Genomic DNA, 57115 nt, shown 5'->3' on the forward strand with positions numbered 1-57115 from the left:
AAAACTACGTCAGACTTAAACTGAACCGCCGTATACCGAACGGTATGTACGGTGGTGTGAGAGGTCGGAGGCTAGGCACCTCCTCCTACTCGATTGCATTCTCTTTACAAGGATTTAGGGTCCCGGCATTGCTTCGTTCGACTAACCCTTTAAAGTATAAAGGCATGTAGATTCTCCAAGACTCTGCTAAGTTCAATACTGATACTTGTAGGTTTTTGGTTTATAATAACACCCATCTAGCCTTTTGAGGAGGGATTCCATGAATGAGTATAAAGTAACGGTCAGGAATGGCAATACCTTAATTTTGTCGGAAATCATTAAAGCTGAAGACGAAAGAGAAGTCCTTGGCACTCTTTTGATTTCCAGTGAATTATTTAATCAACCATTTACCGACATCAGGATTTTAGAACGCTGATTTGTGCCTGCCCGTTCCATTTGATACACTGTAAGAAATCTTAATACGGTAGGCGATACTATGTGTGGACGTTTCACTCTTTTCACTGACATAGAAGAAATAAAAGAACGGTTTGATATTCAAGGATCATTTGATGACGAATACCAATTCAGCTACAATATTGCTCCTTCCCAATCCGTGCTCTCCGTCATTAATGATGGGGAAAGGAATCGACTTGGATATCTTCGGTGGGGACTCATTCCTTTCTGGGCAAAAGACGTAAAAGTGGGCTACAAAATGATCAATGCCAGAGCGGAAACCATTGCTGAGAAAGCAAGCTTCAGGAATGCGTATGAGAAGAAGAGATGCTTGATAATCGCTGACTCTTTTTATGAATGGAAGAAGACGCCAGAAAGAAAAATACCGATGCGAATAAAACTGAAGAATCATGCTCCATTTGGAATGGCCGGTCTCTGGGAGTCCTGGAAATCTCCTGAAGGCATCAGCATTTATTCGTGCTCCGTTATAACAACCGTGCCTAATGAGCTAATGACCAGCATTCATGATCGCATGCCTGTCATCCTTAAACCGGAAGATGAAAAAGATTGGTTGAATCCTTCCATTAATGATCCTGCTTATCTGCAACAGTATTTAAAGTCATTCGATTCGGAACAGATGGAAGCATTTGAAGTATCGACTGATGTGAACTCGACTAAAAATAATTCACCTAACCTAATCCAACAAATTTGCTGAGAGGTCATTAGACCTCTAGGACTGTAGACAACTTGATGAAAATCGAGTTTGTCTACATTTTTTTTGTTTGTACAATTTGAACGTTGATCTCCTCTCAAGAAACTCGCTTTCCGCGGGCGGTCCTCCCTCGGCGTCTTTGCGCCTGCGGGGGCTCCCCAGGACTCGCTTTTCCCGCAGGAGTCTCGCACACCCGCTCCAACCAACTTTGTTCTCTTTATGAACAGTAGGAGTGCATGTGAAATACTTTAAAATTAACCCTTGCGAAAATAGACAAAATGCTGTACTGTTATATTTGCTTTTCAAAACGACTTTCGATGTCACTTTCACAAACTCAGATGGTTTCGGCAAGTTTTCAGCCCGGTACTTTTCTGGCAGGCATCATAATTTTTGATAAATTATATAATGTAATCTTCTTATCAAGAGAGACGGAGGGACTGGCCCGAAGATGTCTCGGCAGCGGACTTAAATGGAGTGCTGTGCCAAATCCAGCAGGCTGATTTTCGCCTGAACGATAAGGAGGGTGTTTTTTATAAATTAAAAGACCTCTTCTTGCTGTTAAATAGAAGGGGTCTTTTTTATGCCAGTTTTTTGCTACAGCTCCATGACTGGATAATCAGGTAGGTTCAAATTGGAGTTATTTGCGAAAACTGTTAATAGAATAAGAGCTGTGACACATGTCGCGGGAAAAATAAAAAGAGGTGTACATCATGAGTGCAAACAATAAAGGGAATCCATGGGCATTGATCCCATTTGTCGTTTTTTTAATTTTATTTATAGGTACCGGAATCATCACTAAAGATTTCTATTCATTTCCGGTGATTGTAGCGATTTCAATTGCATCTGCAGCTGCATTGGCGATGAATCGGAAAGAGACTTTCAATCAAAAGGTTGAAATCTTCTGTAAAGGTGCCGGGGACGCCAATATTATGTTAATGGTTATCATTTTCCTTTTAGCCGGCGCTTTTGCCGAAGTTGCCAATGGCATGGGGGCAGTTGAATCAACCGTGAATCTTGCCTTAGCCGTTTTTCCCCAAAATCTTTTAATGGTAGGGATTTTCATCATCGCTTGTTTTATTTCCTTATCCATGGGGACGAGCATGGGAACGATTGTAGCACTTGCGCCTATCGGGGTTGGAATTAGTGAGCAAACAGATATTTCGCTAGCCCTTTCCATGGCGGCCGTTATTGGTGGTGCGATGTTTGGTGATAATCTTTCATTCATTTCAGATACGACTATCGCCGCAGTTCGAACGCAGGGAACGAAAATGAAGGATAAGTTTAAAGTGAATTTTTTCATCGTTTTACCTGCAGCCATCATCACATGTGCCATCCTAGGAATTTTAACGATGGGTGAACAAGCTGACATCTCCCAACAGTCTTATGATTGGGTGAAGATTCTTCCGTATCTTTGCGTATTGATCACTGCATTGGCAGGAGTCAATGTGTTCCTGGTCCTTTCCATCGGAATCGTATTTGCCGGAATTATCGGGTTGGCCGATGGAAGTTATCAACCGTTGGGTGTCATTCAAAAAGTTGGGGAAGGAATGGCGGGAATGTATGAAATTTCCTTCCTTGCCATTTTAATTGCAGGTATGGTAGCTGTAATCAAACATAATGGTGGCATCGATTATCTACTTCACCTTGTGACCCGAAATAGCAAATCAAAAAGAGGGGCGGAATTCAGCATTGCGGGGCTTGTTGGTTTAACGAACCTTTCAACGGCAAATAACACGATTTCGATTATCATTGCCGGTCCACTTGCCAAAAATATTGCTGAAAAGTACGGGATTGATCCGCGTAAATCGGCGAGCGTGCTTGACATTTTTGCATGTTGTATCCAAGGGTTGATCCCATATGGAGCACAACTGCTTGTTGCAGCAGGGGTAGCAAAGATTTCTCCGTTAAGCATCTTGCCGTATTCATATTACCCAATCCTGATTGGACTTTGTGGCGTCATTGCCATCCTGATTGGTTTTCCACGGTTTCAGCCGGGAAATGATGGATCGAAGAACTAAAAGTTAAAACAAAGTTGATTGGAGCGGGTGTGCGAGACTCCTGCGGGAAAAGCGAGTCCAGGGGAGGCCCCGCAGGCGCAAAGGCGCCGAGGGAGGCTCCCGGACCGCCCGCGGAAAGCGAGTGCCTGGAGGGGGAATCAACAACATTCAAATTGTACAAACCCCTAAAATTTCATTGAGTTTGTCTACAGTCTGAACACCCTGAATCATTGGATACAGGGTGTTTTCTGTATGGGTGAATTAATAAAACATGAATTTTCCGAAGTCATCAACTCTTATGTCTTAATCAAGCATTCTTCAATTCATCTGATTGATTCCGGTCCAAATTAATGATGGTTGTGTACGACACCTGTCATGAATAGAGGACAACACCAACTAAACCAGAAAGAATGATTACATAGGCTGGATGCCAGCGTAATTTCATTAGGGCAAATAACGATAAACCAAAAACGAGTAATGAGCTTATCGTATGCCATGAAAAGTTCACGGCTATCATATGATTTGAGAGTGCAAAGCTGATCGCTGCAAAGAGGATTAAACTAGTGACAATGGGTCTTAAGCCATAAAACATGGATTGAATAACCGGGTAATGATTCAATTTGCTGAAGAAGGAGGCTATAACGGTTACGAAAATAATAGCAGGAAGCAAGATTCCGAGAGCAGATGATATGGCTCCTGCTAATCCAGCAGTCGAATAGCCTACGAGAATGGCACTATTGGCGGTGACAGGTCCTGGGGACATTCCGGAAATGGCGATGATATCAGTAAATTGCTGCGTCGTCATCCATCCATGCTGTGAGACTTCCGATTCTATTACGGGAATCATGGCGTATCCGCCTCCGAACGATACAAAGCCGATAATAAAGAAGGTGCTAAACAACTCCCACAATTCCATCATTCCATCACACGCTCTCTTTAAAATTAGTTAGGACCCTTTTTTGATTTAACTATATGCCAGCACCCATGAAAGGTTCGAAATCATTTTCTCCATTTCCTATATTTTTTCTGCCCATCTTGACATCGTAACCTAATTTTCTCTTAATGGAGATGGTCACAATACCAGCTACAGCTCCTGCTAATATAACCATCACAGGGTGCAGTAAGAAAAGGACGGGAATTCCTGCTATCAAAATAAAGAAAGTTGTTTTGTCTACAATAGCCGTTTTTCCTATCTTGATAGCCGCATAGGCGATGATGGCTACTATGGAAGCTCTGATCGATATGAATGCGGATTCTATCTTCGGATTATCCTGAATGAAAAAATACAAAATGCCCAGGAGCAGTACAATTAAAAAGGTAGGTAATGAAACACCGATCATTGCTGCCATTGCTCCCTTCATTCCGGCAATCCGATGGCCGATAAAGGTGGCGGAGTTAATGGCGATAGCTCCCGGTACGGACTGAGATAAAGCGAAAACATCCGTCACTTCTTCGCTTTTCATCCATTTTCTTTTTTCGACCACTTCTTTTTCGATTAAAGGGATCATCGCAAACCCGCCTCCGAATGTGACAGGCGCTATTTTAAAAAAGGTCCAAAATAATTGGAATAGAGTTTTCCATTGTCCTTTCATTGACATCCGTCACTTCCTTTGCATGCTTTGTTTAATTCTTATTATTAACATATCAAAGAATAAGGGCTGGGTAAATTGCAACAAAATCATCGGGTATAACAAAACGTTATACCCAGAAGATTTATCCGTTTTATAAAGAATGCCGCCAATAATTGAATAGCCTCAGAATGTAACACACTATTTTCATTTCACCATTTACCTAATGATGCTATCATTTTAATAAACTATCTAAAAACATGGGGGCGTTTTCTTGAAATTGGAAAATCTGAAAATGTTTTGTTTAGTGGTGGATGAAGGAAGTATAAGCCAGGCAGCGAGGTTAAGTTTCCTATCTCAACCCGCTGTAACACGGCAGATCCATCAACTGGAAAACTATTATAACACTTTGTTATTCGACCGTGAGGAAGGAAGGCTGAGAGTTACAGAAGCAGGAAAGCTGTTATACCCTTTTGCAAAAGCTATTGTAAATGACTTCAACCATTCAAAAGAAGTGATTCAGCAATCGACGGGGAAGTACAATGCAAATCTCATAGTAGGGGCTTCCTTGACTATCGGTGAGTATTTGTTGCCGAGCTTGCTTGGGAGATTTAAAAAACAACAGCCTGAAATAAAAGTGACATTGACGATAAAAAATACGCCCCGGGTTCTGGAGGATCTTTCAAACGATGTCATTGATTTGGCCTTGGTGGAAGGACTTGTGGAAAACACTGATTTTATTGTAGACAAGTTCGCCGAAGACGAATTGATATTGGTATGTCCATCCGACCACCCGTGGAAAGACAGAAAAGAAATTCAGCTAGAGGAATTGGGAAATGAAAGGATGATTTGGCGTGAATCCATTTCCGGAACACGGCTTATCGTAGAAAACATGCTAAGGGAGCATGAGGTATTAGAAAAAATTGAAAGCTACATGGAGATTGGCAGCACACAAGCGATAAAAAGTGCGGTTGAAGCTGGACTTGGTATCAGCATTTTGCCAAGGCTAACAGTGGCCAGGGAATTGGAGCAAGGGTTTTTGCGGGAAGTGGATATTTCCAGAATAGATATGACAAGAAATTTATGGTTAGTCAGGAAAAATAAGCGTTTTAATAAAATAGGGGTGTCTAAATTTGTTGATTTTCTTCAATAAGGATTGAAAGCTGCCTTGGATCACTATTATTATTTGGCAGCGTTTTCAGTTTCGTGGTTATCGGTGTGGCTCCGGCCCCCTTACCATGCAAAAGTCATATTAAATTGAATATAACGCATTGATTATTCATAAAAGCCCTACTCTATCGGGAGGGGCTTTTTGTATTTGGTTTTACAGCCTAAGGTATGCCAATCAAACTTTATTATGGAAACATTTTTTATATAAATAAAATTGAAGTTACTATTAGAAATAGGAAATATACTTAATGGCAAATTAATTATAAGATTAATTCATATTATTCTAAAAATTTCTAAAAAGGCAGCTTCAACATTCGTAATATAGAAATGATATCTACTTAGAAAGGGGTATGAAATGTCCAAAGTATCTTTAATTAAAGGAATGGTTTCCGTTCCCATTGTTTTTGTTTTACTTGCAGGTTCTTCTGTTACAAATGCTGCGTCAGAGAAGCCAATGCCTGCGACAAATGCAACGATTTCAGCCAATAAGGCTTTTTATGAACAGTTGGATTTTACAGATAAGGAAGATTTCAAGAATGCACATAAAGGATTTATTGCGCCTTTGAATATGAATCCAATAAAAAATTCAAAAGGTGTCGTAGTATGGGATAGTGATCGATATTCATTCATCAAAGAAGATCAGCCGGCAAGTTTTACTGTAAACCCAAGCTTGTGGAGACAGGCTCAATTACAAAATATATCAGGCTTATTTAAAGTGGTAGATGGCGTTTATCAAGTTCGGGGCCAGGATTTATCAGTGCTTACCATTGTGGAAGGAAAAACAGGATTAATAGTTTTGGATACACTTTCTACAATTGAAACGGCCAAAGCAGCTATGGAGCTGTATTTTGAACATCGACCCAAAAACCCAGTAAGTGCAATAGTCATTAGTCATAGTCATGCGGATCACTTCGGTGGTATGAAAGGCATTGCTCAATATGCTGAAAATCCAGCTAAAGTGCCGATTATTGTCCCAGCAGGTTTTAACGATGAAGCGCTAAGTGAAAACATTCTTTTAGGTAATATAATGTCTCGCCGTGCAGGTTATATGTTTGGAAATCTTTTACCCGCAAATGAAAGAGGGTTTGTTACTTCTGGTATTGGCCCGGGATTAAGTAACGGAACTTTTAGCTATTTAACTCCAACAATGGAAGTAAAAGATGATATTCAAACAGTGGAAATAGACGGAATCACATTTAAATTTTTATTGACGCCAGATTCAGAAGCTCCATCTGAGATGCATTATTATATCAATGATTACAAAACTTTAGTGGTTGCGGAAAACACCGGACACACGTTACATAATATTTATACACTAAGGGGAGCTAAAACCAGAGATACCTTAAAATGGGTGAAAGCACTTGATGAAACAGTCGATTTGTTTGGAAATGAAGATATAGATGCTATGGTTACAGCTCATACATGGCCCGTTTGGGGAAGGGACAATGTTCTGGAGCAGTTGGAAAGTCAGCGTGATTTGTACAAATATATTCATGATCAAACAATACGATTAGCTAACTTAGGTCTCACACCTGATGAAATCGCGGAAAAGTTAAAGCTTCCTGAAAAGTTGGATAAAGTTTGGGCCAATCGGGGGTATTACGGAACATTGAAACACAACGTAAAGGCGGTGTACAACTTTTATTTAGGATATTTCAACGGTAATCCATCGGACCTGGATCCATTACCACAAGAGGAATCCGGTGCTAAATATATAGAATATATGGGTGGGGAAAAGAAGGTCATTAAACGAGCAAAACTTGATTATAAAAAAGGGGAATATCGCTGGGTGGCTCAAGTATTAAAACATGTAGTCATGACTAACCCCAAAAATACAGAAGCGAAAAATTTACTGGCTAAAGCTTATGAGCAATTAGGATACACAGCTGAATCTTCTGTATGGCGTAATTTCTATCTTACCGGCGCAGATGAGTTAAGGAACGGCGTGGCGGACTCGAAGGGAAGTGGCGGAATGATGAATCTCGATACGCTGCTCAATATGCCAATGGATGATTTCCTGAAATTCTTGTCCATTAAATTAAACGGAACAAAAGCTGAAAATAAAAATATGGCATTCAATTTGACATTTACAGATTCGAAAACCAATTATATGATCGATCTGGATAATTCTGTATTGAATTTCAAAATAGGAAAAATGGCGTCCAACCCTGATGCAACATTGACATTAGATAGAATAACCTTCTATCAGATTGCTCTAGGACGTGAAGATTTATCCAAAATGGAATCTGCCGGTAAAGTTTCCATTTCCGGTGATAAAGAGCAGTTTGAAGATTTCCTGACTTTGTTGGATCAATTTCAACCAAAGGTTAATATTGTTACTCCGTGATAATCGACTACTTTATATTCGGTAAGCAGGATGGGCCGGTGACCAATATATACCCACGAGTCTATTTTTAGACACGTGGGTTTGTATCGAATAAATTATAGGCATCCAGTTTCGTTTCAATAAATTCATTCATTGTTTTTTAATGAAACGCTCCAAACAGTCACAGAACAAAAATCAATAACCGTAAAGAAACTTTCAAGTTTCGTAAACTGAAAGGAATTGTAAGCGCTTCCTACAAGGCTGGAGTTTTGTGAAAATATAAAAAATGGAGTGATGGGGAATGCAGCTGTATGCAAGTAAGAAACGAAAATTAATGATTAGCGGCCTTTTATTTGTTGGAATGATTTTAAGCTTTTTTGATCGCGTTGCCATAAATGTCGGGATTATTCCTATTGCAGATGAGTTTCAACTTAATACGTCCCAGACAGGTTTTTTAATTAGTATATTTTTTGTTAGCTACTCACTCATGCAACCGCTTGGTGGATGGATGACCGATAAGTATGGCGCCAGAGTCATGGTTACTGTGTCTTTGTTTAGTTGGTCTTTGTTCACTGTAATGTCTGGGTTTGCTTGGTCATTTATGTCTTTATTATTCATCCGTTTTCTGTTCGGGTTAGGTGAGGGGCCTTTCTATCCTGCCAGTATGTCCACCATAAGGGATAACTTCCCGGAAGAAGAACGGGGCCGGGCAAATTCATTTTTCTTGTCTGCCCAAAATATTGGCGGGATATTAGGTACTGCACTTGCCGCCTCCATGGTGGTAGCATTCGGTTGGCGGGGCATGTTTACCATTGCCGGAATTCTAGGGATATTGGTTTCTTTCGGAATTTGGTTCATTCTAAAGCCTCACGGAAATCAAGTGGTTAAAAAAGACAAACCGAAACAAAAAAAGGTTGCTCTGAAACTGTTATTTAAAATCGAAAATATTTGGAAACTCATAACTTTCAAGTTTATATCAAATATTATCAACTATGGTCTGATCACTTGGATGCCTATATATTTGGTTAAAGAAAAAGGGGTCGATTTAATATCCGCCGGGGGGTTATTGGCAATCCCTTATATTTTTGGTTTCTTGATGTTTAATGTAAGCGGATGGCTTCTGGATAAGCATATGGCCAACCGGGAGAAGTATCTTGCCGCTGCAGGCGCTTTATTATCGGCAATTTTTCTCTTTTTAATGTCTAACGCCACGTCTATAGTACTTATCATCACTTATCTCACTCTCAACTCCGTAGCGCTGTCTTTCTTTGGAACCGTTCTTTATACGATAATCATAAAATACTCACCAAAGGAACTTACCGGCTCTGCCTCCGGACTCGTAACTTTTGCCGGTCAAATTGCAGGTGCGGTTTCTCCTTTAGCCCTCGGTTTGATTATCAGTTTGTTTAATGACTCCTATAATGCAGCCTTCCTGTTTTTGGTGATAATAGCGTTATTGGGAACGGTTGTTGCCGTATCTATTAAAAATAATCGGGCACAACCCGCTAAAGAATATGAAAAAACAACTACCATTGTATAAAACGGATTCTGCGTTTGAGGAGACAGCTGGAGCTGTTCTGATTTCACTTCTCTAAAATTGAAAGGGCTTTCTGTTCGAGGTATGATGTTAGTAATAGGCTAGAAGGAGAATGAACCATGAATATTGAACAATTGGAATATATCATCAAGGTAGCCGAGGTAAACTCGATTTCCACGGCATCAGAAAGCCTCCATATCTCTCAATCTGGAATCAGCATGGCCATTACGAGTCTGGAGAAGGAATTAGGTATAAAAATCTTCAAGCGGTCAAGGTTAGGAACCATACCTACAGAAGACGGAAAGGAAATCATCCAGAAAGCTCATGAAGTATTAAGCAAATTGGAAGAAATTAAAGACAGTGCCCAAATACATTCAGATACGATGGAAAAAGAGTTGCGCCTATCATCTACTCAAGGTTTATTTCTTACGGTTTTGCCTAAATCCTTGGCCTTATTTAAGAAAAAGTATCCCGAAGTGAAAATTGTCATTGAAGAAAAAGGGGGACAAGAGATAACCGACGAAGTGCTGAATGGTAAGATTGACTTCGGGCTATTGAATATTCCAAAGGTCAAACCAAAAGAAAATGAGTTGGAATTCCAACCATTAATGGAAGCAAAAGTGATTGTGTCGGTCAGTAAGAACTCCCCTTTAGTGAAACGTAAAAGCATAACCCCACAAGAGCTAATGGACGAAAATTTGGTCGTTTACAATGGACCAAGAATGAAGTCGTTCATTAAAGGTTTTTTTGATCATTACGGTGAGATGAATATTTTGTTTTACACAAATAATACAGAGATCATCAAAAAAACCGTCGCTGAGGGATTAGCGATTGCCTTTTCCTATGATATTGGAGTTAACAGCGACCCCTATTTCCTAAGCGGGGAACTTGTGGCCATTCCTTTGGTGGAACTGGAAAATAACACCATGGAATTCGGTTACGTTCGCTCTAAGAAGCAGTATTTTTCAAAAGCTGCCAGGGAGTTTATTAAATGTCTCGAATTCTACACCAATCTTAAATATTAGTTTCCTATGATGATAGGGAACTAATATTTTTTTGTTTACATCAATTTTTTTTATATTTACATCATATATCCTTATTTTACTTAAATATTATTTACGTTTAAAATTAATTTTATAATATTTAAAATATTTGAAAAGTAAACAACGATAAAAGTGAAAGGGGAAAATCATGGTAACGACCCAGGAAGAAAAATTAGAGGTACTTCAAACAAAGTTGCAGGATTTCATTCAAAATGAATTGCTTCTATATGAACAGGAGCATGGATTGAACGCTGAAGAGGATATTCCGATGGAAGCCATAAAATGGGCAAGGACACGTTCCAGGGAATTGGGCTTTTACGGAATTAACCTCCCTGAAAAATATGGTGGACAAGATGTAAGCTTAAAAGGATTATGCATGTTCAAGGAAGAATTGGCACGTTCCGGGGCGGTTTTATGGGGGCAGGTTATAGGGGAGATTGGCGGGCCGCTAAGAATTGGTCAGATGTTGGAAAGTTTTACACCGGAGCAAATAGAAAAATATGTGATGCCCGTTGTGACGGGAGAAGCAAGCTGCTGCTTTGCCCTTACAGAACCCAATGCCGGTTCGGATGCCTTTGCTATCGAAACAACTGCCGTTAAAGACGGAAATGATTATATATTAAACGGAAAAAAACATTTTATCAGTGCTGCACCCTATGCTGATTTCGCCATTGTCATAGCGAAAGAAACCCAACAAGGAGAAAAAGAAAGGATCACTGCTTTCCTAGTTGATAAAAAAACACCTCAACATCCTGGGTTTGAACTAGGAGACATTCAAGTTCCCCTATCAGGAGAACGCATACATGCTGAATTGAATTTCAAACAATGTCGGGTGCCTGCCGCCAATATAATCGGTGAGCCAGGAAAAGGATTGCTGCTAGGATTAAAAAGAATAAACACAAATCGCGCATCCCATGCCGCCGGCTTCATCGGAATGGCTCAACACCTACTCGATTTATCTATTGAACATGCTAAAACGAGAGTCCAACATGGCCGGCCCATCGGTGACTTCCAGGCAATTCAGCATATGCTCGCAGAAATGGCGACGGAAATCTATGCAGCAAAGTGCATGGTCTATGATGTGGTTGAAAAAATTGATCAAGGAAAAGAGGATCGGGCCGGCACGTCGATGGCCAAGCTGTTTGCTTCAGAGGTAAATAGCCGTGTGGCTGACAAGGCTGTCCAAATCTTTGGCTCCAAAGGCTTGGCAAAAGGGCATCCAGTAGAAAAAATGTACAGGAGTGCACGGATGTATCGGATTCTGAGCGGAACGTCAGAGATTCAAAAAAATACAATTGCCAAAGCACTATTAAAAGGGTAAAAACTTTTTCGAAGGAGGAAAAAATATATGCTGCATAAGTTGACATTTCAGTCACTGATGAATAAAGGAATGAAACGATTCGGCGAACTGCCAGCTATTACCTTATTGCCAAACGGAGAAACGATAACCTACGAGGAGTTATGGAAGAAAACAGAACTTATAACTTCTTATTTACTACGTTTAGGTGCAGGAAGAGGCGTCCGCATAGCGACCATCATTCCAAACAGTTTGGAAAGTGTGATGTTTGGTTTGGCCGTCCAGCAATGCGGGGCTACCTTAGTGCCATTAAGTGAAAAACTGGGGAAACGAGAAATACAATTCATTTTAAAGGAAGCCAAACCGGAAGTGGTCATAATTGCTACACAGACAAACTTTGACACCTTCTTTGAGTATTTAGCAGAAATGAAGAAGGAAGATGTTCATGTCATTGGGCTCCCAGGCTTTAATATTCATTATCCGGAGGAGTTTGAACGGTTTCAATGGCCTGGTGAAATAGATAATTTAGACTTGCCATTAGCTGGAGAAGATGACATTGCCCTTCTGTCCTATACAGGAGGGACAACGGGTACACCCAAAGGCGTCATGCATTCCCAGAAAGGACTCGGGGCAGCCATACTTTCTGCAGCCATCGAAGACCCGCTGGACGACCGTGACCGGGTATTGCTAAGTACGCCCATTGTGCATTCAGCTGGTTCATTACTTTGGAGATCCCTTGTTTCGGGCGTCCATATCTATGTGATGCGCTCATTCGACGCTGCAGTATTCATACAGGCGATAAAGGAATATAAAATTACGACGACATTCATGGTACCGACCATGTTATACAGGCTCCTTGATCAGACAAAGAAGATGGAATATGATATGAGCTCGATGCGCAATATCTTCTACGGCGCGTCACCGATTTCTCAAAAGCGCCTTAAAGAAGCTTTTGAAGTATTTGGCCCTATCATGCGTCAGCAATACGGCATGACAGAATGTAATATTGTCATTAGCAGATTATCGAAGAGCGCTCATGTATGGGCTTATCATAATAATTCGGAGATTTTGAAAAGCTGTGGAAAACCATGCATTCTTACTGAAGTTCGACTGATAGATGAGAATGGAAATGATGTAAAACCAACCGAGCTTGGAGAAATCATCGTAAAATCACCAGCGATGATGGTTGGCTATTATCAAAGACCGGATCTTACCCAAGAATACATTCGTGATGGCTGGTTCTACACCGGGGATATTGGCAAATGGGATGAAAGCTGTTACCTTTATATTGTAGATAGGAAGAAAGATATGATCATTACGGGCGGGATGAACGTATATTCTTCAGAAGTGGAGCGAGTGGTGAACCAGCACCCTTCTGTTGCATTAAGTGCTTGCATCGGCGTTCCCCATCCAGATTGGGGAGAAGCAGTGTGTGTCGTGGTAACACTACGTGAAGGATTGAGCTGTACTAGTGAGGAATTAATTGATTTCTGCAAACAAAGAACCTCAAAGTATATGGTTCCTAAAGTAGCCTACTTTCTTGATAAGTTTCCATTAACGCCTATCGGAAAAATAGATAAGAAAGAATTAAGAAAGCTGTATGCACAAGGTATTCTAACCATTTAGGAGAGGCAGAACAAGGGTATCATAACAGGCCTAATTTAACATTTATACCTACAGCAAACCGGAATATAAGATAGAGCAGAGGAATGGAAAAAAGCCTCACACGTTAATCTGGGAATCAGGACGTGTGAGGCTTTTAATATCCAAGGTGTTTTTGAGTATTATTGAAAATAATGGAATAAAGAAACGTTGTAGTGAATGTTAATTGAAGTGTAGAAGAATATTTAATGATATTGAAATATTATTTTTTTTCTATCGATTCCACCAATTCATGAATGAAAAAAATTGAATGTTAGGATATAATATTATTGTATTGGAGATTCATTCTGGAATTTCCTTTTTTTTTATGGGCTTCATTTGTTTATCTCCCTAATCAATCGGGAAATAAATTATAGTTGTATATGTTTTTATAATAATAATTAGAGTTAAGTAGAGGTGTTTGTCTTAATGGAGATTTTAGAAAATTTTATTAGTGAGACAAATGATGTGTTATGGTCTTCCATATTGATCATCATGTTGGTCGGATTGGGTCTTTATTTTACCATCCGCACGAAGTTTGTCCAATTTAGAATGGTAGGGGAAATGTTCAGGCTTTTGGGAGAAGGGGCCACTGCGGATAAAAAAGGTGTAACATCCTTTCAGGCATTTTGCATAAGTACGGCATCGCGGGTAGGGACGGGTAACCTTGCAGGTGTTGCCATCGCGATCACGACGGGCGGACCTGGAGCCGTTTTCTGGATGTGGTTAATAGCACTGATTGGGTCTGCTTCCGCATTCATTGAAAGTACACTTGCCCAAATCTATAAGGTCAAGGATGGGGATGCATTCCGCGGCGGTCCTGCGTATTATATGGAAAAGGCATTGAATGCCCGTTGGATGGGCATCACATTCGCTGTGTTGATTTCGCTTACATTTGGACTAGCTTTCAACTCGGTACAAGCCAATACGATTACAAGCGCATTCAACGAATCGTTTGGGATTGAAAAGTGGGTTACGGCAATCATCTTGGCTATGGTCACGGCTGTCATCATTTTTGGCGGGATCAAAATGGTTGCAAAGGTCTCTGAAGTCATCGTTCCGATCATGGCAGGAGCCTATGTGATAGTGGCGTTGATTATCATCATCATGAACATTACCGAGTTACCTGGTGTTTTTGCATTGATTTTTGAAAGTGCATTCGATGGAATAAAAGAAGTGGCTGGCGGAGTATTGGGAGCCGCCATGATGCAGGGGATCAAGCGCGGCCTATTTTCTAATGAAGCCGGGATGGGTAGTGCACCAAATGCTGGTGCTACAGCTGATGTCAGTCATCCCGTCAAGCAAGGGCTCATTCAGTCTCTAGGTGTTTTTGTCGATACACTCATCATTTGCAGTTCGACTGCCTTCATCATTTTGTTTTCTGGTCTTTATACATCGAAGGAAACGGATGGTATCGTCCTTACCCAAAATGCCCTTGGGACGGCATTGGGATCTTGGGCAGGTATTTTTCTTGCCATTATTGTACTGTTATTCGCCTTTAGCTCCATTGTGGGCAACTATTATTATGGAGAGTCGAACATTGGCTTCATTAATGAAAATAAGGTTTGGTTAAACATCTATCGCGTCGCAGTCGTAGGAATGGTGATATTCGGTTCTCTTGCCTCACTGGATTTTGTTTGGGGACTGGCTGACTTGCTTATGGCCCTTATGGCCATTATCAACCTGATCGCCATTGCATTACTAGGGAAAATTGCATTTGCTGCACTGGCGGATTATCAAAAGCAAAAGAAAAGTGGGAAAAATCCTGTTTTCCATGTGAACAATATTAAAGGTTTGAAGAATGTGGAATGTTGGGGAGACCCATCCGATAATGTGGATGTGAAGAAGGAGGGCTAAGCTCTCTTTAAGCTTACATGTAAAGTCCTTGAAAGGGGATTTTACTTGTAAGCTTTTTTGCTTTTTCCTCCTTTTTTTATCATTACTGAATATTGCTTCGTTTTTTACACAAAATACCTTTGTCTTTAATACTGCAATGATAAAATAAAAACTAGGAGTGAAAACAATGGATAGCAAGCAATCAAAAAATGAATCTTCAGAAGTTGCCGGGAGAATATATGATGTCAGCGATTATAAACGGGAAGATCCTTTATCTTCTGGACTGGCTAGAACCCACGAACAAGTCTCGGATACTTATGCGGAGGGCGAGATAAAGGCAGTCATTGATGATGTAAACGGAAGAGATATAGAGATTGCAAAAGAAAGATCAGGGGAAGAAAAGTAATACTGGGATTTTTGTTTTTTAGGAACAAGGATTTTCGCCAGCTATTTTAAAGATATATCGGTGATCCCCTAGCTTTTGGAAAGATGAAACAAAAGCTAGGGGATACTTTATTAATAAATCCTTTCTGTCTCCAATTTTTGAAGCAATTCTTCCTTCGTTCTTGGGAAAAGGTCCCTTTCTGCAAGATTCCTTGATTGAAGAAGGGCTTGAAACATTTCAAAAACCCACGGTTTCTCCAGATGTGCCTGCAGCAAAACGTCTTCATCATGGAAAACGGAAACAGGGTCCCCTTGGTATATGACCTTACCATCGTTCATGACCACAACTTCATCAGCCCATTGGTAAGCTAAATTAACATCATGAGTTGATAGGATTATCGTTTTGTCAGGGTGGTGGATACTGTCCAGCAGATTCATGATTTGTCTGGAGAAATAAGGATCCAATCCAGCGGTAGGCTCGTCCAGGAGCCAGACATCGGGTTCCATGGCAAGTACCCCTGCAATGGCAACACGTTTTTTTTGCCCAAGGCTCAAAAAATGGGTAGGTCTGTCTTTCAGTTCCGTTACTTCCGTTTCAGCCATTGCCCAATTTACTTTCTCCTGGACTGCACTTTTATCCCATCCTAAATTCATTGGTCCAAACGATATATCCTGTTGTACATTAGCGGAAAAAAGCTGAGAGTCGGGATCTTGAAAAACGATACCGACTTGCTTTCTTAATGATAATAATGCGTTACGGTCATATTTCATTTTCTTGCCCTTAAACTTGATCTTTCCCGCAGTAGGTTGTAATAGACCATTTAAATGGAGGAATAAAGTTGATTTGCCAGCACCATTATTACCTAATAATGCAATTTTTTTACCGTGTTGTACCGATAGCGAAAGTTCTTTTAAAGCGAAGGTTCCATCTGTGAACTGATGGGTGAGGCCTTCTATATGAAAAATATGCTCGTCCATTGTTGGGTTGCCTCCAATTTACAAATATCCATTAATAAAGATTAAGCTTCCTAGTATTACAATCGTGATCAGCCAATTGCGTGAGGAATAGGCGTAAGTATCCTCGATATAAGAAAGGTTCTCCTGATAGCCTCTCGCGTTCATGGCCATCGTCAACTGTCTAGAGCGCTGCAATACTCCTAAAAATAATGATGAGATTAGTAATCCGAGAGATCGAATGCCTTTCCTTAACGAACCATATCCCAGCCGTGAAGCTTGTGATTGGTGAATGGCCAAAGCTGTATCTAAAAAAATAAAGATGAAGCGATAGGTCAATTCTATTAAATCGACCAATAAGGAAGGCACTTTAAGTTTTCGCAGCACGGATAGGATGACTGTAATGGGTGTAGTTAAGGTAAGGAAATATAAACAGCTGATACTGCCGAATACGACAGTGATCAAATTGGCCACCGTACTGACGCTGTCATCGCTGATGAATATTTGCCAGTTCCCGAACTTCCAGGACCACCATAAATCCGAAATCGAAGTAAATTTACTTGTAAAAGAAAAAAGGATGGTAATTGTTCCTGATAGTATAAAAAATCCCGGTAATAGAAGTAATTTAAAATAATAAGAAAGCGGGATTTTTGCCGCAAAAATGATTAAAGCGCTCATCACCGTAAAAGTGATGAGCGAAACGGCCATATCCCTTACCGTTAATGAAAATAGCAAAAGGGAGAGTGCAAAAACCATCTTTTCCAACGGATGTACATCCTTTAGCCCATTGAAATAGGCATATTTATCAATGAGTAACATGCTTCGATTTTTCGGGGATTTCTTGTTTGGTTTGCTTATTCCTTTGTCTCGTTACACCTATGAAATACCCAATGAAACCAGCACCGATTGCAGCTTGCAGCGCAAATAATAAGCTCTCGGTTTCTGAACCCGGCGGCTCCCAAATACTGTTGAACCATGGCTTGTATTCCGGCTGGATTTTAGTGATGGCCTCTTCAGCTTCGCCGTCTGCACCGCCAAATTCCGTTCCTTGTTGGGTGATTAACGGTATGGTGGCAAGAATGACGACCAGGAAAAGCAGCAGTAAACTTTTTTTCATGTTAACGGGCCTCCTTAGATAAAACTCGCAGCAATTTCAATTCGCCTAGATTGTATTTTTTCAAGAAATTCATCACGACGACTGTCAATAACCCCTCACTGATTGCCAAGGGAATTTGGGTCAGGGCAAAAATCCCTGCAAATTTACTGAAAGAGGCCATGAATCCTCCTACCTCGGAAGGAAAAGCAAGAGCAAGTTGAACGGAAGTTACCACATAGGTTCCCAAATCCCCAAAAGCAGCTGCCAAAAATACGGCAAGTGAAAAAGACCACCCCAATTTAGTTGCGCCCTTGAAGACAAAGTATGCAATGAACGGTCCGCAAACGGCCATGGAAAATGCATTGGCGCCTAATGTCGTCAATCCTCCGTGAGCCAGTAAAACAGCTTGAAATAACAGAACGATGGAGCCAACGACACTCATGGCCAATGGTCCGAATAATATGGAACCCAAACCAACTCCGGTAGGGTGCGAAGAACTTCCCGTAACGGAAGGAATCTTTAGCGCCGATAATATAAATACAAATGCGCCCGATAGGCCAAGTATCATTTTTGTTTCTGGGTTTTCCCTTACTTTGGACCTAATGGACCGGTAACCCAAGATTAAAAATGGAAGCGTCAAACCCCACCAGAATATAGCCCATTCTATGGGTAAAAAGCCCTCCATTATATGCATGGCCGATGCCCGTTTTGGAACAAAAAGCAGTAAAATGACAAAATAAATAGTTTTCCAATTGGTTCTTTTCATTCTTTCTCCTTTCAACACTTATAATTTTTCTGATCAATCTTGAGAAGAAAAGCGGCGCCCAAAATAAAAAGCACTTCTCCCAAAGGAAAGAAGTGCGTAATGAACAGGAATTTTGCAGCATGAACCAACCATGGTCCATTCTGCCTGATCCGCACGCCCATCCTCGTAGGCTGAAACAGTTTCATGCTTCATGGCAGGTCTCCTGGCTTTGGTTCATCATCCCATTACATCCTTCCCATCTCATTTGACAGTGGATTTAAGTTAAAGTAATGGAACTTCCCTTTACAGTGGCGGGACCGCTCCGGATTTTCACCGGCTTCCCTTTTAAGCTGAATTCCGAAAAATTCAACACCATGAAACTTATGTAATTATTTGAAAATTCTCGTATAGTGTACCATAAAGAAATAATTCCAGCTACACTATCTTTTTTTTTCGGGCCGAAGTTTGTTGCGAGGTAAGGATTGTAACTGGTTTTACACTATTAAACTTTTCTAAACAGTCGGAATAAACTATTGAATTTTGATAAAGTTGTTATATGATAGATTATGTTAGTTAGAAATGTGTAATAAAACCAAATATTTCATTTTAAAAGTGCCCTTGTGTGAATAAGCAAGGGATAATAGGGAAATCGGTGAAAATCCGATGCAGCCCCCGCTACTGTAAACGCTGATGAAATTGTCGATAGCCACTGGCATGATGCCGGGAAGGGACAAAGTAAAATGAAGCGTAAGCCAGGAAACCTGCTTTTAAAATTGCATGATACTTTTCGGAGGGAAAGGTAGAAGGACTATGACGATTTTGGGAGGATTTGGCATACTTGCCTTTAGCTCCTCATTCATATAGTTTTTTAAACCTTGACTCTTAATGTTAAGGTTTTTTATTTTGCCTTTTCCCTGAACTCAGGAGGAAGAAGATGACTACTTGGAACTTGACGGGTACAAATACGCATCTGCTGATTTGTAATGGGAGCAGCTGCATGAAAAAGGGCGGGGAAGAAGTAACCCAAGCGATTCGCGATGAAATTACTTCAAAAGGACTGGATCTGAAAATCCATACAACCAGGACACGCTGTAACGGAAGATGTAAGGATGCCTGCGTAGTGATTGCCTATCCCCAAGGAAACTGGTATCGAGTAGAAACGCCCGATTTCGGCCGGCAGATCGTCAATAATATCGATGATGGTGGGTTTGTTCCACAGATGATCTACCAATTCAATGACGGGGATATGACCCCTAATCCAGATTTTCCAGCTCATACGGGTATTTCAAAGAACAAAGCGTAAAAGGAGATGTCTTAATGAGTACAAACGGTAAATTATTCGTCGTGGGCTTTGGACCAGGGAATTTTGAACACATTACCAAACGTGCCGTCGAAGCCCTTCAGGAAAGTGACTACATCATTGGTTATAAAACTTATGTTGAACTCATTCAGGGACTGCTTACAGATCAAACGATCATTAGTACGGGGATGACCGAAGAGGTCTCACGTGCACAGGAAGCAGTGAAACAAGCGGAGTTGGGAAAGAAAGTGGCGGTGATTTCCAGTGGGGATGCCGGAGTTTACGGAATGGCAGGGTTGGTTTATGAAGTATTGATTGAAAAAGGCTGGAAAGAAGAAACTGGAGTGGGCATTGAAGTCATTCCTGGCATTTCTGCAATCAACTCATGTGCGTCTTTACTAGGGGCTCCAGTCATGCACGATTCGTGTACGATCAGCCTCAGTGATCATTTAACTCCTTGGGAACTGATCGCTAAAAGGGTTGAAGCAGCTGCCATGGCAGACTTTGTCATTGCGCTGTATAATCCGCGCAGCGGCAGGCGGACCCGGCAAATTGTTGAAACACAGAAAATTCTCCTTCGCTACCGCTCGCCGGATACACCTGTCGGGTTGGTGAAAAGTGCTTATCGGGATAGGCAGGATATTGTCATTACCAATTTGAAAGATATGTTGAATCACGATATTGGAATGTTGACCACCGTCATCATCGGTAATTCATCCACCTTTTTATATGATGACAAAATCATCACACCAAGAGGCTATCAGAGGAAATATACGTTGAATTCGGAAAAGCAACCATTGAAGCCGCATCAGCGTCTGCAAAAAGAAGCGGAACCGTGGGCATTAGATCAAGATGCCGATTCCGTGCAAGAAGCCTTCACCGAATCCGCTGGAGGAGTTGGATTACTTACAAAAGCACCAGAAAAGAAGCCAGCTTCCTTTGAAATGGCAATGGAAGCACTGTCAAGAGTCAAGGGTCAAACCGTTCAGCAATCCATTGAGCCAATTGTTCAGCAAAAAATGGAGTCGGTATTCGAACTTGCCGTTAGTCCAGGTGTGGCGAATAAACAATTCACTCCCAAACAAATGATGACTCTTGCGGAAGTAGTCGGGGAAAAGGGAACGATGGAATACACGCCAAATCATAAAATCGTATTAAAGATTCCGACAACGGATCCGGAAGTCATTACGGGGAAATTGCAATCAGCAAACTTTTTATTATCGCCGATTGGAGATGTACTGACATTAAAAGCCTGTGATTTCTGTGATGGTGAAAAAGCGGAATCCATTCCTTATGCGGATGAAATACACCGGGTGCTTGGCGGAATGAAAATGCCCAAGGAACTGAACATCGGTTTTAATGGGTGTGGGATGGCGTGTTACAGTGCTGTTATGGATGATATCGGGATTGTCTTCCGAAAAGGGAAGTTCGACTTATTCCTTGGAGCTAAACCGGTTGGAAGAACAGCCCATCCAGGTCAGCCGGTTGCGGAAGGCATTGAACCGGAACAGCTTGTTGAACTGATTATGGACATTGTCGGGGAGTATAAGCAAAATGCCCATCCAAATGAGCGGCTTTTTAAATACTTCAAACGTTCGAAAAAGATACAGAATTTTTCTTATCAGGACATCGCTCCCAAAATAAACATAGAGCCTGCGCCTTGTGAAGACTAATCAAGAGGGGGAAAGTAAATGAAAGCAGTTTTGTTTGTAGGACACGGAAGCCGCTTGGCTTCGGGAAACGAAGAAGTCATTCATTTTATTGAAAATATGATTCCGGCATTGGATGAGCGCTTCCTTGTAGAAACGTGCTTCTTGGAATTTGCGGCACCGAATATATCCAAAGGCATTGATAATTGTGTAAAACGAGGGGCTACTGAAGTTATCGTCATTCCGATCATTTTGTTGCATGCAGGACATTCGAAATTACATATCCCAGCTGAAATAGAGGATGGGAAAACCAAGTATCCAGAAGTGAAATTCACATACGGCCAAACGATCGGGGTCCACCATGATGTATTGACGATCCTGACAGACCGTCTTGAGGAAGCGGGATTCGATACGACCTCTGAACATTCTGAGACAGCGATATTGCTAATTGGCCGAGGTGGCAGTGATGCTGATGCAAATAGTGATATATATAAAATTTCACGATTATTATGGGAAAAATTAAACGTTAAATGGGTCGAAACGGCCTTCATGGGTGTAACGGACCCGCACGTTGATGAAGGTATTGAACGATGCATCCGATTAGGGGCAAAAAAAATAGTGATGCTGCCATATTTCCTCTTCACTGGGGTGTTGATGGAAAGAATGGAGGATATGCTGAAAGGCTATCAAGAGCAATATCATGATCGAGAATTCATTTTAGCGAAGTATTTTGGATATCATCCAACATTACAGAACATTCTGCAAGAACGAGTTATTGAAGCCAGTGAAGGCAGGTCAAGCGGGGCACGTGATTTGGAAAACTATCGTAAACATGTCGAGGAACATGGACATGCTCACCATCATCACCATCATGACCACGACCACGGTCACGACCATCATCACGACCATCATCACGACCACGACCATGACCACGATCATGATCATGATGGGCAAGTGGTGGGGTCGTCAAAATGATTTTGTTCTTGGCGGGTACAAGTGATGCAAGGGAATTAGCGGTTGAGATGCAGCAGGTGGGATTTAAGGTTTTGGCAACTGTTGTAACCGGGTCGGCAGCTAAAAGTTTGCAAGATGCAGGCATATCCACCCGGATTGGCCGATTAACAGCAGAGGATATGACATCTTTAATAACTGCAAAAGGTTTTCAGGCTGTAGTCGATGCAAGTCATCCATTTGCCGAAGAAGCATCCAAAAACGCCCTTAACGGAGCAAAGGCAGCCAATGTTCCTTATATTCGTTATGAGCGTGAAAGTCAACGGTTTCAGAATGATAAATTGATAGTCGTCCGTGATTATGAGGAAGCTGCCAAGCTTGCCGCAGCAAAACGGGGGGTCATCATGCTTACGACCGGAAGTAAAACCCTGGCCGTGTTCGCAAAAGAATTGGTAGGGCTCGAGAATACCAGAGTCATAGCGAGAATGCTGCCTCGCATGGACAATATGGAAAAATGTGCGCAGCTGGGCATTGAACAAAAAAATATCGTTGCGATTCAAGGGCCATTTTCCAAAGAATTAAATAAAGCTCTATATGAACAATATGGGGTCACATTGATGATAACGAAAGAAAGTGGCAAGGTCGGTGCGGTTGATGAGAAATTGGAAGCCGCTTTGGAATGTGGAATAGAGACAATCATGATATCGCGACCGGATGTTGACTATCAAAATGTTCATTCAAGTTTTGATCATGTCATCGCCGAATTGAATAAACAGCTAAATCAAAATTAGGAGGAATGCAAGATGGACTTTAAAACGGATTTTAAACCACTAACGGTGGACCCAGACAAAATATATGATTATAGCTTCTCGATCATAGCTGAAGAAATGGGCAATCATGATTTTTCTGAAGATGAATGGAAGATCGTCCGCCGGGTCATTCATGCTTCAGCGGATTTTGAATTGGGAAGAAGTGTCATCATCCATCCAAATGCCATTCAAGCTGGTGTGGAAGCCATTCGCAAAGGCAGACATGTCATTGCGGATGTGCAAATGATCGAGAGCGGTACAGGCAAAAAACGATTTCAAAAGCATGGCGGGGACGTTCATTGCTATATTTCAGATCCGGATGTGATGGTCGAGGCAAAACGTTTGAATACGACAAGGGCAATCATTTCGATGCAAAAAGCCGTAAAGGAAAATGAAGGGGGCATTTATGCCATTGGCAATGCACCTACAGCTTTACTTGAGCTCATTCGCCTTATTAAAGAAGGGATTGCAAAACCGGACTTAATCATTGGAATGCCTGTTGGGTTTGTTTCTGCAGCAGAATCGAAAGAGGAACTGGCTAAAATCACAGAAGTTCCATTCATTACGAATATTGGCCGAAAAGGTGGAAGTACTGTCACGGTTGCAGCATTGAACGCGATTTCCCTTTTAGCAGATAGGTAAAAAAACATGGAAAAGAAAGTGAAAAAAGACCCCTCACAAATGCGTCATGGTTATACGACGGGGGCGTGTTCGACAGCCGTGACCAAAGCGGCATTGACCGCTTTGATCACGGGGGATGCACTTGAGGAGGCAACCATTTCCTTGCCAATCGGCCGAGATGCCACTTTCACTATTGAGAAATATGAAATATCGGAAAATGCGGTTAGTGCAGAAACGATTAAAGATGCCGGAGATGATCCCGATGCTACCCATCTGGCACATATTATCTCTACTGTCAGCTGGTCGGATGTACCTGGGATTTTCCTGGATGGAGGGACCGGAGTTGGTCGTGTGACCAAACCCGGGCTTCCCGTTCCTGTAGGGGAAGCGGCCATTAATCCTGTACCGCGCAAAATGATTTTAACCACTGTGCAGCAAACACTGGAAGAATTTAAGGTCAATAGAGGCGTGAAGGTCGTCATCTCCGTACCTGCAGGTGAAGAAATAGCGAAAAAAACATTAAATGGCCGCTTGGGGATTGTGGGAGGCATTTCCATTTTGGGAACAAGGGGCACTGTCGTCCCTTTTTCCAGTTCCGCCTATATGGCAAGTATCGTCCAGGCTATCAGTGTCGCCAAAGCGAGCGGGTGTGATCATCTTGTCTTAACGACTGGCGGGCGCAGTGAAAAGTATGCAATGGGCCTGCTTCAAGACTTACCTGAGGAAGCCTTTATTGAAATGGGTGACTTTGTTGGCTTTTCACTTAAGCAATGTAAGAGGCAGGGAATTAAAAAGGTATCACTGGTCGGTATGATGGGTAAATTCTCAAAAGTGGCTCAAGGTGTGATGATGGTGCATTCAAAAAGTGCCCCGGTCGACTTTGGTTTTCTATCGGAAATAGCCCAAAGCGTCGGAGCTGACGATGATCTCGTACTTGAAATCAAGAATGCAAATACAGCGTCACAAGTCGGGGATATGATGTCAGCCATTAATAATTTTGACTTTTTTAATAAATTATGTGAATCCTGCTGTCACTCTGCGATAAACCAAGTGAAGGGCGGCATTGAAATGGAAACGGCGATTTATTCGTTAAAAGGACAATTATTGGGAAGGGCTGTTGGAATTGAGTCAATCGATTAAATTAATCGGGATAGGGGATAACGGTCAGGAAAGCTTACTGCCTCAATATGCCCAATGGATAGAAGAAAGTGAAGTGCTGGTCGGAGGTGAACGGGTTTTATCCTTCTTTCCGAACTATTCTGGCAAAAAGATTGTCATAAAGGGCGGTTTGAAAAAGGTGGTGGAACAACTGCAGGATGAAATTCGTCCAACCGTTGTCTTAGCTTCCGGAGACCCATTGTTTTATGGAATGGGAGGCTATCTTTCCAGCAAAATCAAGATGGAGGTTTACCCATACTTCAGTTCAATTCAGCTTGCTTTTGCAAAAATGGGGGAAAGCTGGCAAGATGCCTTCCTGGTTAGCATTCATGGCCGCAGTATGAAAGGGCTGGCACAAAGGATTGATGGAAAAGCGAAAGTTGCCTTGCTTACAGACGGTGAAAATAGTCCCAATCAACTGGCTAAATATCTCCTTTCATTCGGAATGACGGAATACCGGGCATTTGTGGCTGAAAACCTTCAAGGGGAAAGCGAAGACTCTGGCTGGTATGAACTTGATGAAATGATGGAGCGGGAATTTTCCCCGTTGAATGTCGTCATTTTGAAAAGGAAATCAGAAGGTCCAAGCTGGTCCTTGGGGATAGAAGATGAAGAATTTTCGCAGCGGAAGCCGGATAAAGGACTCATAACCAAAAAGGAAATTCGGGTATTGAGCCTGCATGCGTTGAATCTCAGGAAAAACAGCATAGTTTGGGATGTTGGGACCTGTACGGGCTCAATGGCAATTGAAGCCGCCAAGCTCGCATCCGAAGGTCAAATTTTCGCAATTGAAAAAAATGAACCTGATTTAGAAAACTGTTATCAAAACCAACGTAAATTCCGTACCGATATTACGGCGATTCATGGTAAAGCCCCGCAGGGATTGGAAACTTTTCCTGATCCTGATGCGATCTTCATTGGCGGGACTGGCGGCGAAATGGGAGAGCTGATCAATATTTGCTGCAATCGGCTTAAAGAAGGCGGCAGGATCGTTCTGAATGCCGCAACGATCGAGAATCTTTACCGGGCTAATGAGGCATTTGCGGAAGCTGGTTTTCACACAGCCATCATGCATGCGCAAATCTCCAGAAGTAAGCCAATATTGGGAATGAACAGATTTGTACCGCTTAATCCGGTTTTTATCATTACTGCACAACGAAAGGAAGACATGAATGAGTAATCTTGGTACATTATATGGCCTAGGCGTGGGCCCGGGCGATCCAGAGCTTATTACAGTAAAGGCATTTCGCGTGATCCAGGAATCTCCGGTCATTGCGTATCCCAAAAAAAGGAAAGGGAGTAAAAGCTACGCCCATCGCATAGTTGAAGTTTACATTCGTCCTGAAGAGAAGGATATGCTGGGCCTTGTTTTTCCGATGACGAAAGATCAAGCCATTTTGGATCGGGAATGGAACGGAACGGTTGAAAAAGTTTGGCAAAAATTAAATGAAGGTAAAGATGTTGCTTTCGTTACGGAAGGCGATCCGCTTTTATATAGTACGTTCATACATATGATGAAATTGATGCAGGAGTTGCATCCCGAAGTCGAAATCAAGACGGTCCCGGGCATTTCTTCCTTTAATGGATCAGCGTCAAGGCTGGGCATCGCTTTGGCTGATGGTGATGATCATGTTGCAATAGTTCCTGCAAGGGATGATTATGAAGCGATGAAGAAGGCGATCGAAGATCATGATGCCGTGGTTTTCATCAAGGTGGCAAAGGTCATCGATTTAATGATCACCGTTTTAAAAGATTTGGACTTGCTTGATAAGGCTTCGGTCGTAACCAAAGTCACTTCCGATGAAGAAGTGATTTGGAAAGTGAGTGAATTGGAAGGACTTGAACTAGAATACTTAACATTGATGGTGGTGAGAAAATGAAGATATATATTGTAGGTGCCGGCCCGGGTGACCCGGATTTGATTACTGTAAAAGGATTGAACATTCTCCAAACGGCCGATGTAATTTTATATACGGATTCATTAGTGAATGAAGAATTGATTGCTAAGGCAAAACCCGATGCCGAGGTGCTGAAAACGGCTGGAATGCATTTGGAAGAAATTGTTGGCATCATGGTTGATCGTGTTAAAGAAGGAAAGATGGTTGCCAGAATCCATACAGGTGATCCTGCTATGTACGGTGCAATCATGGAACAAATTGTCCTATTGAAGAAAGAGGGCATTGGTTATGAGGTGATTCCTGGCGTGAGTTCAGTATTCGCCTCAGCAGCGGCGATAGGAGCAGAGCTGACTATCCCTGATTTAACCCAGACACTCATATTAACGAGAGCGGAAGGACGTACGCCTGTTCCGGAATTTGAGAAGTTACGTGATTTGGCAAGTCATCATTGTACGATTGCCCTTTTCTTGAGTGCGACCTTGACCAAAAAAATCGTTAAAGAACTCCAGGAAGCCGGTTGGAAGGATGATACACCGGTCGCGGTCATTCAACGGGCAACATGGCCGGACCAAAAAATCGTTCGAACCACGTTAGTGAACTTAGATGATGCCATGCGTCAAAATGGTATCCGTAAGCACGCGATGATTTTGGCTGGATGGGCTTTGGACCCTAACATCCATGATAAAGATGAATACCGTTCCAAACTATATGATGCTAGTTTTACCCACGGTTTCAGAAAAGGTGTTAAACCATGATCATTGAATTGAAAGAAGCGGAACTTGCTCCCATTAAACGGTACCATACTTATGCGATCGTGGCGATTACAAAGCATGGTGTCGAGCTGGCACGAAAATTACATACCGTCTTTTCGAATTCCGATCTATATTACATGAGCAAGTTTGAAAAAGGGGACGAAGAGCATAAACAGATCCAGCTTTTTTCGGGCAGTGTCCGTATGCTATTGCCAGCTTTATTCAAGGAATATAAAGGAATCATATTAATTATTTCACTCGGGGCAGTAGTCAGGATGATTGCACCAATTTTAAAGGATAAGAAAACGGATCCAGGTGTCGTAGTCATTGATGATAAAGGGGAAAATGTTATCAGTGTACTTTCAGGGCATCTGGGAGGGGCAAATGAACTGACTAAGGAAGTGGCTGCAGCCATTGACGCAAGAGCAATAATCACGACGGCTTCGGATGTACAAAAAACGATTCCTGTTGACTTATTCGGCCAGCGCTTCGGCTGGATTTGGGATTCCGCAGAAAAATTGACGCCAGTAAGTGCATCCGTTGTAAATGAAGAGCATGTTGCCGTTGTACAGGAATCAGGTGAACGGAACTGGTGGCCTTATGAAACGGCATTACCTGAACGAATAATCGTATACCCATCCATTGAAGAAGCGCTTCAAGCAAAGCCGCAAGCAGCTCTGGTCGTGACTCACCGCATGCTTAACCAGTCGGAAACGAGGATCCTTGAAAATGGGATCGTATATCGTCCAAAAGTCATTGCTCTCGGTATCGGGTGCAATAGGGGAACGACGGCTGCTGAAATTGAGCTGGTGATTGCAGAAACACTAGCCGAATTATCGTTTTCATTAAAAAGCGTTAAAGCAATCTGTACAATTTCCATAAAGAAAGACGAAATCGGCTTAATTGAAGTAGTTGAAAAATACGGCTGGGAATTCGTACATTATGAACCGGAAGAGCTTAATCAAGCCAAAATCGAAGCGCCGTCCGATACAGTGTTTAAATACACGGGTGCTTATGGCGTGAGTGAACCGGCAGTGAGGATTTATACTAAAGCTGAACAATTGGAGCTTGTTAAGAAAAAATCGGGGAACGTAACCATATCAGTGGGGATCATTCCTTTTTAAGGAGGGAGGAACAAATATGAATGATAGAAGATTGGTAATTGCGGGTACCGGAAGCGGGGTCGGTAAAACGACATTGACCATCGGGATCATGGCAGCCCTCCAGAAGAAAGGCTATACTGTCCAAGGATTCAAATGTGGTCCAGACTATATTGATCCTACTTATCATACCGCAGTTACAGGTCGGATTTCACGCAATCTTGACAGTTGGATGTTCGAACATGACACTGTCCGGGAAATACTTAACAAAGCAGGCACCGGAGCTGATATATCGATCATCGAAGGAGTCATGGGCTTTTTCGATGGCAAAAGTCCTTTAGCCAATACAGGATCGACGGCTGAAATCAGCATCATCACGCAAAGCCCTGTCCTGTTGGTAGTCAACTGTGCCAGAATGGCAAGGAGTGCAGCTGCCATTGTAAAAGGATTTCAAGAGTTTTCGACCGGTCCGAACATCATTGGGGTCATTGCCAATCAGGTGGGAAGTGCAGGGCATTACAAAATTGTCAAATCGGCCATTGAGCAAGAATGCGATGTTCCGGTGCTCGGTTATATGAAGCGGGAAATGGATATTGATATTCCTAGCCGTCATTTGGGTTTAATTCCTGCCATTGAACGCGGGGAACTAAATCCGTTTTTCGATAAGCTTGCACAATTAGTCATGGAAACGATCGATATCGATCAGTTGTACCGATTGTCCAAGACAAGCTCCGTTTCCAGTGGGAACTCAAATATATTTCAACACCAAAATGAAAGTGACGTGTGCATTGCCGTCGCAAAAGATGCAGCCTTCAATTTTTATTATCAGGAAAACCTTGAATTGCTTGAAGCATTTGGTGCGAACATTAAGTATTTTTCTCCATTAAAAGGAGAGGAAGTTCCATCGGATGCTGATGGTTTATACCTTGGAGGCGGTTTTCCTGAGGAATTTGCAGCTGAACTTTCCAGTAACGTGGGTGCTATCAGATCCATCAGAAGCTCCATTGAAAAAGGGATGCCGACTGTAGCGGAATGTGGCGGTTTCATGTTTTTGAGCAAATCGATTGAAACGACTTCCGGAGAAACGCATCAGATGGCAGGTATTATACCGGGCAGGATTAAAATGCAGAAAAAACTTGCAGCACTTGGATATCGTGAAATTACAGGAACACCAGGCAATTTTTTGATCAATGAAATCGAGCAGGCAAAAGGTCATGAATTCCACTATTCGACATTCGAAGCGGATGATGATCTTACACATGCCTATGAAGCCAAAGGCAGATTCGGTTCGAAACAAGAGGGATGTGTATTAGGTAACCTTGTTGCTGGGTATACTCACTTTCATTTTGCTTCCAATCCAACGCTTGCAAAGAACTGGATCGATGCTTGCTTAAAACAAAAAAACAGATCTACCCATGAAACTATCAACTAGGAAAAGGTATTTTTGAAGATTAAGAGGAGGCGCGAGCATGAAACCGGGAAAAGTTCATCTGGTCGGTGCGGGTCCCGGAGATCCGAAACTGATTACGGTATATGGACTGGAATGTATCCAAAAGGCGGATGTCATTGCATATGACAGGCTTGTCAATCCAGAACTATTAAACTATGCAAAAGAAGATGCAGAACTGGTGTATTGCGGGAAATCACCAGGAAAACATCATCTCATTCAAAATGAAATACATGAACTTTTAGTGGAGAAAGCCTTACAGGGGAAAAACGTCACCCGTCTGAAGGGTGGGGATCCATTTGTCTTTGGGCGGGGCGGTGAGGAAGCGGAGATACTGGCTGCTAACGGGATTGAATATGATATCGTCCCAGGAATCACAGCGGGAATCGCAGCACCGGCCTATGCGGGCATCCCGGTAACACACCGTGATCATGCCTCAAGTTATGCCATTGTGACAGGCCATGGCCGTGATTACAAGGGGCAGGATAACCTGAATTGGCAGGCATTGGCTCAAGGCATCGATACCATCGCCTTTTATATGGGAATAGGTAATATGCCGTTTATCTGTGAAAAATTGATGGAGCATGGCAGGGACGGCAAAACGCCAGTGGCTGTCATTGAATGGGGCACGACAGATAAACAAAGGACGATTACCGGTACTTTGAATTCGATTTCTTTGAAGGCTATAAAAGAAGAAATTCAAAATCCGTCAATCTTTCTAGTAGGGGATGTCGTCCAATTAAGAGAAAAAATCCAATGGTTTGAAAGAGTGATTGAATCAGAGTCCATTATTGAAGGGAATGAGTCGGAATGTCCATCATTCAAGAATTGAAGGAACGCAGGGCAATAAGGAATTACGAAGAAAAAGAAGTGGAAGACGAAAAGATCAGGCAGCTATTGGATGCCGCTACCTATGCCCCTAACGACCGATTGCGTGAACCTTGGAGTTTTTATGTAATCAAGGGAGAAGCGAAGCAACTTTATGAAAGGTTGGCAGAAAGGTATTTACATGAACGCTTCCCGACCAAACCAAAATTGATTTACAGTTCATTGGAAGTTGTAAAGACGACACCGCTTATCATTGTCGTGACTTCTGATATTTTGCCTGATGATCCAGATTCATCCGAAGACAATGTATTCGCTTCTTGTTGTGCCGTCCATTCGATGTGGCTTGCGGCAAAAGAACTTGGTCTTGGATTCGTTTGGCGCACTAGAGGAGTGGGTCTTGTCAGGGATGAACGCCTGCACGGGTTTATCGGTTCACCGGAAAATAAAAAAGTGATCGGCACCATTTTTGTCGGATACCCTAAAGGAGATCAACCGGTTCCTGCTACTAAAAGGACTTCATACATAGAAAAAACAGTTTGGCTATGAAGGTAGGTGAGTGAGTGGCACGCAGAGGATTAATGCTTATTTATACGGGAAACGGGAAAGGGAAGACGACTGCCTCATTAGGGGTGACTTTAAGGGCAATCGGCAGAGGAATGAATGTCAAATACCTTCAGTTCATAAAATCTCCAGAGCGAACATATGGGGAAGCATTGGCTTTGAGAAAATTAGGAGTTGAAATGGAACAGCTAGGTATTGGTTTTACATGGACCAAAACACCAGAAGAGCATCGCAATGCATTATCGTTGGCTTGGGAAAAGGCGAAACTGGCCCTTAGTGATCCCGGCATTGATTTACTTGTTTTGGATGAGTTGAACAATGCATTAGCGATTTCCAAATTCCCGATTGAAGATGTCTTGCCATTGACTGAAGTCATCGATGCGATTCGAAATCGTCCCGCTCATATGCATATAGTCATTACCGGCAGGGATGCCAAGTCAGAGCTTATGGATATGGCCGATTTGGTTTCATCGATTGAGGCGACCAAGCATTATTATGACGAGGGCATCGGCGCTGTCAAAGGATTGGAGTTTTAAGGGGGTGAGCGTAATGAAGGCAAGATCCATCATGATACAAGGGACGTCATCTGATGTCGGGAAAAGTTTGATTTGTACGGCATTTTGCCGGGTATTTTCCAATAAAGGATTACGTGTCGTACCATTCAAATCACAAAACATGGCTTTGAATTCTTATGTAACCTTGGATGGCGGTGAAATCGGACGGGCTCAGGGAGTACAAGCGGAAGCAGCACGGATCACGGCAACGACCGATATGAATCCGATATTACTGAAACCGAAGCAGGATATGGTTTCGGAAGTCATCGTGCACGGAAAGCATTTTCTTGATATGAATGCAAAAAGCTATCGGTCCCAATTTGTCCAGGAAGCCATGCCCATCATCCAAAAATCGGTCGAAAAACTTCAGGAAGACTATGACATCATCGTACTCGAAGGGGCAGGAAGTCCGGCTGAAATTAACCTTAAGGACCGGGATATCGCGAATATGCGAATGGCTAAACTCACGGATGCGGCTGTCATTTTAGTTGCCGATATTGATCGTGGTGGAGTATTTGCGTCCATCATTGGAACACTTGCCTTATTGGATCAAGATGAACGAGATAGTGTAAAGGGGATCATCATCAATAAATTTCGTGGCATGCGTGAATTGTTGGACGATGGCATTGAATGGGTGGAAAAGGAAACCGGGATTCCGGTTCTCGGGGTGCTGCCCTATCTAGACGTGAATATTGAAGCGGAAGATTCACTCGCCCTCTCTTCCTTACGTTTTAAAAAACCTAAAAAGGCTGAGTTTCCGATCGATGTAGCCGTCCTGAGGTTTCCGCGGATCTCCAATTTTACAGATGTGGACCCTTTTTTCGATGAACCCGGAGTAGGTGTCCGACTGGTAAGCAGTGTCCATGAGTTAGGTAATCCCGATCTGCTAATTTTGCCGGGTACAAAAAACACGATGGAAGATTTAGCGTGGTTGAAACGTATAGGGATGGATCGGGCCATCAATGAACTGCGGAAACAAGGAACGATGATCTTTGGCATATGCGGCGGTTTTCAAATGCTAGGGACTAAACTTTTCGATCCTGACGCTATCGAAGGTGACGGTGAGAACGCAGATGGGCTCTCGCTTCTCCCGGTGGAAACCGTATTTCAAGCAGAAAAGAAAACGGTACAAATGGAAGGTGTCCTTTCTGCTGGGATAATGGAAAGTCAAATGAATCTTAAAGGTTTCGAAATACATTTAGGCAGAACGAAGACACAAGTAAGGCCCTTTCTTTTATTGAAGGATGGAAGAGATGATGGAGCCATTTCCGATGACAACAAAGTAATGGGAACATATCTCCATGGGATATTCCATAATCGCCTGTTCACTAGATTACTGGTTAACCAAATTCGACGGGACAAGGGGTTGGATGAAGTGAAGGAGAACGTTCAAAGCGACTCGGAACGTAGAGAGGAAGCGTACAATCTCTTGGCATCCCATCTGGAAGAAAACATTGATATGGATACCATCTATCAATGGCTGCAGCTGGAAACTGCAGAAAATTAATGTTAATCAAAACCCTTTTATCTTCAAAAAAGATCAATTTTGAGCTACAATTCCTTTTATTTAGCCATATTAAGTGACAGAGGCATACAAGATATGTTATGTTGTCTTCTCTACATATTTTATACAAAATAAAAGGATGAGGTGTTCATATGAATAAAACAGAATTAGTGAGCAGTGTTGCAGCACAGGCTGAACTGACAAAAGACGAAGCAAAAAAAGTAGTGGATGCATTGTTTGAAACAATCACGGCTACACTTGCTAAAGAAGAAAAAATCCAATTAGTTGGTTTTGGTACATTTGAAGTGCGTGACCGTGCTGCCCGTACAGGTAGAAACCCGCAAACTGGCGAAGAAATACAAATTGCAGCTAGTAAAGTACCTGCTTTTAAAGCAGGTAAGGAATTAAAAGAAGCTGTAAAATAAAAGGTGAACGAAGAAAAACCCTGGCGATGCAATATTCGCCAGGGTTTTTTGTTTACTGATTCGGTTTAACCTGGCTAATATCAATCTTAAGTTACCAAAAGCTAACTGAATTGGAAAAGGGTAAACAATCGATTTTGTTACCCATTCGATTTTGAAAAGGCCATTAGGAGTTTTAATGATTGGATATTTTTGTATATTTGGTGCCGTTTTCAATCGAAGGGATTTAGGGCGTTCCATGCTCAACAATGAAAGAAGCCCACTCCATGAAGCAGTAATGGAATGTAACACAAATGAAAAAAAAAATAGTACTTATTAATAAGGTTTATACTGTGACTATGTTAGGCTAAATGAATAACAAGCTTTAAAACCAAAATAAAAGAGGTGAAAGATATGCTGAAGAAAATAATGAAAAAAATCAAACAGCTTTCCCAAGGCAGCAGTGAGCGAAGACATGGGCATTATCGCCGAGGCAGCAGCAGCAGCAGCAGCCGGGGATACAAAAGGTATCCCATGAGTGGAAGTGACCGCTACAAGAGAAAAGGGCGGGGCAGCAGCAGCTAATTCCATTTCTTTGACTTCAATGCAGCCTGCAGGTCCATTGAGATTTCTTTAATATCTGAATAAGGTTCTTGGATGCTTAATAACCTTTTCAGTATATGCACGGTTTCTTTTTCTAACGAAAGCTCTTCTGTCCAAGGAAGAGCCTTTTTACTTTTGGAAGCGTACGTCGTATAAAGTACATATAGAAGTATTTCCCCCAAGTCGTAAAAATCCTGCCTTTTCAGCTGCAAAATGGAGTCTTTTGCGAGGTTGGCCGAATTGATCATCTTAGACAAACCAAAGTCTATCAATATGGGCTGATGGTTCTTAAGTAAAATATTTGGTATTCGTAAATCTTGATGGAAAATGTCATGGTCATGTAGATAAGATACTAAACCGACCAGCTCATCCAGAAATAATAGAGACTCTTTCTCATTGAACGTTAATTGATTCAAGAAAATATGGTCTTCTAAATTATCCCCTTCTATGAAATCCATCACAAAATAAACATTTCCGTCTTGTGAAAATTTCTCGTGAAATTTGGGGATGTTTTTGTGGTTTAGCATTCGTAATATGGAAATTTCATTTTCAAACTGTTTCAGCTCTTTTTTGCTGCGGCGTTTACTTTTTCGGAGCTGCTTGATCACGATATTTTCATTCATTTTCAAATCATTGCAACGATAAACAATACCGTAGCTTCCTGTTCCGATTACAGCTTTTACCTCGTAGCGGTAATTCAAAACAACACTCTTTTTTAAAGGAATATCCACAATGAATTGGTAGAACTTTCTAAAGGAACGCAAAATTGAAACTTCCCTCACCACTTTCAAATATTCTAGTCAAGACCAAAAAAGACCATTATAACTATGCTGGAAATATGTATGTTCATGGTTAGTTTAACACTGATTTTTGGTGATGCGGTAATGAAAGTCTTTTATTCGGAGAGTTCTTTTATAATTAAAAAGAGCTATTAAAAAGTTTTTCCTTAAATTTCATAATATGAAATTATATAATTTTTAAAATTATTAAGTTTACTATAATGAATTCATAATAAAAGAGTAGGAGGTGATTAGATGGATGGGCGCGAGTTGAGAAATTGCTTTGGTAAATTCCCAACCGGAGTTACGATAGTGAGCTGGTTTGATGAAAAAGTTCAAAAGGGCATCACTGTGAATTCATTTACCTCGGTTTCCTTGGATCCCCCGCTTGCTTTAGTATCAATTCATAAAGAAGCAAAAGCCTGCACTAGCATGAAAGATAAATCTTTTACCATTAATATTTTGTCGGATGAACAAGAATCCATTGCATGGCAATTTGCGGGCAGCAATCAGGAAACACTTGAAATTGACTGGGATAACAAGGGGATTTCACCAAAAATAAATGGAAGTGTTGCCTGGATGGAATGCAAACCATGGAGAGAGTATGATGCTGGTGACCATGTATTGTTCATCGGTGAAATCCAGGAGTTACATTTCGAGGATTTGGAAGCGCTTACTTTTTATAGAGGGAAAATGGGGTCTGCTAAACAACTTGTAAAATAAGGGGGATTCTTATGGGCATTAAAACCGGCGAAGAATATATTAATAGAATTAAATCAAGGAAACCGGAAGTCTGGCTTGGTGGAAGAGTTGTTGAGGATATTTATAATGAGCCAATTTTTAAACAGCCAATTCAAGAAATTGCGAAGTTGTATGACATTCAACATGACCCGGAATATCAAGATGAAATCACTCACATATGCAAAGAAACCGGAGAACGTGTTAACAATGCTTTCTTATTCCCAAAGACATCGGAGGATTTGCAAAACAGAAGTAAATTATTTGAAGTGTATGCAAGGATGACATATGGACTCATGGGGAGAACGCCGGACTTTTTAAATGTCGTGGTCACTTCCATGGCACATAACTCCTGGTTTCTTGATAAATACAACAAAGAATGGTCAAAGAACATCAAGGATTATTATACCTATATTCGTGACAATGATTTATTCTTAACGCATGCAATCATTAATCCTCAAAATGATCGAAGCAAGCAATCCCATGAACAAAAAGAAACATATACCCACTTAGGGACCGTTGAGGAAAGAGAAGAAGGAATACTTGTACGCGGTGCAAAAATGTTAGCAACCCTGGCACCGATTACAGATGAAGTGATTATCTATTCTTTCCCAGGATTCACACCAGGCGATGAACGTCACGCGGTTGCATTTGCATTGCCGATCGATACGCCCGGACTGCGCATTATCTGCCGGGAACCAATGCAGGACGGAACACGCTCGATGTTCGACCATCCGCTGGCCTCCCGCTATGAGGAGATGGATGCACTGCTAGTATTCAATGATGTACTGGTTCCTTGGAATCGCGTCTTCCTATACAACAATGTGGAGGCGGCAAACCGCTTGTATCCAATGACGGGGATCGCTGAACAGCCTGCTCACCAATCAGGAGTGCGTGGATATATTAAACTGGCATTTGCCGTTGAGGTTGCTTGTAAAGTGGCAGACTCTATCGGAGTTGATGGATTCCTGCATGTACAGCGTGATTTGGGTGAACTTGTTCAATCCGTTGAAGTCATCCGATCACTGCTTCGGGTAGCGGAATATGAATATACGATTAATGACTACGGTGAGGCCCGGCCAAATCCGGAAGCATTGGAAACGATTCGCGGCTTCCTTCCTGAGATGTATCCCCGTGCCATCGAGGTTATCCAGACCATTGGAGCTGGCGGGCTGTTGATGTCTCCGACAGGAGCCGACTTTGATAATCCGGAATTGCGAGTAGATATCGATAAATATTATGGAGGACGAAGCGGGGTTTCGGCGGAAGAGCGCGTTCGGGTGTTTAAACTGGCTTGGGATTTATGCGGGGAAGCATTTGGACAGCGCCTCCTACAATATGAACGCTATTACACGGGTGATCCAGTTCGGAAAAGAGCGATTTTTTATAATAAATATAAGAAAAACAAGAACTTTGCCATGGTCGATGAAGTACTTAACAAACCGGTGCAAGTAGCCATCGATGCGGTTAAACAGTAATTTTTATAGTTGAATAGGGAGGGGGGAACGTCATGATTTCGTCCGTTGAGAAGCTAATAAAGATACTTGATTTATTCACAAATGAAGAACCCTCACTTGGAAATAAGGAAATAGCTGAAAAATTGAATATGAGTCCAAGCTCTTCTCATCATCTAGTGAAAACGATGTGCAAGGATGGGATGCTGATCCAAGGCAAAGATCGAAAGTACCGGCTTGGATGGAAGTTGCTTGAGTGGAGCAGTAAAGTCATGTATCAGCAGGATATTCATTATGAGGCAGGTCCAATTATCAGTAATCTTGTTCTGCAATTCAGAGGTAATTCTCACATCGGGATGTTTCACGAAGGCGAAGTCAGGTTTGTGATGAAAATGTCGTCCCCTCATGCCGGGCATATGTCCACATATATAGGAGCAAGAAAACCAGCTCATTGTACCAGCACCGGGAAAGTATTACTTGCCTTTAACCCATCTTTCATTCAGCCTACCCTTGCAAAAGGGCTATTGAAGCACTCAACGAACACGATTACTTGCATTAATCAACTGAATGAAGAGTTAAAGGACATCCGTAAACAAGGATTTGCGATTAGTGATGATGAAAATGATTTTGGGTTATATGGTGTTGCAGCACCCATTAAATCGTATAATGGCCAAGTCATTGCGGCACTTAACCTTGTCGGGGAGCGGAATTATATGATTGGGAAGGAAAAAACGAGAATTATTCAGTCTGTGATTCGTTCAGCACAAATGATTTCAAAACAAGTGGGTTATATGTCGTTAGTGTGAATTTTTGGACTATTTCGGAAATTAAAACAGGGGGTAGTTTATTTATGAAAGGATATGCTCAATCTTCAAAATTACAGGCTAGATCATTAAATCTAATGAAAGTTATTGAAGACAATAAAAATTTATTGAAACCGCCGGTTAATAACAAAGTGCTCTGGGAGGATTCCGAATTCATTGTCATGCTTTTGGGTGGTCCGAATTATCGGCGTGATTTTCATGTTGACCCTTCTGACGAGCTATTTTATCAGATAAAGGGCTCCTGCTATGTAGAATACATCAACCAACACGGCGAACGCGAAGTAGTGGAGGTTAAAGAAGGGGAAATGTTCATGCTGCCTGCTGATGTACCTCATTCCCCTCATCGTGTACCTGATACTTACGGCATTGTCATGGAACGCAAGCGTGCTAAAGATGAGATGGAAGATTTTGTTTGGTTCTGCGGGAATTGTAACCATGAGATGCACAAAGTTACGATCCAATTGACGAATATTGAGGTCCAGGTGAAAGAAGCCATCGAGGCCTTCAACGGTAGTAAAGAACTTCGCACCTGTGGTGAATGCGGTCATGTCATGTCAGAAAACGTTGAGGCTTGGAAATGCGAATAGATTTTCATACACATATTCTTCCATTGGACCTGCCCGACTTAACCGGTAAATTTGGTCAGGGACGCTGGCCAGTTCTAGAGCGGAAATGTTCATGCGGAGCGGATATCATGGTAAGCGGAAATTTATTCAGGAAAGTGACTGACCAGGTATGGGACCCTGAAAAGCGCATTCAGGATATGGATGCCGAAGGAGTCGATATGCAGGTGCTCTCACCGGTGCCAGTGACATTTTCATACTGGGCGCCAATAGATCAGGCGCTATACTTGTCCCAGTTCCAGAATGATTTCATTGCTGAAACTGTGAACAGGCATCCTGACAGGTTCATCGGTCTAGGTACTGTACCGCTTCAGGATATGAAAGCGGCAATTGGTGAAATGGAACGATGTAAATTTGAACTTGGCCTGGCGGGGATCGAGATAGGTACTAACGTAAATGGAGAGAATCTGGATTCACCTGTATTATTGGAATTCTTTCAAATGGCTGAAAAATGGAATGTCCCGCTGTTTATACATCCATGGGAGACAATGGCCAAAGACCGAACGGAACGGCATAATCTCATGTATACAATCGCGATGCCGAGTGAAACGGCATTGGCGGCAGCAAGCATTGCATGGAGTGGCGTCATGGAAAAGTACCCGGATCTGAAACTCTGTTTTGCACATGGAGGGGGCTCTTTTCCATATATTTTACCGCGGATCGATCAGGGATGGGAAGTATGGCCGGAGTTAAGGAAAACATCAATGCCACCAAGCCATTATGCACAAAAGTTTTATTTCGATTCCCTCAACTATGATCCCCGGAATATTCAGTATTTGATTGACCGTTTTGGATATAAAAAAGTGCTGATGGGTTCCGATTATCCATTTTTATTGAGAGAAAAGCCTCCTGGTCAAGTGATTGATGACACACTAAATCTCTCAGATGAGGTGAAAGCGAATCTTCTTGGAAGAAATGCATTAAGGTTTTTAAACTTGGACTCGCGAGGGGAGAAGCATGGAAAAACAGATTAAAGCGCCAGAACATGTACTTGAGGAACTTGGTATCATGCTTGAGCCGCCAAGGGAAGCGGTCGGCAACTATGTCAGCCACGTCCGGGTGGGAGATCTGATTTTCACATCCGGACAAGGTGTTGATGATTATCACGGCAAGGTTGGCAAAGAGCTGACGGAAGAGGAAGGGTATCAGGCAGCTAGGCAGTCAATGATTAATCTTCTGCGGGTGCTGAAGGATGAGCTTGGAGAACTATCCAGAGTGAAGAAGGTCATCAAAATTCTCGGAATGGTTAATTCAGCCGAAAATTTCACAGGACAGCCCAAAGTATTGAATGGCGCATCAGACCTGCTTGTGGCCGTTTTTGGAGAGAGGGGCAGACATGCTCGGTCAGCAGTGGGAATGGCCCAGCTTCCAAATAACACTGCAATTGAAATTGAAATGATTGTGGAAATAGAAGATTGAGGCACTTGATTTCTAAGAGTGTCTCAATGAAGGGAGAGGGATGTTTCATGCAAGCAGCAAAAGATAGTATAAATACAGCTAAATCAATAGATTGCCGCCATTTTATTAACGGGGAATTCCTGAATCCCAATCAATCCAAGACATTTGATAATATCAATCCCGCAACGGAAGAAATACTTGGATGGGTTGCAGAAGGAGGAAAAGAGGAGGTGAATCAGGCTGTTTCTGCAGCAAGACATGCGCTTAAAGGTCCTTGGAAATCTTTTACCGATAATGAACGCTCGGCGGTTCTAAGGAGAATCGGCGATCTCATTTTGGAAAAGAAAGAAGAACTGACAATGTTGGAAACCCTTGATACAGGGAAACCATATAGCCTTGCACTGGAAATGGACATCAAGCGTTCAGCTCACAATTTCCACTTTTTTGCGGACTATATCACTACACTTGGTAATGAATCCTTCAACCAGAACAACATTGCACTTCATTATTCTATTAGGCGGCCCGTAGGGGTGGTAGGAATGATTAATCCTTGGAATTTACCTTTGTTATTGTTGACATGGAAATTGGCACCCTGCCTGGCAGCCGGCAATACAGCGGTTATGAAACCAGCTGAACTGACACCGATGACAGCGACAAAGTTAATGGAGATTTGTAAGGAAGCGGGAGTTCCCGATGGCGTTGTCAACCTTGTGCATGGATTTGGTGTAAACTCAGCAGGAGCTGCTCTAAGTGAACATCCGGATGTCGATGCGATAACATTCACTGGGGAAACAAAAACGGGAACGGCAATTATGAAAGCTGCCGCACCCACGTTGAAAAAAATCTCTTTTGAACTGGGCGGGAAAAATCCCAATATTGTGTTTGCTGACTCGAATCTTGATGAAGTAATCGAAACGACATTGAAATCAAGCTTCATGAATCAGGGTGAAGTTTGTTTATGTGGTTCACGAATCTATGTTCAGCAAGGTTTATATGACGAATTCCTTGAAAAGATGGTCACGCGAACAAAAAAATTAAAAATCGGTGATCCTTTTGATACTGAAACGGAAGTAGGAGCTGTAATAGGAAAAGAACATTTTAACAAAGTGATGAGTTACATTGATTTGGCGAAAGAAGAAGGAGCGAGAATATTAACTGGAGGGAAAAGAGCAGGACAGTTTGAAAAAGGTTTTTTCATTGAACCGACAATCATTGCGGGAGTTACGCGTGAATCCCGTTGTGTACGGGAAGAAATTTTTGGTCCTGTGGTAACGGTCATGCCTTTCGAAACGGAAGAAGAAGTACTGGAGCATGCTAATGACACTCATTACGGACTTGGGGCAACAATCTGGACCAATGATTTAAGGAGGGCGCATCGTGTCGCTTCTAAAATAGAAGCGGGCATTATCTGGGTGAATACCTGGTATTTACGTGATTTGCGCACACCTTTTGGAGGCATGAAACACAGCGGCATCGGCCGCGAAGGCGGATCGCATAGTTTCGAATTTTACAGTGAATTGTCTAATGTCACGATTAAATTATAAAGAGGGAGGGAAGCACTCATGATCGGCAGTTTAACGGAATGGTCTGACAGGTTTTTGAAAGCGGAAAAAACAGGAATAGGAATATCGGCCCCTACTAGTGAAATCCAGGGTTTTGATGTGGAGGATGCCTACCAAATTCAACTTGAAACGATTCGAAGGAAAATCCAGTCCGGTATGGAAGTAACAGGAAAGAAAATAGGCTTGACTTCAAAGGCTATGCAGGAGGTTCTGGGAGTGAATGAACCGGATTACGGACATTTACTTGATGTGATGGAAATGGAAAATGATGGATGTATATCGAGTTTGCGGTTAATCCAACCAAAAGTGGAGGCAGAAGTAGCTTTTATATTAAAGAAAGATTTACATGGCCCCAATATTACGGTTGATGATGTAATCGAGGCAACTGATTATGTAGTTGCTTCGATCGAAGTGGTTGATAGCCGGGTGAAAGAGTGGGAGATTAAACTTCCGGACACTGTGGCGGATAATGCATCATCAGGCTTATATATACTGGGGAATCGCAAAATTCATTTGAGTGAAATCGACCTCCCTTCCATTCAAATGAGCCTATATAAAAATGGCGAATTCATTAACCAAGGAACAGGTGAAGCAGTACTTGGAAATCCAGCAACGTGTGTAGCGTGGCTAGCAAATAAACTGCATCGCTTTAAAGGTTCCTTGAAAGCGGGCGAAGTCATTTTATCCGGTGCATTATCAGCAGCGATCGAAGCGAAACCGGGTGACCGTTTTACTGCTGACTTTGGAGAAAAACTTGGAACGGTATCGGTTAATTTTGAGTGAAAGGAGCACAGCGGCCTTGAAAAAACTAAAGGTAGGGATTATTGGATCAGGTAATATCGGAACGGATTTAATGATGAAAATTCATCGATCGGATGTTCTGGAGATGTCGGTAATGATTGGTATCGACAAGGAATCAGAGGGTTTGAAGAAGGCTAGGATGCACGGACATCATGTCATTGACAATGGCATGGATGGTTTTTTGGAAAGGCCGGAGCTTGCAGACATTTTATTCGATGCCACATCTGCGAAGGCGCATGTTTTTCACTGCAAAGCCTTGAAAAAGATGAACAAGAAGTTGATAGACTTGACTCCTGCCGCAATTGGACCATTTATCGTTCCTTCCGTGAATTTAAAAGAGAATTTGAATGAGGCGGTTGTTAACATGATTACATGCGGCGGGCAGGCGACAATCCCCATCGTTCATGCGATCAGTCAAGTTGCACAGGTCGAATATGCTGAAATAATAGCGACAATTTCCAGCAGGAGTGCCGGTCCTGGAACTCGGGCTAATATTGATGAGTTCACCCTAACGACGGCAAGGGCCCTGGAAAAGGTGGGTGGAGCGACAAAGGGAAAGGCTATTATTCTGCTGAATCCAGCCGAACCGCCACTCATCATGAGGGATACGATTCATTGTCTGCTTCAATCAGATTCCTTTGATGTGAAAGCGATAACAGCGTCCATAAATAAGATGGCGAAAAAAGTTTCTGAATATGTTCCAGGATACCGCTTGAAGACAGAACCAATATTTGATGGGAAACAAATAACAGTCCTTCTGGAAGTGAAAGGGTTAGGAGATTTTCTTCCCGTATATGCTGGTAATTTGGATATAATGACGGCTTCAGCTGTAAAAGTAGGGGAAGAAATCGCTAAAAGCCAATTCGAACAATATGTTTGAAAAAGATAATCAGAACTGTAAAGGTGGGGTTGATTTGCGTAAAGATGTATTGGTGACTGAAGTTGCATTGCGGGATGGCAGCCATGTAGTGGCACATCAATTCACCATCGATCAAGTAAAGAACATGACCGGGAAACTTAGTGCTGCAGGTGTTCCTTATATTGAAGTGTCACATGGAGATGGACTGGGCGGTTCATCCTTACAATATGGTTTTTCAAAAGTGAATGATATTGAATTGGTGGAAGCCGCTGTTCAAGCTGCAGGCGAATCCGTTATTTCAGTACTATTAATCCCTGGTATAGGGACGATCGACCAATTAAGAGAAGCCGCTCAAGTGGGGGCAAAAATGGCGCGGATTGCAACCCATGTAACGGAAGCGGACGTCTCAAAGCAACATCTGGAAGCTGCGAAACATCTCGGTATGGAAGCGATCGGGTTTTTAATGATGTCTCACATGGCATCACCGGAAAAACTTCTTGAACAAGCCGTTTTAATGGAATCCTATGGCGCGGATGCTGTATATGTTGTTGATTCCGCAGGATCTTTTTTGCCCCAAGACGTGAAGGCTCGGATCCGGTTATTAAGATCAAAGCTGAATATCGATATTGGTTTTCATGCTCACAATAACTTATCGCTCGCTGTGGCAAATTCACTTGTGGCAATTGAAGAAGGAGCGAATAGAATCGACGGCAGTATCCGCTGTCTCGGTGCAGGTGCTGGTAATACACAGTCTGAAGTGCTTGTTGCCGTTTTGGATAGGATGGGTATCCGTACCGGAATTGACTTATATAAAATGCTTGATCTTTCGGAGGAAGTTGGAAATACAATCATGCCTAAGCCCCAGGAAATAACAGACTCGAGTTTAATCATGGGTTATAGTGGCGTGTACTCCAGCTTTTTATTGCATGCAAATAAAGCGGCGAAAAAGTATGGAGTCGACGCCCGGGATATTTTGATGGAGCTTGGTCGACAAAAAGTGGTTGGCGGTCAGGAAGATACCATAATTGAAGTGGCTGAACAAATGGCGTTTCAGAAAGAAGGGACTTTAAGATGAAACTAGATCAACTGGCAAAACGGGTAGCCGATTCGCAAAAAAACGGTCGTGAAATGGATAAGCTTACATTATCCAATCCTGAACTAACAGTAAATCAAGCATATGAAATTCAGAAGTTGAGCATAAATGATACGCTTACTGATGATAACAGATTCATCGGATGGAAGATGGGCTTGACGAGCAAAGCCAAACAAAAGCAAGTAGGGGTAGAGGAAGCGATATACGGCAGGTTGACATCTGCCATGGAACTGACAAGACCTGTATTAAAGGTTGGGGAACTCATTCATCCGCGAGTGGAACCCGAACTTGCCTTTTTGTTCAAAGACGAATTGAAAGGTGCAAATATAACGGCGAAAGATGTCTGGCCGGCTGTTGAATGTGTATTCCTCGCACTGGAGGTTATTGACAGCCGTTATAAAAATTTTTCTTTTACACTTACCGATGTAGTGGCGGATAACGCATCCTCAGCCAAAATCTTGCTTAGCAATCAAGCTTATTCCCCATATCACATGGACTGGGCCCAAACAGAAGTTACGCTATATCAAAATGGTGAAATGCAAAAGAGAGGTCGCGGTGAAGCTGTACTCGATCATCCGATTCATTCGATTGTGGAACTTGTAAAAATGATTAGCCGTGAAGGACTTACCATACAGGCTGGAATGATTGTTTTGGTAGGCGGAATTACAGATGCCGTTTCCATACAGGCTAACGATAAAATAATGGCAGATTATGGTGAACTAGGGAAACTGACTTTGCATGTTATATCGTGAAAATATGGCAAAGAGGAGGGAATTAATTGCGTGAAGTCAATGCTTCTGAAGTGGTGGGTAATAGTAAATTTGGCCGTTTCCATATAATGGTCTTTATGTGGTGTTTGTTCGCAATTACCTTCGATGGATTTGATATAGCCATGTACGGAGTAGGTTTGCCATTGATGATGGAGGAATGGAGCTTGACGCCAGTCGAAGCTGGCGGAATAGCAAGTTATTCATTGTTCGGAATGATGGTGGGAGCACTCATTTTTGCACCTTTGGCGGATAAAATAGGGAGAAAAAAAGTGCTGGCCATTTGTATATGTTTATTCAGTGTTTTTACATTACTTTCAAGTTTTGCCCCCAATCCTGCCTTTTTCTCGGTTATGCGATTTATAGCAGCCTTGGGAATGGGAGGATTAATGCCAAACGTCATCTCCTTAATGGCGGAATACTCACCCAAAAAGAATAAGGTGCTCATTGTAACCGCTATGTACTGCGGTTATTCCATCGGAAGCATACTTGCTTCTTTAATTGGAATATATGTAATGGAACAAATGAGTTGGAGGGTTTTGTATTGGATAGGGGCGCTTCCCTTACTGGCACTGCCATTCTTCATGAAGCAATTCCCTGAATCGCTTTCCTATTATGTTATTCGAAAACAAGGAGCAAAGCTTGCTGGAATCCTGAATCGCATTGATCCAGATGGCGACTATAAAGAGTCTGACGATTATGAGTTTGCCAAAGTCCAAGAAAGGGCAAAGGGCTTCCCTGTCAAGAAACTCTTCGAAAATAAGCGTACTCTCAGCACATTTGCGTTTTGGGTAGCTGCCTTTAATTGTTTACTAATGGTATACGGACTCAATACATGGTTACCCAAAATCATGCAGCAGTCCGGATACGGCCTTTCATCCAGTTTATCTTTCAATCTTATATCGGGAATAGGACAAATTGGCGGATCTATAATTGGCGGATACTTAGTTGGGAAAATAGGCCATAGAAAAGTACTTGTATCCCTCTGTGCCATAGGTACGGTCTGTTTTGTCATATTAGGATTAACCTCAAATGCAGTAGCATTATATATTCTCATCGCTTTTGGAGGAGCCTGTACAGTCGGAACGATGAATTTAGCCAATACGTATATATCCGAGTATTATCCGCGGGAGATAAGGACCACCGGGAAAGGCTGGGCCTTGGCTTTTGGTAGAATTGGAGCCATTGTTGCCCCAACATTAATAGGTTTATTGCTGGCTGCAAACTATTCGCCACAAAATGCATTCATGGCCTTCACGGTTCCGAGCATAATGGCTGCCTTGGCGTTACTCGCTGTGAAGGAGAGGTATGGCAGCTATGATAAACTACAGATTGAGGGGAATATAAAACTAAAAGCAACGTCGAATGTATAATATTGTTTTTTAGTAGATGGCCTATATGTCAGCGGACAGTCATGCAGACTAATACCTGACATATAGGCCATTTTTTAGAGAATAACAGAATTCACGAGTAAAGCGGTTGAATTCACGAGTAAAACCGCTAAACTCACGAGTAAAACAGCTGAATTCACGAGTAAAAGGGCTGAATCACGAGTAAACATCACATTCACGACGAGTAAAGCAGTTGAATTCACGAGAAAACTACTAAATGAACTCCCTTTGATCAAATTCTTTGTAGGCTATTAAACTGACGGGAAATGATGGTTGCAAGATTGACTGTTTAGTAACCCTAAATCATGAAAACTTTTCTAATACGTTTGACAATTGGATTTATCGTGTTAATATAAAGGCAAATGAAAATTAAATATACAATTTGTACCACTAGGGGTGCTTTATAGGTAAAAGGTGTTTTTACCGCAGAAGCTGAGATTAAAGTATGACTTTAAGACCCTTAGAACCTGATCTGGTTTATACCAGCGTAGGGAAGTGGGGGTCTGGAACAATACGTTTCTGTATTATTTCTTGTACAACCACTTTCTTTACGTTTAAGAAAGTGGTTTTTTGTTTGCAAAAAAAGGGGTGATAAAAGTTTTTTTCGTAACATTCATTCAAAAAATACAATTTGGAGGTCATGGACATGAAGTTTTCAGAGGAAATTCGTCAGGAAGTGGATCACATTTGGGAAGCTAGTTTTAATCACCCGTTTGTTGCAGGAATAGGAGATGGCACTCTGCCAATGGAGAGTTTTCGTTTTTATGTCATGCAAGATGCCTATTATTTATCTCATTTTGCTAGAGTTCAAGCCTTAGGGGCAGTCAAAGCTACAGATTTACATACAACAAGCAGGCTTGCCGGACATGCACAAGGAACATATGAAGCGGAGTTGAAGCTTCATGAGAATTTTTCCGAGAGATTAGGCATCACAAAAGAAGAACGGGAAAATTTCAAACCAGCCCCGACTGCTTATGCTTATACTTCCCATATGTATCGTGCGGCTTATTCGGGACATTTAGGAGATGTTATTGCAGCTATCTTGCCGTGTTACTGGCTGTATTATGAGATAGGTGAAAAGCTGCAAGGGTGCATGCCCGAAGAGCCGATTTATCAAGAATGGATAGCGGCTTACGGAGGAGAGTGGTTCCGTACTTTGGTGGAAGAACAAATTTCGAGGCTTGATGAGATTGCTGAAAAAGTAACTGATGAAGATAAGGAGAGAATGAAAGAGCATTTTATCCTTAGTAGCCAATATGAATACTCATTTTGGGAAATGGCTTATCGTTTAGAGACATGGCCTGTTCATAAGGAAACACTAGAAGTATAAAAGGAGAATGAAACAATGAAAAAAGGATTGAAATTAACGGATATATTAGTCACGATCGTGATTGCGGTTGCATTTGGAATCGTTTATATTCTTTGGGGTTCGGTTTATTATTCCGTTAAACCATTAGGGTTACATCTGGATCAACTTATTTATGGTATGTGGTTTATAGCTGGGCCAGTCGCCTTTTTAATTTTACGGAAACCGGGTGTGGCACTTTTGGCGGAGATAGCTGCAGCTTCCGGGGAATTCTTTCTTGGTTCACCATGGGGGCTGACCGTACTGTTATATGGGGTGGTCCAAGGTTTGTTTGCGGAACTGGTGTTCATGGGGTTCAAATATAAAAAATTCAATATGCCGGTGACCATTTTAGCAGCGATAGCTTCCTGCTTGGCATCGGTTATCATGGATTTTGCATACGGGGAAATAGGTGCGCTTTCTACTTGGAATCTATCGTTATTCATGATAGCGAGGTTTGTAGGTTCCATATTCTTTGCTGGTGTGACCGCCTATTATCTAGTTAAAGTCCTGGAAGCAACAGGGGTAACTAATCTTGTGCGTCCGGTTTCAAATAAAGATTATGCAGAACTTGATTAAAAGTAGAGGTTGAGGGCCATGGAACCAATCGTTTCTGTTGAAAAGTTAAGAATGAAATTTCCCGGTGATGAATCTTTGATATTCAAGGACCTATCACTATCGTTTGATCAAGGAGAAAAAGTGCTACTTTTGGGACCATCAGGATGTGGTAAGTCGACTCTTTTACAAGTGTTAAGCGGATTGATTCCGAATTCCATCGAAGTACCGATGAAAACGGAGAAATTGAAATGCCCTTCTTCGTGGGGGTATGTTTTTCAAGATCCCGATAGTCAGTTTTGCATGCCATTTGCCGATGAGGAAATTGCCTTCGTCCTTGAGAATCTTTCCGTCCCTAAAGAAGAAATGAAAGAGAAGATTCAATATCATTTCCGTAAAGTAGGATTGAACCTGGGCCATACAAGTATTGAAACATTATCAGGCGGGATGAAACAGCGTCTGGCAATCGCTTCAGTATTGGCCCTTGAACCGGAAGTTATATTTTTAGATGAACCAACCGCCATGCTTGATCCGGAAGGAACGAAAGAAATCTGGGAATTGTTGAAGGAAGTCGGACGAGACAAAACGGTTATTATCGTCGAGCATAAAATTGACCATGTTTTAGAATTCATCGAAAGAATCGTGCTTTTTAACGATGACGGTCAAATCATAGCTGATGGTCCAAGAGACACCATTCTTTCACTATATAAAAATGAAATGAAAGAACATGGAATTTGGTTCCCAGGTGTTTGGGATGAGTATATACAGAAATATGCACCCATTCGGGAACACCCATTTACAGATGATTCACCCCTTATGGATGTGCAAGGCTTTAGAGGTTTTCGGAATAAAGAGGAAAAAATCAAGGTTGAAGAGCTGAAGGTACATTCAGGTGAATGGATTGTAATCAGGGGTGAAAATGGCGCGGGGAAGAGTACTCTTTTGCATGCCTTAATGCAGTTCATAAAAACGAAAGGTAAGTATGAATTATTGGGGACCCCTATTAAAAGAGTGAAAAATCCAACGGATCATATGACGTTTGTCTTTCAAAATCCTGAGTTTCAGTTCGTTGCAAATACTGTATATGAAGAGATTGCTTATTCATTGCGTATTGATAAAAGGCCGCAACAAGAAATAGATGAGAGAGTCCGCTCATTGCTTAAAGTATTCCGCCTGAAGGCACACCGGGATAAACATCCGTTTCAATTATCAATGGGTCAAAAGCGTCGCTTAAGCGTAGCCGCCTCAATCGTAATAGACAAAAAAATCATTCTCCTGGATGAGCCGACCTTTGGACAAGATTCGAAAAATACCTTTGCATTACTGGAATGGTTTGAGGAATATCGAAGGCGCGGAATAACGGTGATCATGGTAACTCATGACGATCATATTTCAGAAAACTTTGCAACCAGGATCTGGATGGTTAAGGACGGAAACGTAATAAGTGATGAAAAAATTGCTCATTCAGGATTTGTGGAGACCAAAGTTAAAAGGAGTGTCATGTAGATGAATGTTTCAAATGCAGAAACATGGCTCCATAGAATTAATCCAAGCCTTAAACTTGGTGTGCTGATTGTGTTATGCATCGTGGCGTTATTCATTCATGACCTGAATTATATGATGAACATCACCATTGGCGTATTACTTTTATTTTTGTTTTTTACCGGGCATTCGATAATGCGCATCTTACTTTTGTCGATTCCCTTTTGTTTCATTTTTATATCCACCTCTTCTGCAATGATATTTTTCGGGCAAGGTGAGACGCTTTGGTTTGAGTGGGGCCTAATATCGATTACGGAAGAAAGTTTCATGAAGGGATTACTGGTAGGCTTTCGAGCTTTGTTCTTTGCGGCCCTTGGTTTAACTTTTTCCTTAACGACGAGACCAGTGAACTTGTTTTATTCGTTAATGCAGCAAGTTAGGCTTAAACCGAAATATGCCTATAGTTTCATGGCGGCATTAAGGCTGATTCCCATCATGATGGAGGAGTTCCAAACGATACGAAACGCGATGAAGGTACGCGGTTTCGAAAGGGGAAAAGGAATAAGATCGGTATATTTTAAAATGAAAGCCTATTCCATCCCGTTGCTATCCGGAAGCATCAGACGTGCTCACCGAATCGCGGTTGCGATGGAGGCGAAGCGATTTACAGACAGTCGGGAACGAACATACTATTATGAATTTGGGTTTTCAAAAAAGGACTATAGTTTCATTCTGTATTTTATCATCCTGCTGTTGGCCGGCTTTTATCTATCGATTCAATTCCCGTTAGTATCTATTTGATTTGATTTTATGAAATTGTAACTTTACTAGTTAGGGGTTCTAGTATGAATGCACATGAATTGCATATTATTTCTACTGGGAAACAGCCAATTGAAAAGTTTGTGGAAATCGCTTCAAACATTCAGGAACATGTTGATTTCTTTTATCTAAGGGAAAAACATATGAGTGCCACGGAACTCTATCAAGCAGTGAGTCTATTACATGATAAAAAGATTCCGCTTTCTAAGATCATCATTAATGACCGCGTGGATGTAGCCTGGGTACACAAAGTATTTGGTGTGCAATTGGCTTTTCATAGTTTAGATGCAGAAGTCGTAAAAGGAGCTTTTCCAGGATTGAATGTTGGCTGTTCGATTCATTCCATGGATGAAGCGAAAGCCGCATTCAGCAAAGGGGCCAATTACGCGATTTATGGACATGTTTTTGAAACGGATTCAAAAATCGGCCTTCCTCCTAAGGGAGTTGAGGAGCTTCATGCAATCACAAGAAATGTCAATCTTCCGATAATTGCGATAGGCGGACTCACTCCTTTCAATTGCCAAGTGGTGCTGGATGCGGGGGCACGCGGAATTGCCGTCATGTCAGGTGTGCTTGAAGCTGAAAATCCGCTTGAAGCCGTTAAAGAATATTCGAAGTCTTTGGGAAAGGAGACATAAGATGAATTCCATATATGATGCAATCATTGTTGGGGGAGGAGTAATAGGTGGATCCATTGCTTTCCAATTAGCCAAGCGAGGTAAAAAGGTCCTTTTATTGGAAAAAGACAGACTTGCCAGTAAAGCATCCAGTGCTGCAGCCGGGATGTTAGGGGCACAAGCCGAGTTAGATGCTGATAACCCGCTTTTTACATTGGCAAGCCGAAGCAGGGGGATGTTTCCTGCACTGGCGGAAGAATTAAAAGACATAAGTGGGATAGACATCGAATTAGTGAACAAGGGCATGTTTAAGGTGGCGCTAACGAATGATCAAGTAGCCGAGTTGAAGAACATGATCAGAGTCCAGCAAGAGGCGGGACTTGAGGCAGATTGGCTATCGACTGCCGAAATAAGGAAAATGGAACCGCTTTTATCGGATGAAATTAAAGGAGCTATGTTCATTCCGAAAGATGGACAAGTTTCAGCCACTAGGCTGTCGCTCGCTTTTACTGAATCTGCAGCTGCCCTTGGTGTAGATATAAAGGAATTTGTTCATGTCTCCGATTTGGTTACGGAAAACGGATGCGTAAAGGGAGTGGTCACGAACATAGGTGGATTTTCAAGTGAAAATGTCATCGTGGCAGGTGGCGCTTGGAGTGCGCTCCTCCTTGAAAGAACAGGGATGAGACTCGACAGTTATCCAGTAAAGGGAGAGTGCTTTTCCGTCCTGACCGATCGTCCATTGCTTGAAAAGACAATCTTCTCACATGGCTGCTATCTTGTGCCCAAAGTTGGCGGGAGAATCATTGTCGGGGCAACGGTAAAAGCGAACACTTTCGATGAAAAGGTAAGTCTTGACGGGATTTCTACGTTAATAGAAAGAGCAAAGCAATTGCTTCCGGCGATTAAAGGAAGCGAATTGGAAAAGGCATGGGCAGGTATACGGCCCCAAACTGGGGACGGCTTGCCGTACTTTGGTGAACATCCGGCATGCAAAGGACTTTTCATTGCAACTGGGCACTATAGGAATGGCATCCTGCTTTCTCCAATTACAGGTGTACTTATAGCGGATATTTTAGAAAGTAAGGCAAATCCAGAATGGTCCGCTTTTCGATTGGACCGTTCGATACAGCCCCTTTTAACTTAATGGAGGTGGATGAATTGGAATTGATTATTAACGGGGAAAAAATACGGATTCCTGCTGAAGAATCAACAGTTACAGGGCTTTTGCAACACTTTAATCTACATAAAAAAGTAGTGATTGTTGAATTGAATGATGAAATATTAGCAAAGGAAAGTCTAAGTGAAACACTTTTATCAAATGGAGACAAGGTAGAGATTGTACATTTTGTAGGAGGCGGATGATATGTTAAAGATTGGTTCTTATGAATTTTCTTCAAGATTATTATTAGGTACTGGAAAATATCCAAATTTCGATGTTCAAAAGCAATCAGTGGAGGTTTCGGAGACGGAAATATTAACATTCGCGGTCCGGAGAATGAACATTTTTGAAGCCAGTCAGCCCAATTTTTTAGAAAAGCTAGATTTGAAGAAATACACACTCCTTCCAAATACAGCAGGAGCTAAAACAGCCAAAGAAGCAGTGCGCATAGCCCATCTTGCAAAAGCATCTGGCTTATGTGACATGATCAAGGTTGAAGTCATTGGCTGTCAAAAAACACTGCTGCCTGATCCTATTGAAACATTGAAAGCTGCTGAAGAATTAGTGAAACTGGGATTCACCGTATTACCTTATACTTCGGATGATGTGTTGCTCGCTAAACGCCTGGAAGAAGTGGGGTGCCATGCAATCATGCCCGGAGCTTCACCAATTGGCTCTGGTCAAGGCATTATAAACCCACTGAACTTACGATTTATCATGGAACAATCAGAGGTTCCGGTAATTGTTGATGCAGGGATCGGAACACCTTCTGATGCAGCAATCGCCATGGAATTAGGGGCGGATGGCGTATTACTTAACACTGCTGTTTCCGGAGCAAAAGATCCAGTCAAGATGGCGAAAGCAATGAAACTTGCCATTGAGGCAGGACGATTGGGGTACGAAGCAGGGAGAATCGAAAAAAATGATTACGCGATTGCAAGCAGCCCAGTTGAAGGATTGAGCATTGGATGAATGAGCGTTATTCACGTCAAGAACTTTTTGGCCCTATAGGGGAAGAAGGGCAATTGAAAATTCGCAAAAAACACGTTTTGGTGATTGGAGCGGGTGCTCTAGGTACGGGAACTTCGGAAGGCCTTGTACGGGCCGGAATTGGGAAACTCACCATTGTTGACAGAGATTATGTAGAGTGGAGCAACCTTCAAAGACAACAGCTATATTGTGAAGAAGATGCACAAAAAAGAATACCGAAAGCAGTGGCAGCGAAGAATCGCTTGAATGCGCTAAATTCGGATGTAATCGTAAAACCGCATGTGGCGGATGTTTCGGTTGATGAATTGGCGAAGCTTGTTGAAGGCGTGGATTTGATATTGGATGCCACTGATAATTTCGATACCAGGATGCTTATTAACGATACTGCGCAAAAATATAAAATACCCTGGATTTACGGAGCCTGTGTAGGGAGTTATGGGATAAGTTACACGGTGATCCCAGAGGTGACCCCATGTTTGAATTGTTTGCTGGAAACGGTCCCGATTGGAGGGCTGACATGTGATACGGCGGGAATCATCAGCCCTGCCGTTCAAACGGTCGTTGCCCATCAAATGGCGGAAGCTTTAAAAATCCTTGTCGAAGATCATGAGTCGCTAAGAAACAAAATCGTTTCATTTGATCTTTGGAAAAATGAACATTCATCCATAAATGTAGCGCAATTAAAAAAAGATACTTGTTTGTCATGTGGGTCAAATCGAACGTATCCCCACCTCTCTTATTCAAATCGAACAAAGACTGCCGTTTTATGCGGAAGGGATTCTGTCCAAATTCGGCCGGCAATGAAGCTTGAAAGAGACTTAGCGGAACTCGAAAATAATCTTCTCGCACAAGGTGGTAAGATCGTCAGGAATCCTTATTTACTTTCATTTACCATCGGAACCCATCGGTTGGTCGTTTTTAAAGACGGGCGGGCGTTGATTCATGGAACAAAAGATATTGCAGAAGCAAAAACGTTGTATCATCGTTATTTTGGCTGAAATGGATGGCACGGACTTGCAATTCACGTTTAAACCCGCGAAAGAGTGCCAAAAAAAGATGCCCTTATAATAGGAAGGTATTGAACATTTTCCAATGTGACTTATTTGCTTCACAAAAATAAAACGAAAGCGGTGTCTGCCTTTTTTTTGGGGCGGCACCGCTTTGTTATGGAACGATTATTTAGACAGCTTACATATCATGACTGCTATTATGCTTCTGACGGGAGTGTTGCCTGTTTTTCACCTTATGAGAACCGCTTAACGGTGCTGGTTGACCTGGGTTATTTCCTTTAGGAGCATTTTTCCGAATATCTTTACCATCGTTTTTGTTCATGTTCGATCCCTCCTATCTCTTAAGATAATCAGTCCGTGAAATTTTATTCACATACATATATTTGCAAACCTCGTACATGCTATGGATGGACACTAATTAAGGAGCTGAACCAAAATGCAGGATAAACAAGATAAGCGAAGGACTTTCCAGGAAGCCCAGCAAAGTTATCAACAAGTATTTGATGTATACTCATCCATTGAGAAGAACGCACCGAATTATGGAACGGAATTGAAACATGTGAAGCAGGAAGTGAACGAGGCCTATCAGCAAATACAATCTGCTTTAGTCACTGCTTCCGAACATCAGAAAGAACAATTGAGAAAATTCGAACAGGATATTCAGGCAATCGTCAATGAGGTCAATTCAGAGGATTATTGAGTGACAGATTCTATCGTCGTGAGTTCATGCGCTTTATTCGTGGGTTTTGCGCGTATTACTTATGCGTTTCCTGATTTTAGAATGGAATAGGCTTTTTGAAAAATGCAGACATCTGCCATTTCAAAAAGCCTATCCTATTTAAAGCCTAGAAATGAAGGGAATCATTGGTTTTTCTTTCTTTTTTTATTATTTTGCCTTTGCATTTCCGATAATGGCGGTTCATTTCCCAGTTCATCATTGTATCCAGCTCCATTACCTTGCGCTTTTGCAGCATTCATACCTGGTATAACATGATTTGCCTTTTGTTTTGTCATTTCGACACCTCCCACCCATAGAATGCGATAATGTCGAATGATTATGTATGAAGTAACAATATGTTTTGCTGGAATAATTTATCAGGCCGAAAATAGGTGTTTTTTCAAGAAAATGCATATCAGCAAGGTTTCCTAGATGCACTTTAATATGTGGGGGATATTTTTCTATAAGAGAAACTTATCAAAAACAATAACTTTCTTGTTATTTACTTATACTCATTTCTATATTAGTATTAAGTTGAAGGAAGAGTTAGGGTGGGAGAAGAGAGAGAAAAATTCGACAAACTAACTTTTTTACTTATATTTATTGTAAACATGGTTTCAGTGAACCAGGTTTTACTTTTATGTGCAGAATACGTTCTGACAGTTTAATAGGGGGTAATATTCATGACGAAAAATGACGTATACCAAGCGCGTAAGTCCTTTGAAATTGACGGGCAACGCTACAACTACTACAGCCTAGACGCTATTGAAAAAGCAGGGGATGGCAAAGTATCACGCCTTCCATATTCCATTAAAGTATTACTTGAAGCGGTACTTCGCCAAGTAGACGGAAGAGTAATCACAAAAGAACACGTTGCGAACCTTGCTAAATGGGGAACAAGCGAGCAACAAGATATAGATGTTCCGTTCAAGCCTTCACGTGTAATCCTACAAGATTTCACTGGTGTTCCAGTTGTTGTTGATTTAGCTTCTTTGCGTAATGCTTTCGCAGCACTTGGTGGAGATCCTGACAAAATCAACCCCGAAATCCCGGTTGACCTTGTAATTGACCACTCTGTACAAGTTGATAAAGCAGGTACAATGGATTCCCTTGATGCCAATATGGATCTTGAATTCGAACGTAATGCAGAGCGTTACCAGTTCCTAAGCTGGGCTCAAAAATCATTCAACAACTATCGTGCAGTTCCACCGGCAACTGGTATCGTTCACCAAGTTAACCTAGAGTACCTTGCGA

The 57115-nt window shown here is 41.9% G+C and carries 61 protein-coding genes and 4 riboswitches (1 of these 65 cut by a window edge); of the genes, 50 read left to right on the top strand and 11 right to left on the bottom strand.

Features of this window, described 5'->3' with window-relative positions; translation table 11 throughout:
- Window positions 1-259 precede the first annotated feature (259 nt).
- The 3 genes from ACIQYG_RS19385 (at window position 260) to ACIQYG_RS19395 (ending at window position 3162) form a co-directional block, all read left to right on the top strand.
- Window positions 260-415, top strand: coding sequence for a hypothetical protein (locus ACIQYG_RS19385; RefSeq protein WP_402841180.1), 156 nt, complete (start codon window positions 260-262; stop codon window positions 413-415).
- A gap of 60 nt (window positions 416-475) precedes the next feature.
- Window positions 476-1147, top strand: a complete 672-nt coding sequence (locus ACIQYG_RS19390) for an SOS response-associated peptidase (protein ID WP_402841183.1) — start codon at window positions 476-478, stop codon at window positions 1145-1147.
- A 410-nt stretch (window positions 1148-1557) separates the two neighbouring features.
- Window positions 1558-1665, top strand: a riboswitch (SAM riboswitch).
- A 189-nt stretch (window positions 1666-1854) separates the two neighbouring features.
- Window positions 1855-3162, top strand: coding sequence for a Na+/H+ antiporter NhaC family protein (locus ACIQYG_RS19395; RefSeq protein WP_402841185.1), 1308 nt, complete (start codon window positions 1855-1857; stop codon window positions 3160-3162).
- 352 nt (window positions 3163-3514) lie between these two features.
- On the opposite strand, the gene ACIQYG_RS19400 is transcribed toward ACIQYG_RS19395, so the two are convergent.
- Complete coding sequence (locus ACIQYG_RS19400; protein WP_402841188.1) at window positions 3515-4060, bottom strand: chromate transporter; 546 nt, start codon at window positions 4058-4060, stop codon at window positions 3515-3517.
- A 49-nt stretch (window positions 4061-4109) separates the two neighbouring features.
- Window positions 4110-4739: a chromate transporter gene (locus tag ACIQYG_RS19405; RefSeq protein ID WP_402841191.1), complete on the bottom strand. Its 630-nt coding sequence runs from the start codon at window positions 4737-4739 to the stop codon at window positions 4110-4112.
- 244 nt (window positions 4740-4983) lie between these two features.
- Between ACIQYG_RS19405 and ACIQYG_RS19410 the strand changes: the two genes are divergently transcribed.
- The 8 genes from ACIQYG_RS19410 (at window position 4984) to ACIQYG_RS19445 (ending at window position 15965) form a co-directional block, all read left to right on the top strand.
- Window positions 4984-5862 (top strand): LysR family transcriptional regulator, encoded by an 879-nt coding sequence (locus ACIQYG_RS19410; protein WP_402841194.1) that lies wholly within the window; start codon window positions 4984-4986, stop codon window positions 5860-5862.
- Window positions 5863-6234: 372 nt separating this feature from the next.
- Window positions 6235-8226, top strand: coding sequence for an alkyl/aryl-sulfatase (locus ACIQYG_RS19415; RefSeq protein ID WP_402841196.1), 1992 nt, complete (start codon window positions 6235-6237; stop codon window positions 8224-8226).
- A gap of 280 nt (window positions 8227-8506) precedes the next feature.
- On the top strand, window positions 8507-9745 hold the full coding sequence (locus ACIQYG_RS19420; protein WP_402841198.1) for an MFS transporter: 1239 nt from the start codon (window positions 8507-8509) through the stop codon (window positions 9743-9745).
- A gap of 116 nt (window positions 9746-9861) precedes the next feature.
- Window positions 9862-10767 carry a LysR family transcriptional regulator gene (locus ACIQYG_RS19425; RefSeq protein WP_402841200.1) on the top strand — a complete coding sequence of 302 codons (906 nt, stop codon included), beginning with the start codon at window positions 9862-9864 and terminating at the stop codon, window positions 10765-10767.
- A gap of 166 nt (window positions 10768-10933) precedes the next feature.
- Window positions 10934-12106 carry an acyl-CoA dehydrogenase family protein gene (locus ACIQYG_RS19430; protein ID WP_402841202.1) on the top strand — a complete coding sequence of 391 codons (1173 nt, stop codon included), beginning with the start codon at window positions 10934-10936 and terminating at the stop codon, window positions 12104-12106.
- A gap of 27 nt (window positions 12107-12133) precedes the next feature.
- On the top strand, window positions 12134-13708 hold the full coding sequence (locus ACIQYG_RS19435; protein ID WP_402841204.1) for a class I adenylate-forming enzyme family protein: 1575 nt from the start codon (window positions 12134-12136) through the stop codon (window positions 13706-13708).
- 444 nt (window positions 13709-14152) lie between these two features.
- A complete protein-coding gene (locus ACIQYG_RS19440) occupies window positions 14153-15580 on the top strand; it encodes an alanine/glycine:cation symporter family protein (protein ID WP_402841207.1) in 1428 nt (475 codons plus the stop codon).
- A gap of 166 nt (window positions 15581-15746) precedes the next feature.
- Window positions 15747-15965: a YozQ family protein gene (locus ACIQYG_RS19445; RefSeq protein ID WP_402841210.1), complete on the top strand. Its 219-nt coding sequence runs from the start codon at window positions 15747-15749 to the stop codon at window positions 15963-15965.
- Window positions 15966-16075: 110 nt separating this feature from the next.
- Here the strand turns inward: ACIQYG_RS19445 and ACIQYG_RS19450 are convergent, their stop codons facing one another.
- The 5 genes from ACIQYG_RS19450 to ACIQYG_RS19470 all read right to left on the bottom strand — a co-directional run bounded on the left by ACIQYG_RS19450 (window position 16076) and on the right by ACIQYG_RS19470 (window position 18951).
- Window positions 16076-16921: an energy-coupling factor ABC transporter ATP-binding protein gene (locus ACIQYG_RS19450; RefSeq protein WP_402841213.1), complete on the bottom strand. Its 846-nt coding sequence runs from the start codon at window positions 16919-16921 to the stop codon at window positions 16076-16078.
- Window positions 16922-16939: 18 nt separating this feature from the next.
- Window positions 16940-17716 (bottom strand): cobalt ECF transporter T component CbiQ, encoded by a 777-nt coding sequence (gene cbiQ, locus ACIQYG_RS19455; RefSeq protein ID WP_402841215.1) that lies wholly within the window; start codon window positions 17714-17716, stop codon window positions 16940-16942.
- Window positions 17703-18014 (bottom strand): energy-coupling factor ABC transporter substrate-binding protein, encoded by a 312-nt coding sequence (locus ACIQYG_RS19460; RefSeq protein ID WP_095390296.1) that lies wholly within the window; start codon window positions 18012-18014, stop codon window positions 17703-17705. The genes cbiQ and ACIQYG_RS19460 overlap by 14 nt, the downstream gene beginning before the upstream one ends.
- Before the next feature lies 1 nt (window position 18015).
- The gene (locus ACIQYG_RS19465) at window positions 18016-18759 is read right to left on the bottom strand and encodes an energy-coupling factor ABC transporter permease (RefSeq protein WP_402841218.1); all 744 of its coding nucleotides are present in this window, start codon (window positions 18757-18759) and stop codon (window positions 18016-18018) included.
- Window positions 18760-18792: 33 nt separating this feature from the next.
- A complete protein-coding gene (locus ACIQYG_RS19470; RefSeq protein ID WP_402841221.1) occupies window positions 18793-18951 on the bottom strand; it encodes a hypothetical protein in 159 nt (52 codons plus the stop codon).
- Window positions 18935-19130, bottom strand: a riboswitch (cobalamin riboswitch). It overlaps the preceding gene by 17 nt.
- A gap of 201 nt (window positions 19131-19331) precedes the next feature.
- Window positions 19332-19521, top strand: a riboswitch (cobalamin riboswitch).
- A 151-nt stretch (window positions 19522-19672) separates the two neighbouring features.
- Here ACIQYG_RS19470 and ACIQYG_RS19475 point away from each other — a divergent pair.
- From ACIQYG_RS19475 to ACIQYG_RS19550, 16 genes are all read left to right on the top strand, one after another.
- The gene (locus tag ACIQYG_RS19475) at window positions 19673-20041 is read left to right on the top strand and encodes a (2Fe-2S) ferredoxin domain-containing protein (protein WP_402841223.1); all 369 of its coding nucleotides are present in this window, start codon (window positions 19673-19675) and stop codon (window positions 20039-20041) included.
- A 14-nt stretch (window positions 20042-20055) separates the two neighbouring features.
- Window positions 20056-21711 (top strand): precorrin-3B C(17)-methyltransferase, encoded by a 1656-nt coding sequence (gene cobJ / locus ACIQYG_RS19480; protein WP_402841226.1) that lies wholly within the window; start codon window positions 20056-20058, stop codon window positions 21709-21711.
- Window positions 21712-21729: 18 nt separating this feature from the next.
- Window positions 21730-22662: a sirohydrochlorin chelatase gene (locus ACIQYG_RS19485; RefSeq protein WP_402841229.1), complete on the top strand. Its 933-nt coding sequence runs from the start codon at window positions 21730-21732 to the stop codon at window positions 22660-22662.
- Window positions 22659-23429 carry a precorrin-6A reductase gene (gene cobK / locus ACIQYG_RS19490; protein ID WP_402841231.1) on the top strand — a complete coding sequence of 257 codons (771 nt, stop codon included), beginning with the start codon at window positions 22659-22661 and terminating at the stop codon, window positions 23427-23429. The genes ACIQYG_RS19485 and cobK overlap by 4 nt, the downstream gene beginning before the upstream one ends.
- Window positions 23430-23441: 12 nt before the next feature.
- On the top strand, window positions 23442-24089 hold the full coding sequence (locus tag ACIQYG_RS19495) for a precorrin-8X methylmutase (RefSeq protein WP_402841234.1): 648 nt from the start codon (window positions 23442-23444) through the stop codon (window positions 24087-24089).
- Window positions 24090-24095: 6 nt separating this feature from the next.
- Complete coding sequence (locus ACIQYG_RS19500) at window positions 24096-25208, top strand: cobalt-precorrin-5B (C(1))-methyltransferase (RefSeq protein WP_402841237.1); 1113 nt, start codon at window positions 24096-24098, stop codon at window positions 25206-25208.
- The gene (gene cbiE, locus ACIQYG_RS19505; protein WP_402841626.1) at window positions 25192-26406 is read left to right on the top strand and encodes a precorrin-6y C5,15-methyltransferase (decarboxylating) subunit CbiE; all 1215 of its coding nucleotides are present in this window, start codon (window positions 25192-25194) and stop codon (window positions 26404-26406) included. The genes ACIQYG_RS19500 and cbiE overlap by 17 nt, the downstream gene beginning before the upstream one ends.
- Complete coding sequence (gene cobI, locus ACIQYG_RS19510) at window positions 26399-27106, top strand: precorrin-2 C(20)-methyltransferase (protein ID WP_402841240.1); 708 nt, start codon at window positions 26399-26401, stop codon at window positions 27104-27106. The genes cbiE and cobI overlap by 8 nt, the downstream gene beginning before the upstream one ends.
- Entirely contained in the window at window positions 27103-27879 is a 777-nt protein-coding gene (gene cobM / locus ACIQYG_RS19515; RefSeq protein ID WP_402841243.1) for a precorrin-4 C(11)-methyltransferase, read from the top strand. Before cobI ends, cobM begins: the two co-directional genes overlap by 4 nt.
- Complete coding sequence (locus tag ACIQYG_RS19520; RefSeq protein WP_402841246.1) at window positions 27876-29000, top strand: cobalt-precorrin 5A hydrolase; 1125 nt, start codon at window positions 27876-27878, stop codon at window positions 28998-29000. The genes cobM and ACIQYG_RS19520 overlap by 4 nt, the downstream gene beginning before the upstream one ends.
- A gap of 16 nt (window positions 29001-29016) precedes the next feature.
- Window positions 29017-30408, top strand: coding sequence for a cobyrinic acid a,c-diamide synthase CobB (locus ACIQYG_RS19525; protein ID WP_402841249.1), 1392 nt, complete (start codon window positions 29017-29019; stop codon window positions 30406-30408).
- A 37-nt stretch (window positions 30409-30445) separates the two neighbouring features.
- On the top strand, window positions 30446-31255 hold the full coding sequence (gene cobA, locus ACIQYG_RS19530) for a uroporphyrinogen-III C-methyltransferase (protein WP_402841251.1): 810 nt from the start codon (window positions 30446-30448) through the stop codon (window positions 31253-31255).
- Window positions 31234-31797, top strand: a complete 564-nt coding sequence (locus tag ACIQYG_RS19535; protein WP_402841254.1) for a nitroreductase family protein — start codon at window positions 31234-31236, stop codon at window positions 31795-31797. Before cobA ends, ACIQYG_RS19535 begins: the two co-directional genes overlap by 22 nt.
- A gap of 14 nt (window positions 31798-31811) precedes the next feature.
- Window positions 31812-32348 (top strand): cob(I)yrinic acid a,c-diamide adenosyltransferase, encoded by a 537-nt coding sequence (locus ACIQYG_RS19540; protein ID WP_402841256.1) that lies wholly within the window; start codon window positions 31812-31814, stop codon window positions 32346-32348.
- Window positions 32349-32361: 13 nt separating this feature from the next.
- The gene (locus tag ACIQYG_RS19545; protein ID WP_402841259.1) at window positions 32362-33873 is read left to right on the top strand and encodes a cobyric acid synthase; all 1512 of its coding nucleotides are present in this window, start codon (window positions 32362-32364) and stop codon (window positions 33871-33873) included.
- A gap of 149 nt (window positions 33874-34022) precedes the next feature.
- Window positions 34023-34295, top strand: coding sequence for an HU family DNA-binding protein (locus tag ACIQYG_RS19550; protein ID WP_098371861.1), 273 nt, complete (start codon window positions 34023-34025; stop codon window positions 34293-34295).
- Window positions 34296-34628: 333 nt separating this feature from the next.
- Here the strand turns inward: ACIQYG_RS19550 and ACIQYG_RS19555 are convergent, their stop codons facing one another.
- Window positions 34629-34862 (bottom strand): hypothetical protein, encoded by a 234-nt coding sequence (locus ACIQYG_RS19555; RefSeq protein ID WP_402841264.1) that lies wholly within the window; start codon window positions 34860-34862, stop codon window positions 34629-34631.
- Complete coding sequence (locus tag ACIQYG_RS19560; protein WP_402841267.1) at window positions 34853-35638, bottom strand: protein kinase domain-containing protein; 786 nt, start codon at window positions 35636-35638, stop codon at window positions 34853-34855. Before ACIQYG_RS19560 ends, ACIQYG_RS19555 begins: the two co-directional genes overlap by 10 nt.
- A gap of 270 nt (window positions 35639-35908) precedes the next feature.
- On the opposite strand from ACIQYG_RS19560, the gene ACIQYG_RS19565 reads away from it, so the two are divergent.
- The 21 genes from ACIQYG_RS19565 to ACIQYG_RS19665 all read left to right on the top strand — a co-directional run bounded on the left by ACIQYG_RS19565 (window position 35909) and on the right by ACIQYG_RS19665 (window position 55131).
- Window positions 35909-36376 (top strand): flavin reductase family protein, encoded by a 468-nt coding sequence (locus ACIQYG_RS19565; protein WP_402841269.1) that lies wholly within the window; start codon window positions 35909-35911, stop codon window positions 36374-36376.
- An 11-nt stretch (window positions 36377-36387) separates the two neighbouring features.
- Window positions 36388-37869: a 4-hydroxyphenylacetate 3-hydroxylase family protein gene (locus tag ACIQYG_RS19570; RefSeq protein ID WP_402841271.1), complete on the top strand. Its 1482-nt coding sequence runs from the start codon at window positions 36388-36390 to the stop codon at window positions 37867-37869.
- A gap of 32 nt (window positions 37870-37901) precedes the next feature.
- Complete coding sequence (locus ACIQYG_RS19575) at window positions 37902-38651, top strand: IclR family transcriptional regulator (RefSeq protein WP_402841273.1); 750 nt, start codon at window positions 37902-37904, stop codon at window positions 38649-38651.
- Window positions 38652-38695: 44 nt separating this feature from the next.
- Window positions 38696-39256 (top strand): 3-hydroxyanthranilate 3,4-dioxygenase, encoded by a 561-nt coding sequence (locus ACIQYG_RS19580; protein WP_402841276.1) that lies wholly within the window; start codon window positions 38696-38698, stop codon window positions 39254-39256.
- The gene (locus ACIQYG_RS19585) at window positions 39241-40266 is read left to right on the top strand and encodes an amidohydrolase family protein (protein ID WP_402841279.1); all 1026 of its coding nucleotides are present in this window, start codon (window positions 39241-39243) and stop codon (window positions 40264-40266) included. The genes ACIQYG_RS19580 and ACIQYG_RS19585 overlap by 16 nt, the downstream gene beginning before the upstream one ends.
- Complete coding sequence (locus tag ACIQYG_RS19590) at window positions 40250-40711, top strand: RidA family protein (protein ID WP_402841282.1); 462 nt, start codon at window positions 40250-40252, stop codon at window positions 40709-40711. Before ACIQYG_RS19585 ends, ACIQYG_RS19590 begins: the two co-directional genes overlap by 17 nt.
- Window positions 40712-40758: 47 nt before the next feature.
- Window positions 40759-42234, top strand: coding sequence for an aldehyde dehydrogenase (locus ACIQYG_RS19595; RefSeq protein WP_402841285.1), 1476 nt, complete (start codon window positions 40759-40761; stop codon window positions 42232-42234).
- Window positions 42235-42252: 18 nt separating this feature from the next.
- Window positions 42253-43035, top strand: a complete 783-nt coding sequence (locus ACIQYG_RS19600; protein ID WP_402841288.1) for a 2-keto-4-pentenoate hydratase — start codon at window positions 42253-42255, stop codon at window positions 43033-43035.
- A 16-nt stretch (window positions 43036-43051) separates the two neighbouring features.
- Window positions 43052-43933: an acetaldehyde dehydrogenase (acetylating) gene (locus ACIQYG_RS19605; protein ID WP_402841291.1), complete on the top strand. Its 882-nt coding sequence runs from the start codon at window positions 43052-43054 to the stop codon at window positions 43931-43933.
- Between the two features lie 34 nt (window positions 43934-43967).
- Window positions 43968-44987: a 4-hydroxy-2-oxovalerate aldolase gene (dmpG, locus tag ACIQYG_RS19610; RefSeq protein WP_402841294.1), complete on the top strand. Its 1020-nt coding sequence runs from the start codon at window positions 43968-43970 to the stop codon at window positions 44985-44987.
- Window positions 44984-45757 carry a 2-keto-4-pentenoate hydratase gene (locus tag ACIQYG_RS19615; protein ID WP_402841297.1) on the top strand — a complete coding sequence of 258 codons (774 nt, stop codon included), beginning with the start codon at window positions 44984-44986 and terminating at the stop codon, window positions 45755-45757. Before dmpG ends, ACIQYG_RS19615 begins: the two co-directional genes overlap by 4 nt.
- Before the next feature lie 26 nt (window positions 45758-45783).
- Window positions 45784-47145 carry an MFS transporter gene (locus tag ACIQYG_RS19620; protein ID WP_402841300.1) on the top strand — a complete coding sequence of 454 codons (1362 nt, stop codon included), beginning with the start codon at window positions 45784-45786 and terminating at the stop codon, window positions 47143-47145.
- Window positions 47146-47545: 400 nt separating this feature from the next.
- A riboswitch (TPP riboswitch) is annotated at window positions 47546-47674 on the top strand.
- 135 nt (window positions 47675-47809) lie between these two features.
- The gene (gene tenA, locus ACIQYG_RS19625) at window positions 47810-48493 is read left to right on the top strand and encodes a thiaminase II (protein ID WP_402841303.1); all 684 of its coding nucleotides are present in this window, start codon (window positions 47810-47812) and stop codon (window positions 48491-48493) included.
- Window positions 48494-48508: 15 nt separating this feature from the next.
- Window positions 48509-49087 (top strand): ECF transporter S component, encoded by a 579-nt coding sequence (locus tag ACIQYG_RS19630; RefSeq protein ID WP_402841306.1) that lies wholly within the window; start codon window positions 48509-48511, stop codon window positions 49085-49087.
- A gap of 18 nt (window positions 49088-49105) precedes the next feature.
- Window positions 49106-50569: an ABC transporter ATP-binding protein gene (locus ACIQYG_RS19635; protein WP_402841309.1), complete on the top strand. Its 1464-nt coding sequence runs from the start codon at window positions 49106-49108 to the stop codon at window positions 50567-50569.
- Window positions 50570-51346 carry an energy-coupling factor transporter transmembrane component T family protein gene (locus tag ACIQYG_RS19640; protein WP_402841312.1) on the top strand — a complete coding sequence of 259 codons (777 nt, stop codon included), beginning with the start codon at window positions 50570-50572 and terminating at the stop codon, window positions 51344-51346. It begins immediately after the preceding gene.
- Between the two features lie 44 nt (window positions 51347-51390).
- Window positions 51391-52002 (top strand): thiazole tautomerase TenI, encoded by a 612-nt coding sequence (gene tenI / locus ACIQYG_RS19645; RefSeq protein ID WP_402841314.1) that lies wholly within the window; start codon window positions 51391-51393, stop codon window positions 52000-52002.
- Between the two features lies 1 nt (window position 52003).
- On the top strand, window positions 52004-53128 hold the full coding sequence (gene thiO / locus ACIQYG_RS19650) for a glycine oxidase ThiO (protein WP_402841317.1): 1125 nt from the start codon (window positions 52004-52006) through the stop codon (window positions 53126-53128).
- Between the two features lie 14 nt (window positions 53129-53142).
- Window positions 53143-53346 (top strand): sulfur carrier protein ThiS, encoded by a 204-nt coding sequence (gene thiS / locus ACIQYG_RS19655; RefSeq protein ID WP_402841320.1) that lies wholly within the window; start codon window positions 53143-53145, stop codon window positions 53344-53346.
- A gap of 1 nt (window position 53347) precedes the next feature.
- A complete protein-coding gene (locus ACIQYG_RS19660; protein WP_063233542.1) occupies window positions 53348-54115 on the top strand; it encodes a thiazole synthase in 768 nt (255 codons plus the stop codon).
- Window positions 54112-55131 carry a thiazole biosynthesis adenylyltransferase ThiF gene (locus tag ACIQYG_RS19665; protein WP_402841324.1) on the top strand — a complete coding sequence of 340 codons (1020 nt, stop codon included), beginning with the start codon at window positions 54112-54114 and terminating at the stop codon, window positions 55129-55131. Before ACIQYG_RS19660 ends, ACIQYG_RS19665 begins: the two co-directional genes overlap by 4 nt.
- 190 nt (window positions 55132-55321) lie before the next feature.
- On the opposite strand, the gene ACIQYG_RS19670 is transcribed toward ACIQYG_RS19665, so the two are convergent.
- Window positions 55322-55465 (bottom strand): small acid-soluble spore protein P, encoded by a 144-nt coding sequence (locus ACIQYG_RS19670; protein WP_083450736.1) that lies wholly within the window; start codon window positions 55463-55465, stop codon window positions 55322-55324.
- A gap of 114 nt (window positions 55466-55579) precedes the next feature.
- On the opposite strand from ACIQYG_RS19670, the gene ACIQYG_RS19675 reads away from it, so the two are divergent.
- Complete coding sequence (locus ACIQYG_RS19675; RefSeq protein ID WP_095393699.1) at window positions 55580-55843, top strand: hypothetical protein; 264 nt, start codon at window positions 55580-55582, stop codon at window positions 55841-55843.
- Between the two features lie 161 nt (window positions 55844-56004).
- Here ACIQYG_RS19675 and sspO read toward each other — a convergent pair whose 3' ends face one another.
- The gene (gene sspO / locus ACIQYG_RS19680; RefSeq protein ID WP_034312428.1) at window positions 56005-56157 is read right to left on the bottom strand and encodes a small acid-soluble spore protein O; all 153 of its coding nucleotides are present in this window, start codon (window positions 56155-56157) and stop codon (window positions 56005-56007) included.
- Between the two features lie 387 nt (window positions 56158-56544).
- Here sspO and acnA point away from each other — a divergent pair, with 387 nt between their 5' ends.
- Window positions 56545-57115 carry the beginning of an aconitate hydratase AcnA gene (acnA, locus tag ACIQYG_RS19685; protein ID WP_402841329.1) on the top strand. 2141 nt of this gene lie beyond the right edge of the window, so only the first 571 of its 2712 coding nucleotides appear in the window; it begins with the start codon at window positions 56545-56547; the stop codon falls past the right edge of the window.

This window comes from Peribacillus sp. NPDC096622, from assembly GCF_044762665.1.
Lineage (GTDB): Bacteria > Bacillota > Bacilli > Bacillales > DSM-1321 > Peribacillus > Peribacillus frigoritolerans_B.

Excerpts from the sequence above, each read along its gene's own strand:
- ACIQYG_RS19385 (WP_402841180.1), top strand. The coding sequence starts at position 260 with ATGAATGAGTATAAAGTAACGGTCAGGAATGGCAATACCTTAATTTTG.
- ACIQYG_RS19390 (WP_402841183.1), top strand. The coding sequence starts at position 476 with ATGTGTGGACGTTTCACTCTTTTCACTGACATAGAAGAAATAAAAGAA.
- ACIQYG_RS19395 (WP_402841185.1), top strand. The coding sequence starts at position 1,855 with ATGAGTGCAAACAATAAAGGGAATCCATGGGCATTGATCCCATTTGTC.
- ACIQYG_RS19400 (WP_402841188.1), bottom strand. The coding sequence starts at position 4,060 with ATGATGGAATTGTGGGAGTTGTTTAGCACCTTCTTTATTATCGGCTTT.
- ACIQYG_RS19405 (WP_402841191.1), bottom strand. The coding sequence starts at position 4,739 with ATGTCAATGAAAGGACAATGGAAAACTCTATTCCAATTATTTTGGACC.
- ACIQYG_RS19415 (WP_402841196.1), top strand. The coding sequence starts at position 6,235 with ATGTCCAAAGTATCTTTAATTAAAGGAATGGTTTCCGTTCCCATTGTT.
- ACIQYG_RS19420 (WP_402841198.1), top strand. The coding sequence starts at position 8,507 with ATGCAGCTGTATGCAAGTAAGAAACGAAAATTAATGATTAGCGGCCTT.
- ACIQYG_RS19425 (WP_402841200.1), top strand. The coding sequence starts at position 9,862 with ATGAATATTGAACAATTGGAATATATCATCAAGGTAGCCGAGGTAAAC.
- ACIQYG_RS19430 (WP_402841202.1), top strand. The coding sequence starts at position 10,934 with ATGGTAACGACCCAGGAAGAAAAATTAGAGGTACTTCAAACAAAGTTG.
- ACIQYG_RS19435 (WP_402841204.1), top strand. The coding sequence starts at position 12,134 with ATGCTGCATAAGTTGACATTTCAGTCACTGATGAATAAAGGAATGAAA.
- ACIQYG_RS19440 (WP_402841207.1), top strand. The coding sequence starts at position 14,153 with ATGGAGATTTTAGAAAATTTTATTAGTGAGACAAATGATGTGTTATGG.
- ACIQYG_RS19445 (WP_402841210.1), top strand. The coding sequence starts at position 15,747 with ATGGATAGCAAGCAATCAAAAAATGAATCTTCAGAAGTTGCCGGGAGA.
- ACIQYG_RS19450 (WP_402841213.1), bottom strand. The coding sequence starts at position 16,921 with ATGGACGAGCATATTTTTCATATAGAAGGCCTCACCCATCAGTTCACA.
- cbiQ (WP_402841215.1), bottom strand. The coding sequence starts at position 17,716 with ATGTTACTCATTGATAAATATGCCTATTTCAATGGGCTAAAGGATGTA.
- ACIQYG_RS19460 (WP_095390296.1), bottom strand. The coding sequence starts at position 18,014 with ATGAAAAAAAGTTTACTGCTGCTTTTCCTGGTCGTCATTCTTGCCACC.
- ACIQYG_RS19465 (WP_402841218.1), bottom strand. The coding sequence starts at position 18,759 with ATGAAAAGAACCAATTGGAAAACTATTTATTTTGTCATTTTACTGCTT.
- ACIQYG_RS19470 (WP_402841221.1), bottom strand. The coding sequence starts at position 18,951 with ATGAAGCATGAAACTGTTTCAGCCTACGAGGATGGGCGTGCGGATCAG.
- ACIQYG_RS19475 (WP_402841223.1), top strand. The coding sequence starts at position 19,673 with ATGACTACTTGGAACTTGACGGGTACAAATACGCATCTGCTGATTTGT.
- cobJ (WP_402841226.1), top strand. The coding sequence starts at position 20,056 with ATGAGTACAAACGGTAAATTATTCGTCGTGGGCTTTGGACCAGGGAAT.
- ACIQYG_RS19485 (WP_402841229.1), top strand. The coding sequence starts at position 21,730 with ATGAAAGCAGTTTTGTTTGTAGGACACGGAAGCCGCTTGGCTTCGGGA.
- cobK (WP_402841231.1), top strand. The coding sequence starts at position 22,659 with ATGATTTTGTTCTTGGCGGGTACAAGTGATGCAAGGGAATTAGCGGTT.
- ACIQYG_RS19495 (WP_402841234.1), top strand. The coding sequence starts at position 23,442 with ATGGACTTTAAAACGGATTTTAAACCACTAACGGTGGACCCAGACAAA.
- ACIQYG_RS19500 (WP_402841237.1), top strand. The coding sequence starts at position 24,096 with ATGGAAAAGAAAGTGAAAAAAGACCCCTCACAAATGCGTCATGGTTAT.
- cobI (WP_402841240.1), top strand. The coding sequence starts at position 26,399 with ATGAGTAATCTTGGTACATTATATGGCCTAGGCGTGGGCCCGGGCGAT.
- cobM (WP_402841243.1), top strand. The coding sequence starts at position 27,103 with ATGAAGATATATATTGTAGGTGCCGGCCCGGGTGACCCGGATTTGATT.
- ACIQYG_RS19520 (WP_402841246.1), top strand. The coding sequence starts at position 27,876 with ATGATCATTGAATTGAAAGAAGCGGAACTTGCTCCCATTAAACGGTAC.
- ACIQYG_RS19525 (WP_402841249.1), top strand. The coding sequence starts at position 29,017 with ATGAATGATAGAAGATTGGTAATTGCGGGTACCGGAAGCGGGGTCGGT.
- cobA (WP_402841251.1), top strand. The coding sequence starts at position 30,446 with ATGAAACCGGGAAAAGTTCATCTGGTCGGTGCGGGTCCCGGAGATCCG.
- ACIQYG_RS19535 (WP_402841254.1), top strand. The coding sequence starts at position 31,234 with ATGTCCATCATTCAAGAATTGAAGGAACGCAGGGCAATAAGGAATTAC.
- ACIQYG_RS19545 (WP_402841259.1), top strand. The coding sequence starts at position 32,362 with ATGAAGGCAAGATCCATCATGATACAAGGGACGTCATCTGATGTCGGG.
- ACIQYG_RS19550 (WP_098371861.1), top strand. The coding sequence starts at position 34,023 with ATGAATAAAACAGAATTAGTGAGCAGTGTTGCAGCACAGGCTGAACTG.
- ACIQYG_RS19555 (WP_402841264.1), bottom strand. The coding sequence starts at position 34,862 with ATGGAATTAGCTGCTGCTGCCCCGCCCTTTTCTCTTGTAGCGGTCACT.
- ACIQYG_RS19565 (WP_402841269.1), top strand. The coding sequence starts at position 35,909 with ATGGATGGGCGCGAGTTGAGAAATTGCTTTGGTAAATTCCCAACCGGA.
- ACIQYG_RS19570 (WP_402841271.1), top strand. The coding sequence starts at position 36,388 with ATGGGCATTAAAACCGGCGAAGAATATATTAATAGAATTAAATCAAGG.
- ACIQYG_RS19575 (WP_402841273.1), top strand. The coding sequence starts at position 37,902 with ATGATTTCGTCCGTTGAGAAGCTAATAAAGATACTTGATTTATTCACA.
- ACIQYG_RS19580 (WP_402841276.1), top strand. The coding sequence starts at position 38,696 with ATGAAAGGATATGCTCAATCTTCAAAATTACAGGCTAGATCATTAAAT.
- ACIQYG_RS19590 (WP_402841282.1), top strand. The coding sequence starts at position 40,250 with ATGGAAAAACAGATTAAAGCGCCAGAACATGTACTTGAGGAACTTGGT.
- ACIQYG_RS19595 (WP_402841285.1), top strand. The coding sequence starts at position 40,759 with ATGCAAGCAGCAAAAGATAGTATAAATACAGCTAAATCAATAGATTGC.
- ACIQYG_RS19600 (WP_402841288.1), top strand. The coding sequence starts at position 42,253 with ATGATCGGCAGTTTAACGGAATGGTCTGACAGGTTTTTGAAAGCGGAA.
- ACIQYG_RS19615 (WP_402841297.1), top strand. The coding sequence starts at position 44,984 with ATGAAACTAGATCAACTGGCAAAACGGGTAGCCGATTCGCAAAAAAAC.
- tenA (WP_402841303.1), top strand. The coding sequence starts at position 47,810 with ATGAAGTTTTCAGAGGAAATTCGTCAGGAAGTGGATCACATTTGGGAA.
- ACIQYG_RS19630 (WP_402841306.1), top strand. The coding sequence starts at position 48,509 with ATGAAAAAAGGATTGAAATTAACGGATATATTAGTCACGATCGTGATT.
- ACIQYG_RS19635 (WP_402841309.1), top strand. The coding sequence starts at position 49,106 with ATGGAACCAATCGTTTCTGTTGAAAAGTTAAGAATGAAATTTCCCGGT.
- ACIQYG_RS19640 (WP_402841312.1), top strand. The coding sequence starts at position 50,570 with ATGAATGTTTCAAATGCAGAAACATGGCTCCATAGAATTAATCCAAGC.
- tenI (WP_402841314.1), top strand. The coding sequence starts at position 51,391 with ATGAATGCACATGAATTGCATATTATTTCTACTGGGAAACAGCCAATT.
- thiO (WP_402841317.1), top strand. The coding sequence starts at position 52,004 with ATGAATTCCATATATGATGCAATCATTGTTGGGGGAGGAGTAATAGGT.
- ACIQYG_RS19660 (WP_063233542.1), top strand. The coding sequence starts at position 53,348 with ATGTTAAAGATTGGTTCTTATGAATTTTCTTCAAGATTATTATTAGGT.
- ACIQYG_RS19665 (WP_402841324.1), top strand. The coding sequence starts at position 54,112 with ATGAATGAGCGTTATTCACGTCAAGAACTTTTTGGCCCTATAGGGGAA.
- ACIQYG_RS19670 (WP_083450736.1), bottom strand. The coding sequence starts at position 55,465 with ATGAACAAAAACGATGGTAAAGATATTCGGAAAAATGCTCCTAAAGGA.
- ACIQYG_RS19675 (WP_095393699.1), top strand. The coding sequence starts at position 55,580 with ATGCAGGATAAACAAGATAAGCGAAGGACTTTCCAGGAAGCCCAGCAA.
- sspO (WP_034312428.1), bottom strand. The coding sequence starts at position 56,157 with ATGACAAAACAAAAGGCAAATCATGTTATACCAGGTATGAATGCTGCA.